This is a genomic window from Spirosoma pomorum, assembly GCF_054776615.1.
In genome coordinates this window covers 1-57,671 of the sequence record NZ_BAAHBP010000032.1, presented here as the reverse complement: position 1 = coordinate 57,671, position 57,671 = coordinate 1, and the positions used below count along the sequence as shown (strand labels likewise).

Genomic DNA, 57,671 nt, shown 5'->3' with positions numbered 1-57,671 from the left:
GAAACCGACGAGCACGGCTATCTAGCTCTGATTGAAGCCTATTTTGAGGAAGTTAGAAAGCAGGCAGACGTACTGATCTCACCCGAACTAACGGCTTTACAGGCACTAGATTTTGAAAAAGTTGGTGAATTCGAATTCGTGGAGGAGCGTAACACAGAATCCGTATACGTGCAACTCAATGAGGAGGCCAGGCAGCTTTGGGAGGAGTACGTAATCATCAGCGAACGCAAAGACCTCAAGCCGTACGAACGCAAACGAGAATTTGCACTGATAAAGGCTCGCTTTTACGATTATGTAGTCAACGTACCTGTTCCTTTTGGCCAGAAAAGTATCGTCTTCGATAGTGAGAAAGATCATTTCTTTTACGTGTCGAGTTTTGATCAACCATCTCAATGCTACCGATATGAAGCAGACAACTTTCGCCGTAACACCGGGTACATACCCGTCAGCCAACCTCTAACAGCACATCACTGATACCACTCCCCATGCCGACCCACACCCTGATTCCACAGACCATTATTACCTTTCCCGAAATAGCATTACGAACACGCGACGGTCATAAGCTGCGCGGGTACTTCGGTGAGCTGTTTCGCGAACAATCGCCCCTGTTACACAATCACCTGGAAGCCGACGAACAGACCGAGGGGCCGGATACGGGCGCGAGCACGGTCAAGTACCGGTACGCGTATCCGCTGGTGCAGTACAAAGTGCTGAATCGGGTGCCGACGCTCGTGGGGCTTAGGGAGGGGGCTACGTTGCTGGCCAAACTCTTTTTGCAGATGCGATCGGTCGACATCGACGGGGTGACCTACCCGGTGCTCAGCAAGCATATTCGCCATGAGCAGGTTGCGCTGGGGATGGCGGATGACCTGATCGAGTACCGGTTCGAAACGCTCTGGATGGGGCTCAACCAGAACAACTACCGCGATTACCGGCGGTATACCGACACCGAACGGCAGGCGCAGATCAAACGCGTGCTGACCAGTCAGTTGCTGGCCACGTTCCGGGAATTCGACCTGTGGCTGAACTCGAGCGAGCGGCTCTTTGTGCGTCCGTCGCTGGTCGAACGCACGACCCAATTCAAGAATCAGACGATGGTCGCGTTTGCCGGTGGCTTCCTGGCCAACGTCCTGATCCCGGACGGTATGGGGCTGGGTAAAGCCGTCTCGCGGGGATTCGGGAGCATACTAAAGAGCGAAAGAGTGAGAGAATGAAAGAGCGAAGCTATCCGACATCTACTTCGCTCTTTCATTCTCTCACTCTTTCGCTCTTTGACCCATGCAACTCCACATCACTACCTACGGCACGTACCTGCACGTAAAAGACGCCATGTTCGACATTAAACGGCGGGGCGAAGACGGGAAAGTGGCCAGTGTGGCGACTTATTCCGCCGAAAAGGTGACGCACATTCTACTGGCCACGGGTACGTTGCTGAGCACCGACGCGGTAAAGCTGGCCATGCGTCATAACGTCGACATCGTGTTTCTGGAACGCGACGGCGATCCGCTGGGGCGGGTCTGGCATACGAAGCTGGGCAGCACCACCCGCATCCGGAAGCGGCAGCTCGAAACCAGTCTCAACGCCGACGGACTGCGCTGGATACGAACCTGGCTGCTGGCCAAACTCGACAATCAGGCCGGTTTTATTCGCGGTTTGAAGAAGCATCGTCCGCAACACACGGATTTTCTGGACGATAAACTGACGCGGCTGGACGCGCTTTCGCTGTCGATCAGCACATTGGTGGGAACGGCCGCTGGTGGTGGTCCGGCGGTGTGCGTGGCCGACGTCGCCGATACGTTGCGGGGACTGGAAGGAACGGCGGGGCGGCTTTATTTCGAAACCCTGAGTTACGTACTCCCCCGCGATTATCAGTTTAACGGACGCAGCAGCCGACCGGCGCGGGACGCGTTCAATGCGTTTCTGAACTACGCCTACGGAATGCTGTATGGCAAAGTTGAAAAGACGCTGATGCTGGCGGGCCTTGATCCGTATCTGGGCTTTCTGCACCGCGACGACTACAATCAGCTGAGTATGGTTTATGACTTTATCGAGCCGTACCGGGGCTTCGCGGATGAGGTCGTGTTCCGGCTGTTTTCAGCCAAGAAAGTAAACAAGGTGCACCTCAGCGAGGTGTCGGGGAGCAAAAATGGATATAGCTTAAACGCTGAGGGTAAGGAACTACTGGTCAATGCGTTCAACGAATTCTTGGACAACGACCCGATTCGGTACCGGGGACGCAACCTCACGCGCAGTCACTGCATTCAGCTCGACGCCCATTCATTCGCGCAGGAGTTGCTGGGCGGTAAAGGCGATACGCCCGTCGACATCAGCACCGTCCAACTCTAATGTTCAGTAGCAACACACCATGATAGCCTGGGTATTATACGATATAGTGAACGACAAGGCGCGCACGAAAGCGGCCAAACTCTGTAAGCAGGCGGGGTTATACCGGGTGCAGTTTTCGTGTTTTCTGGGAACACTGACACCCAATCAGCGCGACACGCTGCAACTGCAACTGGCCGACCTGATCGACGAAGAAACCGACCGCGTTTATATCTTCCCGATGAGTCGCAGCGAGTTACAACAGACGACGCTATTGGGGCAGGCGTTCGACCGAAAGCTGGTTACCGATGAAGTCCGTGCGTTATTTTTTTGATGGTACAACCTATGACGCTTACCCCATCCCACATCATTGAGTATCTGTTTTGCCCCCGGTTCACGTATTTCGAGTATGTGCTCTGCATTCCGCAGCACGAGGATTCGAACTACAAAGTGATGCGCGGCCGGCATCTGCACGACGAGCGGCTGGAGCGCAACAAAGCGTATCTGCGACGCAGACTTGGCGTCACCGACAAACACCTGGATCAGTACCTCACCAACGACTTGATTCGGGGTGTGGTAGACGAGGTACTGGTATTTGGCGACGGCACGATGGCTCCCCTCGACTACAAGTTTGCGGAGTACAAGGACCGGGTATACAGCACCTATGAAACGCAGCTATACTGTTACGCCTGGTTGATCGAAGATAATTTCAACCAACCCGTCGACCGGGGATTCATTGTTTATACGCGTAGCAACAACCGGGTAATCGAGGTGCCGATTTTGGAAGCGAACAAGAGCGACGTGAAGCGGGCCGCCGAGGCTATTTTCACGATTATCGACCGAAATTTCTTCCCCAAAGCTACGAAGGCGAAAGCCCGTTGTGTAACTTGCACCTACCGCAATTTGTGTATCAAATAGCCCATTGCCGGGTGGGAACATATTCGGGAATAGCTAAAATTGGCCTGTATTGTTTTAGTTGTCAGGTAGTTATGTTTACGGAATTTTGGTGAAAAGGTATGCAAACCTGTTCTTTGACAACTGACAAACAATCAAAAAGAGCGGAGACAAAAGTAAGCTATCGTGTTGTAAGTAAGCCAATTAGCCGTCGCGACGACTTCCTAACGTAATCCTGAGTGAAGAAGGATTGAAACACCCACAAGAAGAATTAGATCTTCAGCTGGCGGCTGACTTCCTAACGTAATCCTGAGTGAAGAAGGATTGAAACGCCATACCCATCAGGATATCGACAACGGCCGTCGAGCCTTCCTAACGTAATCCTGAGTGAAGAAGGATTGAAACCCGGGGCATGACCCAGGACTCGAAGGCACAAGCCTACTTCCTAACGTAATCCTGAGTGAAGAAGGATTGAAACCTTTCTCGGTCTGAATCATCATCCACAGTTGCAGCACTTCCTAACGTAATCCTGAGTGAAGAAGGATTGAAACCCCACAGGCCGCTACCAGGAAACGGGACTCGATTTCCTTCCTAACGTAATCCTGAGTGAAGAAGGATTGAAACAGGCATCGAATTGATGGCTACTTAAAAGCAGATAAGCTTCCTAACGTAATCCTGAGTGAAGAAGGATTGAAACGCTTTTGAGAGCGAAAGAACGACGAAACGGGTAGTTTCTTCCTAACGTAATCCTGAGTGAAGAAGGATTGAAACAAAAGTCCCCCCTCTGTAACGGAATCCGTTCCGTTACCCTTCCTAACGTAATCCTGAGTGAAGAAGGATTGAAACATCTCTTCACGCACCTTCGCCGGAATCGAATACCCACTTCCTAACGTAATCCTGAGTGAAGAAGGATTGAAACCTTAAAGGCCCCGCTGCCCCAGAACGATTCCCGTTCGCTTCCTAACGTAATCCTGAGTGAAGAAGGATTGAAACAGCTGGAAGAAAACCGACATCCGCAAAGATGGTGATCTTCCTAACGTAATCCTGAGTGAAGAAGGATTGAAACGACGCTCTTCACTTCGCCAAACTATCAAAGGGGTACCTTCCTAACGTAATCCTGAGTGAAGAAGGATTGAAACCTTCTATGAACACGATTCTAACCAATTGGCGCCAAGTCTTCCTAACGTAATCCTGAGTGAAGAAGGATTGAAACAATGTCCTTAAAAGGGGTATCACGCAGTTCGTACGCCAGCCTTCCTAACGTAATCCTGAGTGAAGAAGGATTGAAACAATGTACGCGAGTTTTGCGCCTGCGTTGGCAACTGTCTTCCTAACGTAATCCTGAGTGAAGAAGGATTGAAACGGAATGACCAGGGAAAGCTCCGGGCTCCAGCTCTGGCTTCCTAACGTAATCCTGAGTGAAGAAGGATTGAAACTGGAGGAGAAAGAGGCCAAGTTTGCCCCATTCCGCACTTCCTAACGTAATCCTGAGTGAAGAAGGATTGAAACCGCCCTCGATTACTTTCGTGCCGGATAACTTGACTTGCTTCCTAACGTAATCCTGAGTGAAGAAGGATTGAAACATGGCCACCCCCATGTTTTTCATTACCCCCGCCGAACTTCCTAACGTAATCCTGAGTGAAGAAGGATTGAAACACCAGCCGGGTAAACTGGCTGGCTCCGGGCGAATCCCTTCCTAACGTAATCCTGAGTGAAGAAGGATTGAAACAGATTCTGAAAAAGCAGCAGAGCGCACGTATTGCGTCTTCCTAACGTAATCCTGAGTGAAGAAGGATTGAAACAAATTATCACCTGACGATGCCTGTAAATCCTGTGTTCTTCCTAACGTAATCCTGAGTGAAGAAGGATTGAAACAAATGAAAAAGCCCAATCCAGCAAGAAGGGGTGGTATCTTCCTAACGTAATCCTGAGTGAAGAAGGATTGAAACTCGCTCATTACTTCGATTGGGAGCGGCCATTTAGGCCTTCCTAACGTAATCCTGAGTGAAGAAGGATTGAAACACTTCTGAATGGAGAAGGCCAGCACTTTAAGTGGTGCTTCCTAACGTAATCCTGAGTGAAGAAGGATTGAAACGGACCATTCGCCCCCGCAATACCCTGCATGCCCTGACTTCCTAACGTAATCCTGAGTGAAGAAGGATTGAAACCTGGCCGTGTGGACGTAGATGGTAAAGAGATTTATGCTTCCTAACGTAATCCTGAGTGAAGAAGGATTGAAACCCTTGTTCCCGCCCGCGCTGCTGTTGCGGTCGGTTGCTTCCTAACGTAATCCTGAGTGAAGAAGGATTGAAACTTGAATACCTGGACGGCGGCTATCAGCGCTACGGCGCTTCCTAACGTAATCCTGAGTGAAGAAGGATTGAAACTTTCTCCCGTATCGCCCGAATCTCGGCCGCCTGGTTTCTTCCTAACGTAATCCTGAGTGAAGAAGGATTGAAACCGCGGGCCTCATATCAACAAACACCTGACAAAACTCTTCCTAACGTAATCCTGAGTGAAGAAGGATTGAAACGGTGGGTTTTTCAGCTTCTGCAGTTGGGTTTGCATCCTTCCTAACGTAATCCTGAGTGAAGAAGGATTGAAACTAGGTATCGCGTTCGGTCGTCAGGGTCGTCACTTTGCTTCCTAACGTAATCCTGAGTGAAGAAGGATTGAAACTCGACGAGTACTTTCGCCGATCGCACTACGCAGCGCCTTCCTAACGTAATCCTGAGTGAAGAAGGATTGAAACACTACCAGTCGAGCCAGCTGGAGAGCGCACAAATCACCTTCCTGACGTAATCCTGAGTGAAGAAGGATTGAAACCCCCACTACGCTTACTGTGCATATCAACGATAGTCACTTCCTGACGTAATCCTGAGTGAAGAGGATTGAAACCATTTGAGGGATGCGCACGATCCGGGCATATTCCCACTTCCTGACGTAATCCTGAGTGAAGAAGGATTGAAACACGATCCCGTTACCTTCTGTCAGGCCAGATACGATCTTCCTGACGTAATCCTGAGTGAAGAAGGATTGAAACTGACTTCCTGATCGTCGTTCAGTCCGGTACCAGCAACCTTCCTGACGTAATCCTGAGTGAAGAAGGATTGAAACTGCGCTACTGGTGGTACGCGGCTATTGGCCTGCTACTCTTCCTGACGTAATCCTGAGTGAAGAAGGATTGAAACTAGAGTCCGCACGTAGATAAATCAAAAAAGAAAACGTTTCCAGACATAATTTAAGTAGGATTGAAACCTTACCTACCACTCCGCCGACATGAAATCTAGCGAACTTCCAAACATAATTCTACGATAAGGAGAATTGAAACATCAGCTAGGTAGCATTCAGACGAGGGTAGGCACTCATCTAGATGTAACTCTGAAAAGGATTGGAAACAGTGTGGCCTACTGCGGCTACGCGTCGTTACCTACACGGCCCTTTTTAATCGCATTGTGCGTCCTATTAAAAGAATGTGCTATCAAGGTGAACTTGTGCTGGCCTAAACTGACTACTCTGTCAAAACAACCAGCGCAGCACTTGTATGCCCAGCCAGGAGGCAATAGACAAAACAGTTAGCCAGGTAATAACTACTGTCCAATTATAATGATGGCAGCTGTCGTTGGGCGATTGTTGATAAGGATGCTTGCTGTCCATGATCGTAGAAAGACTAACCGATGGAGCACATACGTATACAGCATCTTTATGGATTTGTTAACAATAGAAATCTTATGCTCTGGTCCGTCCTACAAACGTTCCCAGAGTTGAGCCAGGCCTATCAGGGAAAGAATCAAGCCAATTAGTATACCAAGAACAGCCCATTTCGAAGGTTTATAACTTGTTATTCGCCAAGCTGATACAGCAAAAAAGAGAGTATAAAGCAAACAGAAACAAAACAAGAATAGACTCATAAACGCAGCAGCAACCCTGTATTATTACTCAATAGTAACTAAAAATCGGACAAAATATTGGCTTGCTATTCATCGCTTATGCAAACGAAACTCCTATTAATTATTTTTTAACAGCAACCTTATTAGGATAACTACTTAGTTGTTGGCAACCTTATGACTCCCATACTTTCTATAGTAAGCCTCATAACCAATAACGTCGTGAACGTTAAGTATACTATACCTCTTCTTATGTATACAAGAAGATAGTTTATTCAAAGGACAACGAAATAGGATGCCATTCTGCATGGTCTACGCTATTTTGCCTACTCCGCCAAATGCCTAATGTCCTAAAATGGCAGTCAACAAACCTGCTGCTTTTGTTTTCTGCCTGATCACAAATCAGCTCTGACGCTTGTAGCGATAAAGCATAAGGCCCGCCGATACCGATCCCAAATTAAAGCACGACCACGGCGAACCCCGTCGTTTCTCTAGCGGTTACTATTTATACCAACATGTATTTATCGGATTATGATTATAAATCCATGCGGGTGTGCAGATGGAATGAGCTTAAACCGCCTTGGCCTGTTGCTGGCCTTTTTTGTATTATCAGTATCCAGCTGGGCACAAATTCAATTAGAAGTGGCCTCCCCGACCCCGCTGGCTGTTGCTGACAGGGGGCTATACCTCGCAGCGTCGTTCAATAACTGGAATCCGGGTGATCCTCGTCTGGCATTGACCCGGCAGCCTGATGGTTCTTACGTCATTCTATTACCGGATACACTACGTCGATTCGAGTATAAATTCACGCAGGGCTCCTGGCAGTTTACGGAAGGAAATGCGCAAGGCGAATCCATTCCGAACCGGCTCTACGAACGTACGGAGACAAAAACACCGCAACGTATTCAGGCTATGGTAGCAGGCTGGGAACAACGGCCCGCCTACCACTTTGTCGTTACCGAACTACCTTCCAATACCCCGGAGGATGCGACTTTATATATCACGGGTACATTTAATAAGTGGAATCCCGCCGACAGTCGTTATCGCCTGCGCAAACAGTTAGATGGGACGTACCGCATTACGGTATATTCCGATCTGCCTCGCCTGGAGTACAAGTTTACGCGGGGTAGCTGGACAATGGTCGAAAGTCGTGACAGCGGCAAATCACGACCAAACCGTCGTATTGCGCGGGCCGAAAGCAAGAACCTGGACATAGACGTACCCATCCGGGGCTGGGAAGATTTGAGCAGTTCGCTCCAGTTTTACTCTGTTTTTGACCTGGTCATGCTGGTGTCGGTTGTTCTGGGCGGGCTGCTGGTAGTGGGCTTACCCGTACGTCGAAGTCAGAATCAGCAGGCTAACCGTTGGTTGCTGATTCTTATTGGCTTGTCCTCTTTCTTTATTCTGCTGAAAATCGTCAGTGGATACCGCGACGTGGCTAATGCTTACCCTAAACTGCTGCTGTTGCCGGATTTTATCTGGTTTCTATACGCTCCGTTATTCTACGTGTATTTACGTCGGCTACTTGTCGAACCAGTTCTACTAACTCGCAACTGGCTGTACCGCTTGCTGCCCGTCGTTCTGCACGTCTTCGCTTACTTGCCTTATTTCCTGATGGACAGCAAAGTCTTTCAGTTAAAGCTGGTTAATCAGGACGTAACGTTGCGGGGTTTGTTCTTAGTCCTTTGTTTTCTGGCGCTGGTTTTTAATACTGGCTACTGGTTACGCTGCCGCCGGTTGCTCCAGACATACCGCCAACAGATCGGCGACACAGCGCGTCAATCGGTTACGTATCTGAACACGGTCCTGAGTATCCAGGCCATTTGCCTCACCCTCTGGCTTTTTCTGTATGGGCTGACGGTCACTAGTCGATTCACCGAGGTTGACATCCTGGCCCTGTCCGAACAGAATATTGATACGATCTGGCTGATCTTCTCGACGCTTACCTATTTTCTGAGCTACGTGGCTATCCGACAGTCGGCGTTGAGTCTGTCGTCTCCCGCGCCATCGTCGATCAACCTGCCGACCAAAGTTGCCCGATCTACGATCTCTCTAGAAGCAATACCGGCTGGTAGTGACCCAGCACAGAGCCTATCGAGTCAGCCCCCATTAGTCCCCGCTTCGCTACCCAAATCGGTTTCCCAGGCATCATCGATTGATGTTACCACCTTTCTGGATACAGTTGAAGCGTATATGGTGCAGCACAAGCCGTACACGAATCCGAACCTGACCATTCACGAATTAGCCTCTGGCCTCAAGATGACACCGCATCTATTATCGCGGGTTATTAACGAGGGATTCGGGAAAAACTTCTTCGATTTCGTCAACCAGTATCGGGTCGACGAATTGAAACATCGCATGAATGATCCTCACGCCCGTCATCAGACGTTACTTAGTATGGCTTTCGATGTTGGCTTCAATTCCAAAACGGCGTTCAATCGGGCATTCAAGAAACTTACGCAACAAACTCCCAAGGAATACTTCCAGACGCCGACGGAGGAACACGCTGAGTAGAGGTTCCACTTTCTGAAAAAGGCACTTCAATTCTAAATACAAGTTATTGATAAACAGTAATTTGCATTTTTCTTTTTGACTTTTTGAAATATACCGAAAGTGGGACGACAGGCGTGTTGAGGCATGGTACTTTTGTGAGATAATTTTGACCTGAGCATTTCTATCGGTCAACTTATTAATCCAATTGAACCAATGCTAATTATCCCGACGATGGAAAACTTTTCAGAAAGGTTTCGACGTCCAGGATCACCAGCTGCTCTTTGGCGACTGGCGATGCTGATGTCATTTGCTTTCTTCATCAACGTAACTGGTATGGCGCAGGGCATTACGCTGAGCGGTACCGTAACAGAATCCGACGGTCTGCCGCTCCCCGGCGTGACCGTTCAGCTTAAGGGTACCACGCGCGGTACCCAGACCGATGTTGACGGTAAATACCAGATTCCAAACGTAGAGCCTACGGCTACATTACTCTTTAGTTTCATCGGCAAAACCTCGCAGGAAGTAGCTGTCGGTAACCGCACTACGGTCGATGTTACCCTGGCCGATGATGCGAAGGCACTACAGGAAGTTGTGGTGGTTGGCTACGGAACCCAGCGTCGACAGGACGTAACGGGTTCAATTGCGGCCATCTCCTCAGCCGAGTTCCAAAAAGGTAATATTGTCAACCCTGAACAGTTAGTAGCCGGTAAGCTGGCGGGTGTGAGCATTACGCCCCCCAGCGGCCAACCCGGTGGCGGTAGCCAGATCCGGATTCGGGGAGGCTCGTCGCTCAACGCCAGTAATGATCCACTCATTGTTATTGATGGAGTACCGGTCGACAACAACGGCGTAACGGGGGCCTCGAATGCGCTCAGCCTGATCAATCCGCAGGATATTGAAACCTTTACCGTACTGAAAGACGCTTCATCAGCCGCTATTTACGGGTCGCGGGCGGCTAACGGCGTTATCCTGATCACGACGAAAAAAGGCCGGGCGGGCGACAAAACGCGCGTTAGCTTCAGCACGCTGCCAACTTATTCCTATAATCCGAAGCAGGTACCCGTTCTGTCGCCCGATCAGTTCCGCGATGTGATCAATGGGGTAGGTACGCCCGCTCAACAGGCGCTGCTGGGATCAGCCAATACGAACTGGCAGGATCAGATTTTTGCGCCAGCGTTCAGCATCGACAACAACCTGGCCGTGACAGGCTCCATCAAGAATACGCCTTACCGGGTTTCGGCTGGATACATTACCCAGAATGGGACCCTCAAAACCTCAAACTTCCAGCGGTTTTCGGGCTCACTGGGCCTGACGCCCCGCTTTTTTGACGATCACCTACGGGTCGATATCAACCTGAAAGGCTCGATCATCAAAAACCGCTTTGCCGAGCAGGGTGCTATTGGAGCAGCGGTGTCGTTCGACCCAACGCAACCGGTCTACGACAGCGAAGCTCCTTTCGGTGGTTTTTACGAATGGCGAAATGCCGACGGCACGCTGAACGCCCTGGCTCCCCGCAACCCACTGGGTCTGCTGTATCAGCGCGAAAACCGGTCAAACGTGCAACGCAGCATCGGTAACGTGCAGTTCGACTACAAATTTCACTTCCTACCCGAACTGCGGGCCAACCTGAACCTCGGGTACGATATCTCGAAGTCAGCAGGTACCGACTTTACGCCAGCTTACGCGGGTAATCAGTTTTATCAGGGTGGTCAGAATAACCAGTCTGCCGGTACGCGGAATAACAAAACGCTGGATTTTTACCTGAACTACGCGAAAGACCTGAAATCCATCAAGAGCCGTATCGACGTAACGGCCGGGTACGCTTACCAGGATTTCATCCGGGAGAACCCAAGCTTTCCGAACCTGCGGGCTGAACCAATTCTGGTTGGCGGAGTACCCAGCAGCGATACGATCAGTGCAGCCGGGGTTCCGTTTCGTACGCAGTACACGCTCATCGGCTTCTTTGGCCGGGTGAACTATACCTTGAAGGATCGTTACGTTCTGACGGCTACGGTACGTCGGGATGGTACGTCACGCTTCGGTCCGGATCAACGCTGGGGCACGTTTCCCTCGCTGGGCGCATCGTGGAGCATCAAGGATGAATCGTTCCTGAAAGATGTGAAAGCCCTGTCAGCCCTGAAGCTACGGCTAGGTTACGGTATTACCGGTCAGCAGGACCTGTCGAATATCTCGAACGACTATCCCTACCTGCCCCGCTACACCTTATCGGACCCAACGGCGCAGTATCAGTTCGGCAACATGTTCTACCGGACGCTACGGGCCGAAGGCTACGACGCTAACATCAAATGGGAGGAAACGCAGGCCATTAACGCGGCTGTTGATTATGCGTTCTTCAACGGACGAATTTCGGGTAGTGTCGACTTCTACCGCAAGACAACGAAAGACCTACTGTCGACCATTCCGGTGGCAGCTGGCTCGAATTTGACAAACTTCATTCTGACGAACGTTGGTAGCCTGCGTAACTCGGGGGTTGAGTTCACGCTGAACACGACGCCGATCCAGCGCGAAGGGCTGAATCTGGACGTAAACTTTAACGTAACATACAACCAGAACCAGATCACGAACCTCCTGAAAGTTCCTAATCCGAATGATCCGGGCATCCTGGTCGGTGGGGTCAGCGGAGGAACGGGCAACACCATCCAGATTCAGACGGTAGGCTTCCCAACCAACGCGTTTTACGTACTGCGCCAGGTGTATAACTCGAATGGCACACCGATCGAAGGAGTTTATGAAGACCGTAACGGCGATGGTCAGATCACGGTGGATGACCGCGTTCGCTACCAGACAGCTAATCCACGGGTGCTGCTGGGCTTTACGTCGCAGCTGACCTACCGCAACTTCAGCGCTGGTTTCACCCTCCGGGGTAACTTGGGCAACTACGCCTACAACAACGTCCGGTCGAACAGTGGCGCTTACCGCACGTTCGTCAACTCACTGGGTTTCCTGGCCAACGGCTCACCGAACGTCCTGACGACAAACTTCTTAGTGAATCAGTACTTCTCGGATTATTACGTCGAAAACGCGTCGTTCGTGCGGATGGATAACCTGAACCTGGGCTACAACTTCGGTAAGGTGATTGGTAACCGGGCCTCCCTGCGGGCGTCGCTGACCGCGCAGAACCTGTTCGTAATCACGAAGTATTCAGGACTGGACCCGGAGATTGGCAGTAACAACCCCGCCAACAACGCGGGCGCACCGGGCATCGATAATAACTTCGTTCCCCGTCCTCGTACCATCTCGCTAGGTCTGAACCTGGATTTCTAAACACAAACTGGAGTCTGATCCTCGCGTATTGACGTAACGAAGACCTGACTTCCGCAGACAACGATCTTATCCATGATTACGATAAACAACTTTTTAAAGACAGGCGTGCTGGCGGCCTTACTGGCAACGGCAACCTCCTGCATGAACGATCTGGACCGGACGCCGACTTACGACGTAACGTCAGCCTCGGTCTACGCTGATCCGGCCAATTACAAGCCAGTACTGGCCAAGCTGTATGCGGTCATGGCCGTGAGTGGGCAGCAAGGACCAGCCGGTAAGCCTGACATCAGCGGTATCGACGAGGGCACGTCGAATTACATCCGGCTGCTGTGGACGCTCCAGCAACTACCCACCGATGAAAGCGTGATTGCCTGGAATGACCAGACCATCCAGGATTTTCATACCATGCGCTGGACCTCAGCCGATGGATTCATCACGGGGATGTACAGCCGTATTTTTTACCTGGTAACGGCCTGTAACGAATTCATCCGCGAGACGACGGACGATAAGCTGGCTAGCCGGAACATCACCGGTCAGGCCGCAACCGACGTGCGGACGTACCGGGCCGAAGCCCGTTTCCTGCGCGCACTGGCTTACTATCACGCTATTGATCTGTTCGGCAGCGTTCCTTTCGTGACCGAAGCCGACGCGCCAGGTTCGTTCCTACCCCCGCAAATTTCGCGGGCGGATTTGTTCACCTACGTCGAGACTGAACTGAAAGCCATCGAAACCGAACTGGCAGCTCCCCGCGCGGGTGAGTACGGCCGGGCCGACCGAGCGGCTGCCTGGTCGCTGCTGGCCAAGCTGTATTTGAACGCGCAGGTATATACCGGAACGGCTCGTTATACCGACGCCGTTACGTATGCCGGTCGGGTTGTTCAGGCCAACGCCTATTCGTTGTCACCCAACTACCAGAGCTTATTCCTGGCCGACAACAACAATTCCCCGGAGATCATCCTGCCCGTGGCGTTCGATGGCCTGCGGACACTGACTTACGGGGGTATGACCTTCCTGATTCACGCGCAGGTGGGTGGTCAGATGCAACCCAGCCAGTTTGGCATCAATAGCGGTTGGGCCGGTTTGCGGACGACTAAAGCGCTGGTAAACCTGTTCCCGGACGCAGCGGGCACGGCCGACAAACGGGCGTTATTCTTCACGCAAGGGCAAAATTTGGAAATCAACGATCTGACAGCCTTTACGGATGGATACGCGGTCACGAAATACCGGAACGTAACCTCGGCCGGTCAGGCTGGTTCGGACCCATCAGGCAACTACCCCGATACGGATTTCCCGCTGTTTCGTCTGGCCGATATGTACCTAACCTACGCCGAAGCCGTACTTCGTGGTGGTACGGGTGGCGATGCAGGAACGGCACTCACCTACGTCAACGCCTTACGTACCCGCGCCGGAGCAACCGCCGTTACGACGGCTGGCCTGACGCTGGACTTCCTGCTGGCCGAACGGGGTCGGGAGCTGTACTGGGAAGGCACGCGCCGGACGGATCTGATTCGCTACGGTCGGTTCACGACGGGTACGTACCTGTGGCCCTGGAAAGGGGGCGTTCAGAATGGTCGCGCCGTGGAGGATTTCCGAAATCTGTACCCGATTCCAGCGGCCGACATTGTGGCGAACCCAAGTCTTACCCAGAATACCGGCTATTAAATAGCGTTACGGACCGATCTTACTTCTTAGTGATCGGCCTGTAATGCGGCTTATCCGCATAAAGAGTCTAGTACAGATCACGTGCAATACTTACAGATAATGAAATCCTGGTTTAATTACTTCTTGATGGCTGGCCTGGCGCTGACGACCCTGGCGGCCTGCGAAAAAGACGAGGATCGGCTGATCCTGGCCGAGCCGGCCCCGCTGGCCCTCACCTCCAGCGCGACGAGTGTATCGCTGACTAGCGGCACAGCAACAAACGAAGTCCTGCGTCTGAACTGGACGCCCGCCGACTACGGCTTCAGTGCTGCCGTGACATACACTGTTCAGCTCGATAAACAGGGTGGTACGTTCGAAGCACCGGTGAACATTTCGGCGGGCTCCAGTACCTCGCTGAGCGTAACGGGTGCTACCCTGAACCAAAACCTGCTCCGGTTGGGACTGGCTCCCAACAACGCCGGACAGTTCGCCGTTCGGGTTATGGCCGCCATTGCCCGTCCCAGCAGCGACCCAAGTAACATGGTTTACTCGAATGCGGCAACCGTGAGCGCTACACCTTACCTCGTTCTTATCGACTACCCATCGCTGTACGTACCGGGCGATTACCAAAGCTGGACACCAGCTACGGCCCCCAAAGTTGCGTCGATAAAAGACAACAAAGTGTATGAGGGGTACGTCTACTTTTCGAAAGCGTCGCCCTTTAAATTTACCTCGGCTCCAAACTGGGATAACACCAACTACGGCGCGGGCGGCACCGGCAAACTGTCAACCACCGGTGGTGATCTGACCATTGCTGAGCCTGGTTACTACCTGATCAAAGCAGATCTGAACGCGCTGACCTGGAGCGCTACCAAAACTACCTGGAGCGTAATCGGCGCGGCAACGCCCGGCGGCTGGGATACCGACAGCCCACTAACGTTCAACCCAACAACGAATACCTGGACGGCCACGCTGGACCTGAAAGCGGGTGAACTGAAATTCCGGGCGAACGATGCTTGGGATATCAACTACGGCGATGGCGATAGCAAAAACGGAGCGGCCGCGGATGGCTTACTTGACCTGAACGCGGACAATATCGTCGTGCCCTCGGCGGGTCGTTACCTGGTGACGCTGAATCTGAGCAACGCCGGTAACTATCTCTACACGCTGACCCGACAATAGTTACACCGTAATCTGAGCTCGTGAACCCCTTACCCAACCTCTGCGCAGAAAGTTAATCTTATAGCGAGTTTGCTCTGACCACCGGCACGGGCCGCCCCGCCTAGCCCCTCCTACAACAGGAGGGGAACGCGCAGAAGTTATCTTTTTTAACCTCCCCCTCCTGTTGTAGGAGGGGGCCGGGGGGGGGGGTGGTTTTCTACCGACAACAGTCCTGCTATAAGATTAGCTTTCAAGGGGCGGGCTAACAAAATGTACCTAGTAATATCTCCGTTTCACACTGCCTGGTAACGATGTTGCTTCCAGACAGTTTTTTTACGCTCTACCATGCGTTTTTTTGTTTCCTTACTAGTGCTGGCGATCCTGGTCTTCACCCAGTTGCAGGCTCAGTTAACCCAAAAAGCTACCGGCCAAACGGGTGTTCATTACGAAATTTTTGTGCGTTCCTTCGCCGACTCCAACGGCGACGGCATCGGCGACCTGAACGGCGTCACGGGCAAACTCGATTATCTGAAAGACCTGGGCGTGTCAGCTCTTTGGCTTATGCCCATCAATCCATCGCCATCTTACCACAAGTACGACGTAACGGACTACTACGGTATTGATCCCGAGTACGGCACGATGGCCGACTTCAAACGACTACTAGCCGAAGCGCACCGTCGGAACATCAAGGTGATCATTGATTTTGTCATCAACCACACCAGCGACCAGCACCCCTGGTTTAAGGACGCGGCTGCCAACCCGGCTAGCCCGTATCGCAACTGGTACGTCTGGATGACACCCCGCCAGATCGATTCGCTCAACCTGGCCACCCGCGAAGCCACGGCCGACTCGGGGGAACGCAGTCCCTGGCATGTCGCCCACAAAAACGCGGACCCAGCAGCGGCCAGATACTACGGCATGTTCTGGAGCGGTATGCCCGACCTGAACTACGACGAACCGAAAGTTCGGCAGGAGATTTACAAAACCGGTCAATACTGGCTGCGGGATATAGGCGTTGACGGCTTCCGGCTCGATGCCGCCCGGCATATCTATCCCGATCAGGAGGAACCGAAGAATCCGCTATTCTGGCAGGAGTTTGGTCAGGCAATGGCGCAGGTGAAACCGGACGTGTACACCGTTGGCGAAGTCTGGACCAAAGCCGAAATTGTAGCACCTTACTTCAAAGGACTGACGGCCAACTTTGATTTCGATCTGTCGTTTGCGTTACAGAAGTTGGTTAAACAGGAAGCCGATACAATGAACGTCGTGAAGATGCTGGCCCACAATCGGACGGTTTTTGGCCGGAGCAATCCTACGTTCATCGACGCGACCATGCTGACGAACCACGACCAGAACCGCATTGGCAGCGTCTTAAGCGGCAACCTGAACCACGAAAAAGTGGCAGCATCCCTCCTGCTGACCCTGCCCGGCAACCCCTATATCTACTACGGCGAAGAATTGGGCATGCTGGGCCGCAAACCCGACGAAGCCATTCGGGAGCCGTTTCTGTGGACAGTCCAGGCGCAGGATACCCAGCGTACTCGCTGGCAAAAACCGTACTTTTCGAAAGACTCGACCGTAGCACCCCTATCGCGGCAGCAGGCCGATCAGAACTCGCTGTTCTCACACTACAAACGGCTAATTCAGTTCCGCAACAGTAATCCGGTGCTGAACGATAACTTAAGTCAGTTAGTAGAAACGGACCTGAAACGGTCGGATCTGGTTTCGTTCATTCGCAAATCCGGGAACCGCTCGGTACTGGTGGTGCAGAACCTGACGGGCAAACCCATTATGGCCCCGCTAACTGCTACCGAAAAATCCTTCAAAAAAGTAGTTTTTCAAACGGGGCAGGGTGGTGTGATTAAGAATGGCAATTTGACCATTCCGGCTTACGGTTGTACAATTCTGGAATAATTTAGCAGCTTGCGACCCAAACAAACTCAACGATGCCGTTCACTGTTAGTCAAGCCATAACAACAAGACTCTGAATGCAAGCTGACGTTTCGGCTCCGGCCGCTTCCGTACCTAATCACCACTCGCCGGTGGGACACACGGGCGTTCACTACGAGATTTTCGTGCGCTCCTTCGCCGACTCCAACGGCGACGGCATTGGTGACCTCAACGGCGTTACAAACAACCTGGATTATCTAAAGGATCTGGGGGTGTCAGCCATCTGGCTGATGCCCATTAGTCCCTCCCCAACCTACCATAAATACGACGTAACGGATTACTACGGTATCGACCGGGAGTATGGCTCGATGGACGATTTCCGAAGGCTCGTCCGGGAAGCGCATCAGCGGGGTATTGCGGTCATCATTGATCTGGTGATTCATCACACCAGTATTCAGCATCACTGGTTTAAGGAAGCAGCCAAAGGTCCGAACAACCCATACCGGCAGTTCTACCACTGGCTCACGCCCGAAGAAATTAAGGCCCGGAAGCTAAACACCCGTGACATTACCGCCGACTCCGGTGAAAAGAATCCCTGGCACGTGCCGCCCCGTGACTTTGTCCAGACTACGTATCGCGAGAAGTATTACGGTATGTTCTGGAGCGGTATGCCCGATCTGAACTTCGATCACCGACCTGTGCGCGAGGAGATTTTCAAGATTGTCCGTTACTGGCTAAACGACGTGGGCGTTGATGGTTTTCGGCTGGATGCGGCCCGGCACCTCTACCGCGAGTTCGACGAACCCAAGAATCACCAGTTCTGGGAGGAGTTTGGTCAGGTGGTTGAAGCCGCCAAACCGGGTGCGTATACCGTGGGCGAGGTCTGGACGCGGCCCGAACACATTGCTCCCTACTTCCGGGGCTTGAAAGCCAATTTCAACTTTGATCTGCGGCTGGCCATTGAAGAAGTCGTTCGGCGCGAGGACGATACTGAAGACCTGATCGAGTTTGTGGATTACGTGCACGGTGCCTTTGCCAACGTCAACCCCAACTTTATCGACGGACTGATTCTGTCAAACCACGACCAGAACCGCATTGGCAGCTTACTGAAAGGTAATCAGAATCAGTTACGCGTGGCCGCTAATCTGTTGCTGACGCTGCCTGGCCTCCCCTACCTGTATTACGGTGAGGAAATTGGCATGTTGGGTTTGAAACCCGACGAAAGCATTCGGGAACCATTCCTGTGGGACATCCGCGCCCGCGACTGGCAGCGCACCCGCTGGCGTCGGGGCCGCTACTCGACCAGTCAAACAATGCGCCCGCTGGCGGAGCAACGGAACGATCCGGACTCGCTGTTCTCGCACTACAAGCGGCTGATTCTGTTCCGTAATAGCCATCCGGTGCTGAACGACAACCTGAGTCGCATCAGCCAGACAGGTATCCGGCAGCGGGGTACCATCTCATTCATCCGTCAGTCGGCTAATGGTCAGCGGGTGCTGGTAGTACATAACCTGACGAAGAAGCCGATTACCGTTGTTTTATCGCCCGACGAAAGCTGGTGTCAACAACTCGCCTTTGCTACGGCCGAGGGCGTTACGTTCGGGAATGATCAGTTGCACTTACCGCCCTACAGTTGCGCCGTTGTGGGGTAACTGGGTCATGGATGCCACTCATTTGGCGTGAGCCACGGTCACACATCAACACAAATCTCTCCTTAATAGAAAGCCATTTAGGTAAACGTCTAGTTATCCCTATCTGACCTCATTCCCTAGAGAAGATCATGGATAGCATTAATCAACAGCAACCCGAGAAGAATCACGAAGATCTGGCCGGTACCGAAGCAGGCAAAAAGATCAAGGAGCTAACCGACAAGAACAGTACCTGCTATTTCTGCACAAAGATCACAACCGGCGAACCTCTTCGGACGCGGCCTATGTCGGTACAGAAAGTCGATGAAGCCGGCAACTTCTGGTTCCTGAGCGCCAACGACAGCCATAAGAACGCTGAAATTGCGGCCGATAATCGGGTACAGCTACTGTTTCAGGGCTCGGAGCACTCCGATTTTCTGAGTATATACGGTACAGCTACGATCTCGACGGACAAAGCGCTCATCAAAGAACTGTGGGAACCCCTGCTGAAAACCTGGTTCACCGAAGGCGAAGATGATCCGCGCATTACGGCCATTCAGGTTGATACTCAACAGGGCTACTACTGGGATAATAAACATGGTGACGCCGTCGCCTTTGCCAAAATGGCTGTCGGAGCCGTCCTTGGCAAGACACTCGATGACTCCATCGAAGGGACGCTTACTGCCTAAGAAATGCATAAATTGCCAAAAGAACGGGTTCTATCATCACCGCAAGCAAGTGAGGATAGAACCCGTTCTTTTTATTGAACAGACGACATTAGTCAGGTCATCAACGGAGTTTCGAGCTAGATGATCGGCCCAATAATACGTTATCGAGACTATACCGCCCCGGTCCCAGCAGGAGCAGCACGATATACGCAGTCAGGTAAAAGAAACCAGGAGCGGCATCGCCAAAAATGTCTCCTTCGTGCGCCATGAATACGATAACCAGCGTCGTAATGATCAGCGGAATAAGGGCCAGGCGAGTAAACAAACCAAGGGCCAGCAAGACCGAGCAAACGAGTTCGGCGAAAATGGCCAGACTTATTGACACGGCACCACTCATTCCCAGAAAGCTCATGAACTCTTTCTGCCACTCGGAAAAGTGAACGAGCTTGGCGTAACCATGCGGAATCATCAGGATACCGAACGTGAGCCGCAGCAGCAGCGACGACCAGTTGAGTGCCGCACTTGTTGATTGCCAGGGTGAAACTAGTGGAATATTCATCGGCGCGAAATTAATAAAACTAGCCTAACGAACTGTCACTACGTACGTAGCGCACCGCCAGACTGACTGGTACGTCTTACCGCCCTGCTCGCCGGTTTCTTTTTCGGTTTTGCGGTATTTATGAGTCTTCAAACAGGCGCTGCGTCAAGCATTGTCGGGTTGTACGACATTCACTTTTACGAGTACTGCACTTGGCTAGATACGCTTTTTCTTTTCTATACCCTATAGAACCAGTCCGCTTATCATCAATAAAGCCAGAAAAAGTGCGTCGATGAGCAGGATGTCATAGGGATTGCGGGTAAAGGTGTTCCAGAACCAGTTACTGTACGAACGCATCTACAAAAAATACATACGAACAATAGCATTATTCAATTGATTGTCTCGCAACAGATCGACCTTGTAGATTATTGACAATATCCTCGTCAGCTTTCTACGAATGGAATTTCTTTTTGTTTTTTTGCGCTGCCCCGTGTTCATATCCCGCATCCAACTACCGTCATGACCCGATTTGCTACCCTCCTCTTTTTCTTTTTCCCAACGCTACTATTCGCGCAGATAAGCCACTACGAGCGGACCAACGGTCAGGAAACGGCTACCTATACTGAAATTATTGATTGGTACACCCAGTTGGACAGGCAGTATGAGCAGGCGAAATTGGTTGAGGTTGGCAAGACAGACATCGGTAAACCACTACACCTGTTTCTGCTATCGGCCGACAAGAATTTTACACCCAGCGCTCAGAAGGTAACCCTATTGATCAACAACGGTATTCACCCCGGCGAGCCTGAAGGCATTGACGCTAGCATGCTATGGGCGCGGGAACTGCTGAAAACGAATAAGCTGCCTAAAAACGTCCTGCTGGCCATTGTTCCCGTCTACAACGTCGACGGCTGCCTGAACCGGGGGTTGTCACGGGTTAATCAGAATGGCCCCATTGAATATGGCTTTCGGGGCAACTCCCGTAACTACGACCTGAACCGGGATTTCATCAAGACAGATACGGAGAATGCCCGGTCATGGCAACGTATGTTCCAGACGTACAAACCGCACGTTCTGATCGATAACCACACCAGTAACGGTGCTGATTACCAGCACATCCTGACGTATTTCGCGACGCAGAAAGATAAGCTGCATCCGCAGGTATCGGGCTACATGACGCAGACCTTTCAACCCGAACTAGACAAAGCCCTCACAACGCGTGGTTTTCAGCCGGTACCGTACGTCAACAACTTTTCGGATACGCCTGAGAGTGGCATTGAAGGGTTTAATGATTCACCCCGCTATAGTTCTGGCTACGCGGCACAGTTCAACTGTATGGGTTTCGTGGTCGAACTGCACATGCTGAAAGATTACCCGTCGCGGGTGAAAGGCACCTACGCGTTCATGGAAGAAGCGCTGCGACTGATCCAGCGCGACGCGGCCAAACTGATTGCCAACAAGCAACAAGCCGATAAAGCCGTCAGCCAGCAAACGACCTTTGCCCTGAGCTACAAAGCTGACCGTTCTAAAGTGGATAGTATTCCCTTTCTTGGCTATAAAGCCGTGTACAAACCCAGCGACGTATCGGGTCTGAAACGGCTTTCGTACGACCGTTCGGCGCCATTCACTAAACCGATTGCTTATAGAAACACTTTCGTCCCGAACGTAACGGCTGAGAAACCAAAAGCATACGTCATTTCCCAGGGATGGACGGCAATTGTGGATCGCTTAAAACGGAATGGCGTGGTAATGCAAACGCTGCCGAAGGATACGCTGATTACGCTGGATACGTATTACATCGGCGATCTGAAAACCGGCACCCGGCCCTTCGAAGGGCATTACGTTCATACCGACGTAACCCTTCGCACCGAACCACAGCCGATTCAACTGTACAAGGGGGATTACCTGGTTTACCCGAACCAGACGAGCAATCGCTACATCGTCGAGACGCTGGAGCCGCAGGGTACTGACTCGTTTTTTGCCTGGAACTTTTTCGACAGTATTCTGGGGCAGAAAGAACACTATTCGGCTTACGTATTCGAGGACGTAGCCGCCGACTACCTCAAAAAACACCCGGACGTACAGCAGAAATTAGCCGAGCGAAAAGCGGCTGACAAAACCTTCGCCGAGAGCGCGTCGGCCCAGTTGGAGTTCGTTTACCAGAACTCGCCTTATTACGAGAAGACGCACAACCGGTATCCGGTGTACCGGCTGCGGTAGACAGTTTCTGGCATTCCGCACGAAGGATTGAGCTGCCGAAGAGCCCGGCAGAAGCATTCGTTAACAATCAATGTAAGCGCTAGTTAGCGTTAAACGCCCCCGCCCGTCATGCCTCCTTATGAGACGTATCGCGGACCCATTCCCGTTGTTTCCGGTCTCTCAATACCAAGCAAAATACTAACAACAGTCTACAATTCTGGGTTGGTAAGTATAGTATTAACTCAATTTGTTATGACTCAACTGCAAGACCCACGACATCAGTACCCAGCTCCTCCCTATCCACAGGGCGATCAGGACCATCCCGGTTCCGACGCCAAAATGACTCCCAAAGCCGATCACGGCGAAACATCCTACAAAGGCAGCGGTCGGTTAGCCGGTCGTAAAGCACTCATTACGGGTGGCGACAGTGGTATTGGACGGGCCGTTGCCATTGCTTTTGCCAAAGAAGGGGCCGATGTCCTGATTTCATACCTGAGCGAGCAGGAAGATGCTAACGAAACGGTACGTCAGGTAGAAGCTGCCGGTCAGAAAGCGGTGGCCGTTATGGGCGACATTCAGGACGAAGCTCATTGCAAAGAGCTGGTTCAGCAGGCGGTCGATGAGTTTGGCCAATTGGATATTCTGGTCAACAATGCCGCCTTCCAGATGAACCACGATTCATTCCTCGACCTGCCTTCGGACGAATTCGAGAAAACGTACCGGACCAACGTCTTCGCGATGTTTTATCTCTGCAAAGCAGCGGTTCCGGTTATGAAACCCGGTGGATCTATCATCAATACGGCCTCCATTCAGGCGTACATGCCAGAACCTTCGCTGCTGGCTTATGCTGGTACGAAGGCCGCTATTGTTAACTTCTCCAAAGCGTTGGCCAAAGAAGCCATCGAACATGGTATTCGCGTTAACGCCGTAGCACCCGGTCCTGTCTGGACTCCGCTTATTCCGGCGACGATGCCAGAGGATAAAGTAAAAACGTTTGGTGAAGACTCGCTACTGGGCCGGGCAGCCCAACCCGTCGAACTGGCGCCCATTTATGTACTATTAGCCTCACAGGAAGCCAGTTACATTACGGGCATGATCTATGGCGCAACGGGCGGGCGCCCGATCGGCTAAGCTTTGCTCACTGATTTCGCTTACGTTCTTAGTCACCCAAAGGAGTTGGTTTTATAGCCAGCTCCTTTACTTTTGCACGTTCCCAGCCTATTTGCTGTCCCTCGTTTTTATGCGTATCCTTTTAGTACTTTGCCTGATTACCACGACTCTCTTCGCTCAGGAACCCACTGCCGCCCGAATTAGGAAACACATTAATTACCTGGCTTCTGACAAGATGAAAGGCCGGGGAACTGGCAGAAAGGAAAACACCAAAGCTGCTCGCTACATCGCTAAACAGTTTAAAAAATACGGCCTGGCGCCACGCGGCACGGATGGCTATTTCCAGGAGTTCATAGCGAAAGTGCGTCGGGTCGTGGTGCCGGATAGCCTGCGCAAAACGGTGAACGTAATCGGCTTTCTAGACAACGGGGCTGCCAACACCATCGTCATCGGCGCGCACTATGATCACCTCGGCATGGGTTTACAAGGAAGCTCGCTGGATTCACTGCCACAGGGCAAACTGCACAACGGAGCTGATGATAATGCGTCGGGCGTGGCCGGTATGCTGGAACTGGCGCAATACTACGCCAACAACGACGTGAAGGAGCCGTATAATTTTTTGTTTATGGGGTTTGGTGCCGAGGAACTCGGCTTACAGGGCTCCCGCTATTTTCTGAATAATCCTACGCTGCCGCTGTCATCAATGGATTACATGATCTGTTTCGATATGATTGGCCGATACAACCCGGATCGGGGCGTTGGCATTGGCGGCTACGGTACTAGCAGTGACTGGCCAACTATCTTCAAGAACGTAACAAGCTCGATTAAGTTTTTCACGGATGGCCCCGGCAACGGCGGTTCAGACAATGCCGCTTTCTACGCTAAACAGATTCCGGTATTATTTTTTCATACCGGCGGCCACCCCGATTACCACAAGCCCACTGACGATCCGGACAAGATCGACGCTCAATCCGAAACAGCCATTCTGAAGTTAGCCATCACCGTCATTAACAACAGCTTGGCCCGTCCAAAACTGCCTTTTACGGCGGTAAAATAAGCTTGACAGTCGTGTCATCCTGTGTCAGAAATTAACCCAATTGGGACGTTTACTGCGTCAGTTGTTCGCCGGAGCGTATTGGAACAAATTACCAAAACCTGTCCCGGTAACGCCCGGTGCACTATCTTTGTCCAGTTTATCCTGCTACTGCTGCCATGGCCCAATCACTTAGCGTCCGCCACCTGGTGGGCATCAAAGACCTAACCGAGTCTGACATTCAATTGATTCTGGATACGGCCAGTCAGTTTAAGGAAGTCATTAACCGGCCTATCAAGAAGGTTCCCTCGTTACGTGACGTAACCATCGCCAACGTTTTTTTCGAAAATTCTACCCGCACCCGGCTGTCGTTCGAGCTGGCCGAGAAACGCCTTTCGGCCGATGTTGTGAATTTTTCGGCGTCGGGAAGTTCGGTCAAGAAGGGGGAAACATTGCTGGATACGGTCAATAATATCCTGGCAATGAAGGTGGATATGGTCGTGATGCGGCACAGCAGTCCCGGCGCTCCACATTACCTCACCAAACACATCAAGGCCAACGTTGTCAACGCGGGCGACGGTACGCATGAGCACCCTACTCAGGCGCTGCTTGATTCCTTTTCCATCCGCGAAAAACTCGGCGATCTGGCTGGCAAACGTATTGCCATCATCGGCGACATTACCCACTCGCGGGTAGCCCTGTCCAACATTTTCTGTTTGCAGAAACAGGGCGCTGAAGTAATGGTGTGCGGCCCCAAAACCCTTATTCCGAAACACATGGAAGCGTTGGGCGTCCGGGTCGGCCACGACGTCCGGGCCGCGCTGGAATGGTGCGACGTTGCGAACGTACTGCGTATTCAATTGGAGCGGCAGCAAATCAAATATTTTCCCTCGCTGCGGGAGTACTCGCTGTATTACGGTATCTCGAAGCAGATGCTGGACGAACTGGACCGGCCCATCGTGCTGATGCACCCCGGCCCTATCAACCGGGGTGTTGAACTTACGTCCGATGCCGCCGACTCACCCCACAGCATCATTCTTGATCAGGTTGAAAACGGTGTTGCGGTTCGGATGGCGGTGCTGTATCTGCTGGCACAGTTGTAGTCAACTACTGAGGTCACTACAACTTGATTTACATAACACTCGGGGCGTTTTCTCTGGCATCCCGAGGTACGAGGGATCTCCGGTAGCAAATTGTTTTTTCCGCCTACCGAAGATCCCCGCAACGGCGGCCCAGTCCTTCTGTCGGGATGCCAGAAAAACGACTATCGGTCACGTTTGATCAGGGCTTGACGGCCGCCAGCACCCGCTTGATCAGTTCGTTTGGGTTACCATCGTGCCACCGCCACACGATCACGATGTCGTGTTCGGGATCGACCCAGATCGTGTTCTGACCGGCACCGAGGGCCGCATAACTAGTCGTTGGGGCGTCGGGCCAGGGCTTTTTGCCGTCCTTATCGGGAACGTTCAGCCACCACAGATAACCATAGGACGGGCCAACCGGTCCTCGTGTCGTAGCTTCTTTCACCCAGTTCGACGACACGATCTGCTTATCTTTCCAGCGTCCCTCTTTCAGAAACAGGTAGCCGAACCGAGCTTCGTCGCGGGCGCTGATCCGGAGACCGCCACCCCAGCGCGTCCCCCCACTGACCGAAGGCATTTGCTTTCCGTCAATCGTAACCATGGCGTTAGGATAAGGAATATACTGCCAGGTATTCGACGCTCCGATGGGGTTCATGATTTCGTCGCGCACTACGTCGGGGATCGGCTTTTTCCAGAGTCGTAATAAGGATAGCGCCATCCGGTTGATCCGCACGTCGTTGTATTCGTAATACGTACCGGGCTGCTGTAGCTGACGGGGTTTACGTTCACCGCGGCCAAACGCTTCTTTGCCAACGAAATCACTGTTTTTCCCCCATAGGCTTCCCTCCCACTCACTGGTCTGACGGGCGTGGTGTTCCCAGGTAATCGCTCTATTCTGCTCTGAGTCGTAACCGCCATCCTGAACTAGCCTGGCTACCGGATCGTGAATAGCAGGAATCATACCCCGGTCGATGGTGATACCCAGCACAGTCGACAGCACGCTTTTAGCCACGCTGTACGTAGGATCAACAGCCTTCGTATCACCCCATTCAGCAACGATGTACCCGTGCCGCAGGATAATTCCGTTGGTGGCCGCCCGACTGGTAGGCATGGGACCCAGCAGTTTGCCAAATATTTCTTCTTGCGTCGAAAAGTCAGGAGCCATCTGTTTGGTTTCCTGCGTTTTTGCAAAGGTCACCGCCTGGTTGAGCAGTCCCGCGTCCATACCCACGTTGGCCGGTGCAACGTGCGCCCAGTCGTCACCTTTCGGCGGAAAATACGTAGCCGACGTAGTAACTGGCCGGTGACAGGACGCCAGCCCTATTACCGTAAGCACCACATAGCCAGCGATCCAACCAGTACGGTACTTCTTCAACTCGCTTTTTCGCTCTCTCATTCTTGCGCTCTTTACCATCATCGTTCCAGCTTAAACCCAGGGTCTACCTTTACCCGATCAGGTCGGTTTGCTACATCCCAGCCGGTCAAATATATCCAGCGGGTCATGTTGGTCAATTTGGGTACGTCGATCCGCTCGGGTTCGTCTTTGGGGGTATGGTAGTCAGGGTGCAATAACGACGTAAAGCAAATTGCCGGAATGTTCAATCGGGCATAAGGCAGGTGATCACTGCGGAAATACCAGCCTTCGGGATGGTCGGCCCGGTCCCAGAGCGTATCCAGCTTAAATTTGGTCACCGACTGATTGGCCGTCAGAGCGCTGTTTACCAACTCCGTCGAGTTACGGTGGGGCGGTATCGACCCCAGCAGGGCTGCACTATCGGGCGCGTTACGTCCCATCATCTCGCCGTTCAGCACCGCCACGATCGATTCGCGGGGAACGGTCGGATTGGCGGTATAGTAACGCGAACCAAGCAATCCCCGCTCTTCGGCACCATGAAAAACGATCAGCGCCGACCGTTTAGCGGGTTTCTGCACAAACGCCCGACCAATGGCCAGCGCTGCCGCGCAGCCCGTTGCGTTATCGTCGGCCCCGTTCCAGATTGAGTCACCCGCTACGGCCATTCGTACGCCGTCGTGGTCCTGGTGCGTACTGAACAGGACGTATTCATTTTTCAGCTTAGGATCCGTCCCAGGCACTTTCGCCACAATGTTCACCGACGGGTAACTGAAACTTTCAACATTCACGACATTGGTGAACTGCTGACCCGGTTCTTTGATCCAGGACAACGCGCTATTCGGCAACCAGACGGTCGGAGCCTGCGAGAAAATACGCGTATTGGGTCCACCCGGCAAATCGTAACGCCCGCGTTCGAGACTGGTCGTCCAACGCTCGAAATAAGACTGCGCTTCGGGGTTCGAAATGTAGATAACCGCCAGTGCGCCCGCTTTGACCAACTCGGCCGACCGGCGGGTCATGGTGCTGAACAGGAAACGCCGATAGCTGAGTTCGGCCGGGGGCGTTCCTGAAAACTCCAGCGCCACAGCCTTGCCTTTAATATCGACCTTGGCCAGTTCTTCGGGCGTTCCTTTACCGACGTACACCAGTGGGGCATCGACCGAGGCAATCGCCGGTGCCAGAATGAACGCATTCCGACCGTGGGTAAGTTGATGCGAGCCAATGTTCAGCCGACTGGTTTCGGTGATGCGGGTTCGCTGGATGTGAAAGAGCTGAAAATACGTGCCATCGTCGCCCGCCGGTTCAAGACCCATTGCCCGCAACTGCTCGGCGATCCAGACCGACGCTTTCAGTTCGTCGAGCGAACCGGCTTCGCGGCCCCGGAAATGGTCACCTGCCAGGGCAAACAAGTCCCGTTTTACGTCGCTTTCCTTGATCGACGCTAGCGCATTTACGGCTTGATTTTTGGTGGGTTTTGACTGGGAAAAACCGGTTTGTCCGGCCAATAAACTCAGAGAAATCAGACCAAACGTTCGGAGCCGTCCGGCCCACGTATAAAGACGTGTAGTAGTTAGCATGGCTTTTTAATCATCAGATAGTTGGGAGTTGACAAAGCTAAAGATGAAACATGAACGAAATGCGATATTTGGCTAGTAAAGAGTACCTTGCTTTCTCTTTATTCCCTAGACGATAACTTATTTCATTTACGTATCCGTTCGCTCCGGCTATTTTCTAACTATGACCCGCAACTTACTCGCCCTCAGCGCTCTATTTTTCTCCGTCTGCATTGGTGTCTACGCGCAACCGCTGAACACCCTTTCTGCTCAGGAAAAAAAGGAAGGCTGGAAACTATTATTCAACGGCCAGAATCTGAACGGCTGGCACAAATACAACGGCAAGGGAACGCCCGCATCCTGGAAAGTCGAACAAGGAACCATGCATCTGGACGTTCCCACGGAAGTGAGCGATACGCCCCGCGACGCTGGCGATCTGGTAACGGACGCTTCGGTGTCCGGCGATTTTGAGTTCAAGGCAGAATTCAAGCTCAAGAAATACACAAACAGTGGTTTCTTTTTCTTCGTGCAGGAGGAGCCCAAATACAAGAAAGTGTTTGATTCGTCCCTGGAAGTTCAGGTGGGCGACGATGTTCTGTACGGCAAAACCGTTCCGCACCCGCACTACTCAGGCGATCTGTTCGGCATTGCCGACGTCCGTATTCAGGAAACCAAACCGCTGGGTAGCTGGAACCAGCTCCACGTCACCATGAAAAACAACATTTTCCGGGTTGTATTGAACGGCTATACCGTGCAGGAGCATAACCTGACCAGCGCCGACTGGAAACAGCGGACGGAAGCCAGACGCCAGAAAGACGTTCCGTTCACCAAAGGAAAATTCAGCGGCAAAATCGGCCTGCAAGACTGGAACACCGGTGTCTGGTTTCGGAACATTAAGCTGAAAACCACGTAAAACAGCATACCAGCACAACTAAGCAAAGGCCTCATCTCGTCTTGATGAGGCCTTTGTCTTGGGTGACTTTTTACTTCAGAGACTGGAACAAAAAGTAATCGTACACAGCTCGGGAAAGATGTGCGATCGTCTGGTCGCGTTCAGCAGTTTGCTGAGTCGATGGCCCGACGAAAACAGCGATCGCTACGTGTCCGGCGTTGTCGGGCAGGGTGATATACCCCACATCGTCCGTGGCCGTAGCACCCAGCGAACCGGTCTTGTGCGCTACATCCGTATTCGGCGGGAGAAAGCCTTTGATACGCGCGTTCCCCGTCTGGCAGCGCCCCATTACATCCAATAGCACCTGCCGACTTTCGGGCTTGAGCGCTTTGCCCTGGTAAATTTTAGTCAGCAAGTCAACCATGGCCGCGGGAGTGGACGTATCACGGGGATCGGCGGCAAAGGTATCCACCGCTTTTTTTCGCATCTCGGGCGTACGGCTTTCGCTTAACTTATCGTAAAAACCAGCCGTCCATTGCTCCTCCGGCGGCAGTGTAACGCCCTGTAAATCGGCCAGAAGCTGGATGATGCTCCGGTCGACTGACATGCCCTGTACATTCAGCGTTTTTAGCCGATTCCTCACCGCTTCCGGTCCCCCGGCCAGCCTGAGCAGAATATCCGTCGCTGAATTATCACTGATGACAATCATCAGCTCCAACAGGTTCTGCACGGACAGTTGAACGCCCGGATAGATAAACAGCGACGTCAACGTACCACTCCCCGGGTGCAGATCCGTTGGCTTTACGTCTACCATCGTGGCCAGCGCTAGCTCTCCCTGCTCGATCTTCGTCAACAACTGTACGGCGATCGCAATCTTTATCGTGCTGGCCATCGGAAACTTCGCCTGTGGATTTAGACTGATTTGCCGCCCCGACTCCAGGTGAACCGCCTGCACGCCAACCTGTCCGCCACCCAGCCGGGCGATACGCTCCAGCTCATGTTCCATCCGCTGCGTGACAACGTCGCTGACAGCACCAGTTGATTTAGCCGACTGCGCCCAGTCGGGTGCGCTCACCAGCAACAGGCCCGACAGCAGCCAGCCGGACAATCCATTAACGTATACTCTTTTTTTCATTGATTGACGGAGATAGTAACAACTAGCTTTCCATTGCTTACTGACTATAAATCAGCTTACTCTATCGAATAAACTGCGGACAGAAGGCCAGTATCGTCCGGTAGGCATGCAGAAGCAACAAGGCAAAATATTCTTCGCCTAAGCGTAAAACTTGCAAAACTTTTCGCAAATTCTAACTTTGCCAGACTAATTTCTTTTTAATTTCTATCTAATCAGCCCCTTTTATCTATGAGAGATTTGCTACGAATCTGGTTAGGACTGACTTTATTTCTCTGCTCGTCGCTGGCGACAGCGCAGCAGGTAGAAGTAAGTGGTCGAGTTACGGCCGACGGCGATGCCTCGCCCCTGCCGGGCGTCAACGTATCGGTAAAAGGAACCACTACGGGTACACAAACCGATTCCGATGGGCAGTATCGCCTACGGATAGGCTCAGCTGACGCGGTATTGGTATTCAGTTCTATTGGTTACGAATCGCAGGACATTACCGTTGGCAATCGTAACAGCATCAACGTCGTTCTCAAGCAGGATAACAAACAACTCAACGAAGTTGTCGTAACGGCATTGGGGATCGGCCGTCAGAAAAAAGATCTGGGCTACGCTACGCAAAGCGTTGATGCCGCTCAGATCACACAGAACCGTCAGACGAACCTGGTCAACGCTCTACAGGGTAAAGTTGCGGGCGTAACGATTACCGGTACCGGGGGAGCACCGGGTCAGGGCGCGCGCATCCTGATTCGGGGAATCAACTCGCTCGACGTAAGCCGCGACAATCAGCCCCTGTTCGTTGTCGACGGCATTTTCCTCGATAATAGCACGTCAACCATTGGGTCAGGAGCGGCCCTCCGGGGTGCATCCAACCGGGCTGCCGACATTAATCCTGATGATATCGAAACGATTAATATCCTGAAAGGCGGAGCGGCTACCGCACTTTATGGGTTGCGTGGTGCCAACGGCGTTGTGGTCATCACGACCAAATCGGGCAAGTCCGGCGCGATCCGGGCGAACGTCAGCAGTACATTTGGTATCGAAAACGTTAACAAGTTGCCCGAGGTGCAGGACAAGTACACGATTGGCTTCGGGGGCGTTTATAACCCGCAGGATTTTTTCCCCTCCTGGGGACCCACGGTTGAGGAAGCCATCAAGATCGATCCCACGCATCCTCAGAAGCTTTACAACCATTTCAGGGATGCTTACAAAACGGGACGACAGTACCAGAACAACCTGTCATTCTCGGGTGGTACGGACAAAATTACGTTCCTGACCTCAATTGGGCACCTGCGCCACGAGGGTGTCATTCCTTTCACCAACTTCAATAAGTTATCAGTACGACTAAACACGAACGTAAAAATCAGCCCCAAGTTTTCGGTTAACTCGACCCTGAACTACATCAACTCGGGTGGCGACCGCTACAATGCCGATCGGTTCAACGAGAGTCTGAGCTATTGGTCGCCCCGCTATGATGTTCGGGACTTTTTGAAAGCGGACGGCACGCAGAATACCTACGGTAACGGCAACCCCATCTACGGGGCCTACACCAACAAGCTGCGCGATAATGTCAACCGGCTAATTGGTGGCCTGAATTTTTCCTACACCCCGCTCAAATGGCTGTCGCTGAATTACCGGGCGGGTCTGGACACGTACAGCGATGGCCGGATTCGTACAGCACCCGGCCCAACGGGGATAACGGGGGAACGCCTTTTTGAAGACAATGGGCTGGGTTTTATCTACCAGTACAACTCCAATTTCCGGGCGATTACGTCGACCTTCACCGCCAGCGCCAACACCAAAATCGGTCAGAACCTGAACACTACGTTTCGGTTGGGGCACGACCTGTACGACCGGCGCATTCGGAGTTTCGGGGCCGAAGGCAACGAACTGACGGTGTATAATTATTATGACCTGCGCAACGCGAAAACGATCACGCCCGTGCAGGGTGGCGAGGATTATCACCTGATGGGTATTTTCGGCGAATTGACGCTAGACTATAAAGATTATCTCTTCCTGACGCTGACAGGCAGAAACGATATTACGTCGTCACTGCGCGCGCCAAACAATTCGTTCTTCTACCCCTCAGCCAGCCTGTCGTACATCTTCTCGCAGCAGTTCAAATTACCCGAAACGATCAGTCTGGGCAAACTGCGGGCCTCGTACGCCAAGATTGGTAAGGATGCGTCCCCTTATTCAACCATCACGGGCTATTCCCCCTATGTACAATTACCCTCTGGCTTGACCGGCTTTACCCAAAGTGAGCTATTGGGTGATCCCGTTCTACGGCCCGAGTTTACTGATACGTTCGAGGCCGGGGTTGAAATGGGCTTTCTCAACAATCGACTAGGCTTGGATTTGACGTATTACAACTCGCTCAGCAGCGATCAGATTATCCTGGTCGATGTATCGTCGGCCACGGGCTATCGACGGGCGGCCATCAACTCGGGGTCAATGCGGAACCGGGGCATCGAGCTGATTCTACGGGCCACCCCGGTTCGGACGAACAAATTCAGCTGGGATATGAACATCAATTTCTCGGCGAATCGCAACAAGATTCTGAGCATTCGCGAAGGATTGACCGAAATCAACTACGCGTCGCAGTCGGGTTACGCCAATTCAACCGTTACAATGCGGTTGGTGCCGGGTTACGCCTACGGTAACCTGTACGGTCGCAGCTACCAGCGCTACTACGAAACCGCGGCCGACGCTAACGTCTCACCCGTACTGGACCGCGATCGACCGATCGTAGTTGGCGCCAATGGTTTCCCGGTGATCAACACGACGCAGAAAATCCTGGGCAACTCACAACCCAAGTGGATCGGTGGCTTTAACAATACCCTGCGCTACGGTAATTTCACGTTGAATGTGCTATTCGACGCCCGGGTTGGCCAGTATCGGTACAATCAGTTAGGCAACTGGTTCTCCGCCTTTGGCATTGCCAAATACACCGAAGATCGGAACGATACCAAAGTTTTTGACGGCGTCTTGGCCAATGGTACGCCCAATACCAAACCGGTCTGGCTGGGTCAGGGCGTAGGTCCGGATAAGGTTGATTACGGCATTGGCTACTACCGGAACATTCACCGGGGTGTCTCCGAAAACTTTGTTGAAGATGCATCCTGGGCCCGGCTCCGTTCGGCGGGTTTAACGTATTCGCTGCCAGTATCTTTGTTCCAAAATTCGTCCGTCATCAAAAACGCGTCGGTTAGCGTAACGGGTAACAACCTGGCTCTCTGGACGAAGTACACCGGGTACGACCCCGAAACCAGCTCTACCGACAGCGGCAGCAACGTTGACGGGTTCACCGGTTTTACGTACCCAGCCGTGCGTAGCTTTCTGTTCACGCTGAATCTTGGTTTCTAACCCACTCTATTTCCTGGCAGACTTATGAACTTCCATAAACGATATACCTTACTGGCGCTAACGGCGTTGCTGCTTGGCGGAACAAGCAGCTGTAAGGACGACTACTTCGATCTGAACACCAACCCCAATCAGATTGCCAACCCACCCCTGAGTTCGCTGCTTAGCACGACCACTCAGAAAACCGCGTACAGTGCTCAGCGGGTCGGTAGTATTACCTCTTATTTTGTGCAGTATCTGGCCAGTCCAAGCGCGGGTGGTCTAACCGATACGTACGCAATAACCGATTACACAAGCACCTGGGATTATATTTACTTCGCGCTGGCCGATCTGAACGACATGAAACGGCTGGCACAAACGCAGGGAGCCTCCGAATACGTAGGCGTGGCCGATGTTCTGATTGCCTATCATCTCAATCTGCTGGCCAACACCTTTGGCGCAGCCCCGTTCTCCAACGCTTTCAACGTATCTACGCTCACGCCGACCTATGATTCCGAGGAAACGCTGTACACAACGGCGCTCAATCTGCTCAACGAAGGATTGACGGAACTGGCGAAAACCGATTCTAAACTGAAACTTCAGGCGGCTAATGACCTGATTCACAAAGGAAGTACGACCGCCTGGATCAAAACGGCGAACGCGCTGAAGGCCCGGATGCTGAACAAAGTCTCGAAAAAGAGTTCGTATAACCCCACAGCTGTCCTGGAGGCCGTTTCCAAATCATACACCGCCAACGCGGACGATGCTCAGATGTCGTCGTTTCTGCTCCGGAATCCCTGGGCGCAGGTTGCCCGGAATAACGCAGCGCTGGTGCTCGACGGCTGGCTGTCGTCGCAGTTTGTCAACCAGTTAAATGGCACTACGTATGGCGTTACGGACCCCCGGATTGAAAAGATTACGGACAAAACGGTGAATGGCACCTACGTTGGAACCCGAAACGGACAAGGTAACGTCGGGGGAAACAATACGACCAAAGACGAGGTGTATATTTCGTTGAACTCCCCCCTGACGGGTGACACCTCTCCCCTGTTGGTCGTTACGTACGCCGAGATGAAGTTTGTGGAAGCAGAAGCCGCTCTGCGGTCGAACGATGCGTCGCGTGCGTATACCGCTTACCTGGCCGGTATTCGGGCCAATATGGACAAGCTGGGCGTTGCTACTACGGCCCGTGATGCGTATCTGGCCAATCCGGCGGTGGCAGTTGGAGCCTCCGCTCTCACGCTGGATCTGATCTTTAAGGAGAAATACGTCGTTACGTATCTGAATCCAGAGGCCTGGAATGACGCGCGTCGGTACGACTACAAATACAAGGGGTTTACACTCCCCCTGAACGTAGCCCTGACCACGTTCATTCGCCGGGTCGCTTACCCCAGTGGCGAAATCTCGAAGAATGGCAATAATGTCCCGGCAGAAGTAGCATTATCTACCCCACTCTGGTGGGATAAACCGTAAGCCTTCTCAGGCCTGAAACAAGAACGGGCATCTCTGAGGAGATGCCCGTTCTTGTTTTGAAAACAAAAAAAGAAGAAGGTCAATTCTTTATTATTTCTTCCAGTCCGGCGCTTTGTAATTGGTGTACTTCGACTTGCCGGGCTTACCACCATTTTCCTTTTTGGGGCCACCCAGCAGCTTATCGGCCAGATCGGGACGTTTGAGTTTGTTGAGCCGGTTCCGAATCCAGTCTTTGTATTCGGGCTTGTACCAGAAGAAGTAGCGGTTCTGCGCCTGCTTCTCGTCGCGCGTTTTAGCCGTTTTCACCGGCTTCAGCGTGTAGGGATGAACACCGGAGTAATAGATCACCTCGGCTACGGTCATCGGCGTCGGCGTGAAATCCTGGACCTGTTCGAGCTGGAAACCCATATCCTTGGTTTCAGCCGCCAGGTTAGCCATGTCCTGCTCCTCGCAACCGGGATGCGACGAAATGAAGTACGGAATCAGCGGCTGTTTCAGGTCGTGTTTCGCCTGAATCTGATCGTACTTTTTCTTGAACAGCTTGAAGTATTTGAACGACGGTTTCCGCATCACCCGCAACGTATCGTCGGCGGTATGTTCCGGCGCTACCTTCAGGCGACCCGATACGTGGCGCGTCACGAGTTGCTCCATATACTCGTCGTGGTTGCCGTCTTCGTTGTTTTTATTGAAATCATCAACCAACAAATCGTACCGCACCCCCGAACCCACGAACGCTTTCTTAATGTCTGGGTTGGCATCTACTTTCTGATACAGCTTCGTCAACGGCTTGTGAGACGTATCGAGGTTCGAGCAGATCACCGGGTGAATACAGCTTGGGCTTTGACAGCGAGCACAGATCGACTCGTCTTTTCCCTTCATCTTGTACATGTTGGCCGACGGTCCACCCAGATCAGACAGGTAGCCTTTGAACTCGGGGTGTTTGGTAATCTCGTCGACTTCTTTCAGGATCGACTCCTCACTCCGGGACGCGATGAACTTGCCCTGGTGCGCTGAGATCGTACAGAAACTACAGCCGCCGAAACAGCCCCGGTGCATATTGACCGAGAACTTGATCATGTCGTAAGCCGGTATCGGTCCCCGCTTTTTGTATTTCGGGTGCGGCAACCGCGTGTAGGGCAGATCGAATGATTTATCGATCTCAGCTTCCTCCATCGTCTTGAACGGCGGATTGATCACCAGGACCTGGTCCCCTACTTTCTGCGTAATCCGGTTAGCCTGCCACTTATTCGACTCGACTTCGACCACTTTGAAATTGGCCGCGTATTTGATTTTGTCGTCCAGGCATTCTTCGTGGCTGGACAGGGCGACGGTGTTCCAGTCGTTGTAATCACGCAAATCGCCCGTTTTGGTATCATGTAGGAACGACACCTGGTTGATGTTTCGCATCGACGCGAACGGAACGCCTTTCTTCGCCAGTTTCAGGATCTCGCGCAGGGGCTGCTCGCCCATGCCGTACACCAGCATATCGGCACCGGAATCGACCAGGATGCTGGGCATCAGTCGGTCCTGCCAGTAATCATAATGCGTCACCCGACGTAACGACGCTTCGATGCCGCCAAGCAGAACCGGCACGTCCGGATAAAGCGATTTCAGAATTTTCGTATACACGATGGTCGCGTAATCGGGTCGGAAGCCCGCTTCGCCACCGGGCGTATACGAGTCATTGGAGCGCAGTCGCTTGTTGGCCGTGTAGTGGTTGACCATCGAGTCCATACAACCCGCCGTTACGCCAAAAAAGTACTTGGGTCTCCCGAATTTTTTGAAGTCGCGTAGATCGTCCTTCCAGTTGGGCTGAGCAATAATGGCGACACGGAAGCCTTCGCTTTCCATAATCCGACCAATTACCGCAGTCCCAAAGGCGGGGTGATCGACATACGCGTCGCCCGACACCAGCACAATATCCACCTCATCCCAGCCTCTCTTTTCGACTTCTTTCATCGTGAGCGGCAACCAGTCTGTCAGGGGTCTTTCAATCATGTGTTCGTGAGAATTACTACCAGAAAAACAGTGAATCGGGGAAATAATTCAATGATGGGTAACGAATTATCACTTATCTCGCGCCGATTACCGCACCAGTACCAATTTTCCGCTAACCGGTGGTCTATCGGGCACCGTCCGCACCTGGTAGGCATATACCCCTTCCGGCAGCACCGTTCCGTTGTATTTCCCGTCGAATGGTTGTGAATATCCTTTAGCGGATTGATAAATGACTTCGCCCCAGCGGTTATAGATAGTAACGATTGCGTCCGGGAAGGCTTCGATTCCGGTTAATTCCCAAACATCATTTTTACCGTCTCCATTGGGCGAAAAGGCACCGGGTAACCAGATACGATCGACCACGACAATTCGCACCGTATCGCTGGCCTTGCAGCCCGCGTCATTCGCAATGGCTAATTTGTACGTAATCCCGTTCTGAATGTCCGTCACGACGGGATCGGCTACATTCGGGGCGGACAAGTACGTAGCCGGCGTCCAGGTAAAAACCGTCGGATTCCCCGTCAGTCCGGGAGCCAGCGTAAACGTCTTTCCACTATAAACAGTCATAGTCGATTCGTCGAACTGAATCGTCGGAATGGGAGCGACAACAGCAATTCGAGTTGTTACCTGCGCTTTGCATTCGGGGGCTGCTTTCACGGCATACGTCAGCGGATGATTACCGATACCAGCCTGCTTTGGGTCAAACGTTGTCCCCGATACGCCCGTCCCGGCAAATTCTCCCCCCGTCGGGCTACCAACCAAGGTATAAATCGGCGTGTTGACCCCGCACATGGGCGGAATAGAATCAAGCAGCACCCGGATGGCCGGTACCATTGTCAGTGTCAGCGGGGCCGACGTTCCTTCGCAGCCGAACACATCCACGGCTGTCACGGCATAACTTCCCGCTGCGGTAGCCTGAAACTGATTCCCTGTTATCGTCTGTTGAACTTGTCCATCCTGCCGCCAGACGTACGTAACGCCCCCAGTACTTTGCAGGGTTAATGTTTCCTGCGGGCAAATTCGGTTCTGCCCCGTCGCCAACGACAGGGACGCCACCACCGCTGCCGACCGGGTTAGCCGAGCGGTATCCGTACGTAACGTGCAATTGACGGCGGGGTCGGTAACGATGGCGTAGTAATTACCGTCCTGTATCGTCAGAATCGAGTCCAGTGATGCGTTACTGGTCAGCGACTGATTGTTCCGGAACCATTGGTACGTAAGCCCTATTCCGCCGGTTCCACCCGCTACTTTAAGCGACATGGCCCCCGTCGTGGCGCACAAGTGCCCAGTAGCTTTCAGCGACATGGGCGCCCCGGCCACCCGAACCGTAATCCCCTGCGATTTACCGGTTTTGCTACAAGCCGCTTTCAGCGAAGCAGCTACCGTATACTCCCCGGCATCCCGCACCACTAGCGTAGCCCCAGTGGCATTCACGACGTTGATTCCGTCACGCTGCCATTGGTAATTCCAGCCCGTATCCTGCGTTGCTTGCAGTAAGGTTGACTCACCCAGGCACAGCGTTTTACTAACCATCGTTACGGGCTGGTCGCGGAGTTGAATGACGGGAGCGGGTGGAATCGTGGGGGGGCATTCGACCACCAGAAACTGAAAATCTCGCCGAACTTCGCCAATCTTCACCCCGTTTCGATACTCTTCGATTTTAACCCCGAATACGAATAGACCCAGCTTATCCGGCGTTACAGATAACTGGCCCGTCTGCGCGTTCACCGTCAGATTTGGATAACCCGACATGGCAGCCGTACTCCCGTAATTCGACACCCAGGAAACTTCGGGATACGGTCCAGACGAAGCTGCGTTCTGATTGGTATTACGTCGGTCAAGGGGCGTCACCATGGAGTAGCGCAGCTCGTCTCCGTCGGGGTCAGTACCGCCAAACGGAAATGTAAACGCTTCGCCCAGGCAAAGGTATTCGCCATTGATCGTACCAAAACGGGGAGACGAATCAGTGATGACGGTCCCGTTCTGATATAATGCCGGGAACTCGAGATAAAACGTAAAACCCGTTCGGAGTGGATTATTGATATTGATCAGCCCGCCATTTCTGTTGCCGGTCTGATAGGATACGTAATAGCCCATCGGATCATTGTACGCGGCTGGGTTGAGCTGCACCTCGGCCTCGAACGTAGCCACAATAAAATTAAGGTTTCCCTGCGCGGCACAAACGGCGTTGGCGAAGATGACCGATTGTCGGCTACCCGTTTCCGATACCCGGAAGCTGGTCATCTGAGCGTTATCCCGCTTCCGAAAAATACCCACCGGTCCTCCTCCCTGCTGATCGGCCCGTACCCCACTTTCGAGGTAGTTCGTTACGATAAACCGGTAACGGCCCGTAGCCCCGTTTATGGCTCGCATTTCCAACTGGCCACCGACCTGGTGCGTAGCCCAGGCAGCCTTACTCAATAACAATACGACACATAGCAACTGAACCGTAAAAAGCCGCATAGGCACGTTCTGTTTATCGTTCTACTCTTGATTCTGGCAAACGGTCATACTTTCTCGATAGACAACGTATCAATCCGAAGTAAGATACTGTTAGTCAAAGGAAAGAGCAAGCTTTTGACTAGCTACTTACCCAGTAAAAAAATAGCCCGACAGAATCGTCGTCCTGTCGGGTATCCAGTTTACTAATCAGGCTTATTGTACAGGTTATTCTCAGTACGCATACCAGGATTTTGACGTTGCACGGCAAGACGGATGCGCTGAAAGTTTCGGTTCGCTCGGCTAGAAAAAGTTGGTTACCAGCCTGACGCTTTCCCACCAGTTCACTGACGGTTCAACGGGTTGGAATGAATATATCATGGTTTCCTCCGGCAAGTCTTCTGCCGACGGTTGAACAGTCTTATTATGGGCGCGTTGTAAGCTCCCGTAAAAATCATCCTCGGAGCGGGACAACAACAGGCCTAAGGCTGAGGTTCGGTTGGTTTCATTGGATGCATGGGTACGTTTCATGGCGATGGCTTATTCAGTTTGGCCGCTGTTTCACGGAGTAAGCAGGTGACGTACAAATTCGCCATTCAACAACATAAGGGTTTTCGTAGGCGGGCGCTCGTTAATTGCCCGCTTTTATTACTGTTACGCCCTAGTCAGGTAAACCGTTGCAATTCCTCCGATCATTTTTGGGTACCAGATGATATGTGTTGACAAACAGCCGCTTTCATCGACGAAAGGCATAAAAAAACTCCTGCCACAGTAAGTCGTGGCAGGAGTTTTCAGCAAAGTATGTATCGCTAAAGTCCCGACGTAATGTACAGACGTAATCGCATCCGATCGGTTGTGCGCTGGCCTGATCCTAGGCTCAGGCGCTGCACTAACGCGCGTAAATCACCAGCCCCCGGGGTCCCATTACTGGTAGTAGCCACGATCAATGGCCGGTTTGGAATTCGGCGCCGAATAACCTGACCGATGTAGTAAGTCAAATCATACGTGTACGAGTCAAGAAATTCTGGCCCGCCGTTATTGTAAACATAGCCAGCCGCAGCAGCCGTGTTACCAAGATTACCAGCCGGGACAGCCCCTATGATTTCATTCTGGGTGTTACTCTCGAACAAATACAGCTGAGCCGGCGGAGTCGCATTGTCGAACAGATTACGTCGGATAGGACCTAACTCTAATGTCGCCCCATTTAGTCCTGCGTACGCTTCGGGACGCTCAAACTGGCCCAGGTAAGGAAACGTAATTTTGGTTCTCAATCCTACACCCGGAGCCACGTAAGTCTGTTGGCCGGTTTGTGCGCTACTGACTTCATCGGTTCTGGTTTTCAGCGACGCCAGGGGTGTACCACTACGATCGGCCAGGAACTGGCTGTAGTTGATCGTCCCGAAGGAGAAATACAGCGTATTAGCTGTTTGAGTAACACCACCTATGTCCCGGTAATACAAGCGAAGACCGGAGGCTCTGAACGCCGAGAAGGCAGCAAATAGGTTTTCGTTTGTTGAACTAACAAGCGCAAACCCTTTCCAGAACTCGTTCATGGTCGCTACGTTGTTAATATCGCCACTTAGCAAACGAGTGTAGAATTCCTGGGCCATCGCGTCAGGAATCCGGAACCGGATCCGGCGGGCTCCCGTATTTGGGCGCAGTAAAAATGAGCGCTGGAAGAGTGGCTTTTCATCGTAGGCAACCACGCTGCTGTTGGTGTAGAACAAATTAGGATCCAATGGCTGCCGCAGCTGGTGGATCGCCATGTTAAACGTTTTCGACGTATCACCGTACGTATACGTGTACCCCAACTCCAGCACCAGCGAATCCAGGCGCAGGTTCGTTGCGCCCTGCAAGCTGTTAGCGGGATAAGTCAGTGACGAAAAACCACGGGCAATCAGCTTCCCGGTATTGGCGTCGTTCCAGTTTCCCACCACCATGTTGGAGTCCAGCGAGGTCGTGTACGATTCAGGAACGGCAATGGTCGACGTCCGGATCGTCACCGTATCAATAGACTGAATATCCAGCTCCTGTGGATTAATGACAGATTGGCCAACATCAAGATCTCCCGACCGACAGGCCCATAACGCAGCGACGGCCAGCAGAACAAGCAGACCCGATAACCACGATGTGCGCATAAAAAGTATAGAGTAAGAATGACGATCGGCTGGCCATTTAGTTGATGACCAGCCGATCAATGAATTACGGTACGTTGACGCCCAGTTGATGCAATTCTGCGGGAGTAACCGTTGGCGGTATCTGTCCCTGTCGCAGCTTTTCAACAACCCGTTTACCAACCCGTTGGGCTTGTTGCTCATTGACAAAGCCGCGATTACCAACGCCCCCCGGAATGGTTGGCTGATTGATTACTTCTGAACCGTTCATCAGCACGGAATAGCCCCAGCCGGTTTTTGACTGAAACACCTCCAGTTCGTAACGATCCTGTCGCTTGTACAGAAGGTATACCGTAACGATGGCTAACCCCAGTAGTATCAGAACCAACCCCTGCCGAATCATGCGCGGCCGACGTTCACTTGTCATGCAGCACTGGCTTAGTTATTGTCGGTATCCTGTGCTACGGTCGGATCAAAAATCCACAGATCATCGTTACGCGCCGACGAGCTACCTCCTGTTGTTACGTACCCTTTCCCGTTAATAGCAAAACCAAGCGCGTACTGACGTGCGCTCCCTTCGAACACACCCAGCGATGACCACTTATCTGTTGCTGGTTCGTAACGCCAGACCGTTTTATCACTGGCATTTCCCAGCGTGATATAGCCGTAGTTTTCAATGGCAAAACCCACTCCGAAGCTACGTGCTACACCAGCGTTATCGCTCACGCTGAAGTTGTTTTTCTGCGTCCACAGATCCTGTGCAGGATCATACGCCCACCAATCACCTTCTGGAGTACCATTGTTATTTCCGGTTCCGACATAAGCAATGTTGTTGATGACGAAGCTCGCAGCGCCAATCCGTTTCGAACCACCATAGCTGGCCACTTTCGTCCAGGCGGCCGTTGCTGGGTTGTACGACCAGAAGTCTTTCAGATAGTTCCCATCATAACCGCAACCCACGTATCCTTTGTTGGCCGCAGAGAAAGCAACAGCCTGATCACGTCCTGAGCCACCAAAATCGGCAATCCGTTTCCAGGTGTTTGCTGTCTGATCGTACTCGTAGAAATCGTTCAGCCGCTCGCTGTTAATGTTCGTTCCCAAGCCGACGTACCCTTTCGTACCAACGGCAAAGCCTACACCGAAGGCACGAGCTGCACCGACGGTCATGGCTGCGGGTTGGGTCCAGGTATTACGTTGCGCGTTGTACGCCCAGAAATCGTTCAACCGTTCGCCATTGCTGTTAACACCCGTACCGATGTAGGCTACGTTACCAATCACGAAGCTAACCCCTCCGTAGCGAGCTACACCTTCCAGGTCGGAACCTCTCTTCCAGTCGCCCAGCGTCGCTGTCGTTTCCGTTTTATTACATCCAATTAAGAGACCAGTCCAGGCAACGCAGAGTGCACCCAGCACCCAGTTTATTCGAAGTTGACGGTTAAAGTTACGCGACGATGAGGTCCCGGTCAGGGGTCGTTGAAACAAACGAATCATGAGTGATTATAAAGTAATAAAACAAAAATTCAGGTACTGCATAAATCCGAAAACCTTTACCACGCCAGCCTGACACGGTAAAGGTTTGGACATTTTCTTTATAAAATGGCTACTCTTACCAATGTAACGTTTTTAAATCCTTGATCATACGTCCCCCACCCGCTTTGCGCTGAATAGAAGAGTTCAGCAAAGTTAACTGATTTCCTGATTTAACCGCCCGTCGCGCACCAACAGAACTTCCGGTGATCTGTTGAAGGGCTTCGTTCAGCAAATCCTCCTGCACACTGCCCAGCGGTTGTAAAACAGCGGGCTCCTCTACCTCGATCGTTGGCGTAAAACCAGTTGCATAATCCGACTGTCCCAGGCTGTTGAACGACTTGAATACGATCGGCTGCATGCCCCATTTTATCTCGCCCGAATCGTCAGTTATGGTAATAGACCCCACATTCTTCCCATGGGTTGTAGTGCCAATTGTAATTACTGACATATAAGGACGTAACCCGTTAATTATCAATTCACTGGCTGAAGCTGTTTGATCGGTTGTCAGTACAAAAACACGCTGTAGATTAGCCCCAATGTTTTGTGCCTTACTGACGAAATTCTGAACAAAAAAGCTGCTACCATATTGCTTGGTCAGGTAGGGCGTCAGTACGCTATTCCACTCTTCTTTGAAGTACACATTACTGCTGCTGATTCCTTTCCCAATCAGGCTGGCCAGGTTCGCCGATGACGAGGTATAACCGCCGGGATTATAACGTAGATCCAGTACCAACTCGTTTACCCCCTGATTCTTAAAAAAACTAAAAATTGCGTCGACCTGCGCGTCGTACTCATTGGCGGAGCTGTTGTTAGCCCCCGGAACAAACTGATTATAGACCAGATAACCGACCTTTTTGCTGCCGTATGTATAGACCGAATCCATGAAAACCGGATTTTCCTGATAGACAGTCGACGTTACGGACACCGACCGATCCGTGTCGGTTAATGATGACCCACTTAGGGACGCGAAACCAAACGTAAAAGTTGTCCCCGAGAACAGGAGACTGGCGTAGTTATCCTTGGTGAGCAACTGACCGTTGACCTTAGAGATGATATCCCCCCGCTTGATACCCGCTTTTTCGGCGGGTGAGTTGGGCAGCACGTACAACACCTGCGCAATAACACCCGTCGAGCCCGACGCCCGTAGAAACAGATTGTATTCCATACCCGTTGTCGTGGTTTCGCCACTCAGGCTGGACGTGAGTTCCTGGGCGCTTTCCTCAATCCAGGAGAAACGGTCGCCATTAGGATTCGTCGTGGCATCGTAATGGTACAGGATCGACTCAAAGAAATCAGACGGGGCCTGGGTTTTGTCCGGATTCGACGGGAGCTTGTCGTTCCAGTAATAGTAAGACTGCATGTTCTCAAGAATCCAGTCGTTTACCTTCTGGTTCTCGGCAATCGTCGCATCCGACGTTGGCGTCACCTCGTCTTCCGCGTGTTTGCAGGCCGATACGGTTACTATCATAGCGCCAGCTATAGCACAGATCTTCAGGAAATTAATTGCCATAAACTGGCTTGCGCTGTTCATAAATGAGTTTTTCATTGTGTACCGTTTACAGGTAGCGACCAACCGCCCCAATCTGTCCATATGTACGCGGGATTTTCTCATGATGTTGCAGCAGGACTGATAAAGTATCGAGAAACAGGAAGAATGAGTCTGTATAACGATAGATATTATCTGTAGACCATATAGAACATCAAGTATTTACGTCGAAAGCCAGTTCGAACGTAAATACGGCGCAACCGCCGGAAGTCCTTTTCCCGCTTACGAAGGAATCCCCTTTTGGAAAACCGGATAAGTAGATAGGCTTTCTTTGTATATTTGATAGATAAAATCGACTTCAACTCATTTTTCTGTGGAACGACGCAGCGCGCTTAAAACGATGGCGGGCACCGTTGGTGGTCTGATTAGCCTGCCCGCCTGGGCAACTGGCTGGACGACCGAAACGGTATCTTTGAACCGCCCATTTATTTCTCGTCAACAGGAAACTCTCCTGGCCTCTCTAACCGAAACGATCATTCCCAAAACGGACACGCCCGGTGCCAGGGAGCTTAATGTGCACCAGTTCATTCAGAAAGTTGTTGCCGATTGTTACGACAAGACTGCACAGACCAAGTTTCAGAAAGGTCTGGACGCGGCTGATGAACTAGCGAAAAAATCATTTGGCAAATCGTTCAGCGAGGGCGACCCAACGCAGCAGGCAACTGTTCTTACCCAGCTTTCTCAATCCAGCGATTCTGATCTGAAGGATTTTTATTCGATGGTAAAGGGCCTGACGATCAAAGGCTACCTGAACTCCGAATACGTCATGACCAATCTGACAAATTTTCAGTTTATGCCCGGTCATTACTACGGCTGCGTTCCTGTACCGGCCAAAACCGGCACCAAATCTGAGTAACTTCCGACCTCTTTTAAGCAACGATATGTCTTATTTCAATATAGACGCCCAGGCCCAGAACACCTACGATGCCATTGTGATTGGCTCGGGGATCAGCGGGGGCTGGTCGGCCAAGGAATTAACCGGTAAAGGTCTTCGTACACTCGTTCTGGAACGGGGTCGCGACGTGCGGCACATTACGGATTACCCGACGACCATGACGCAACCCTGGGAGTTTGAGCACCGGGGGCAACTGACGCGGGAGATGAAGGATGCCAATCCGATCATCAGTCGCTGCTACGCGTTTTACGAAGGAACGCATCAATTTTTCGTCAAAGATGCCGAGCATCCGTACGTTCAGGAGAAACCCTTCGACTGGATTCGTGGCTATCAGGTAGGTGGCAAATCACTGATGTGGGCCCGGCAAACGCAGCGGTGGAGTGATTTCGATTTCGACGGTCCCGCCCGCGACGGTTTTGCCGTCGACTGGCCAATTCGCTACGCCGATCTAGCTCCCTGGTACAGCTACGTCGAGCGATTTGCTGGCATTACTGGCAATAAAGATGGGCTGCCTAACCTGCCTGACGGCGAGTTTTTGCCGCCCCACGAATGGAACTGCGTCGAGAAGCATTTTCAGAAAGAAATGTCGAAGCGGTACAAAGACCGGCACGTTATTATGGGTCGGGCGGCTCATATCACCCAGCCCCAGCCAATCCATACCCAGCAGGGACGGGCGCAGTGCCAGCACCGAACCATCTGCGAGCGGGGTTGTCCGTTCGGCGGCTATTTCAGCAGCAATTCCTCGACCATCCCCTGGGCGGCCAAAACGGGTAAGCTGACGTTACGTCCTAACTCGGTCGTACACTCGATCATTTATGACGAGCAGAAAGGTAAAGCAACCGGCGTTCGGATAATCGATACCGAAACGAAACAAATGAAGGAGTACTACGCCCGCATCATCTTCCTGAACGCGGCCGCGCTGAACTCCAACCTGGTGCTTTTAAACTCTACTTCGCATCGGTTCCCGAACGGGCTGGGCAACGACAGTGGTACACTGGGAAAATACGTGGCCTTCCACAACTACCGGGCGGGTATTTCGGCGGAGTTCGACGGTAATCTCGATTCTACTACCGACGGGCGTCGGCCGAACAGTCCCTACATTCCCCGGTTCCGGAACCTGCACAAACAGGAAACCGACTTCCTGCGTGGCTACGCAGCTGGCTTTTCGGCGAACCGCTCGAGCAGAACGAATCAGGAAGGATTCGGCGCCGACCTAAAGCACAACCTGCTACACCCAACGCTGGGCGGCTGGAACGTTGGCTCACACATGATGGGCGAAACTATTCCGAAAGAATCAAACTACGTAGCGCTCGATTCGAGCCTCAAAGATCCGTTCGGTATTCCGCAGCTCAAAATCTCGATTGCCTACGACGACAACGACGAGAAAATGGTGAAGGATTATCAGGAACAGATGACCGAAATGTTCTCCGCAGCTGGTTTCACGAACATCCGCCTGCGCGACGATCACCGTAATCCAGGACTAGACATTCACGAAATGGGCGGAGTCCGGATGGGTAAGGATCCGAAGACGTCGATGCTGAATAAGTGGAACCAACTCCACGCGGTGAAGAACGTATTCGTCACCGATGGGGCCAGCATGACCTCTACCTCAACTCAGAACCCGTCGCTAACGTACATGGCAATGAGCGCCCGCTCTGCCGATTACGCCGTGAAGGCGATGAAAAAAGGGTTGCTCTAAAAGCGATTTGTTTTAGGAAAAAGCAGATAACCCCGACCAGTTTGGTCAGGGTTATCTGCTTTTAGAAAGCCTGTTTTCTCTATGCCGTTACAGTACGCTGCTCAACGCAATCGATGATGGTTTCAGCCTCTTCGAGACCCGTAGCTGCTAGCTTAGCACTCTTCGCACCATCGTAAGCCATGTCCAGGTGCAATACCTGATAGGCCGTCAAAAAAGCATTCAGGATCTTTTTATCCTGCTTCGCCAAATTTTGCTTATACCAGTAACGTCCTTGCGACCTTTCCCTTTTTTCCTAGAAGTTCATCCAATGCCACGAGTACACCAACGTAGGCAGTGTGACCAGCCATTTTGACGTATTTACTATCCTGGTAGTAACCATCTTCTTTATGCGCTTTATTACGCAGGATTTCGCGGGCGTTGTCGAGGTATCATTTTGCTTCCTGAACGGTATTCATGACCTCTGATTCTGGTATGCACGTTGGTAATTTACCTGAGCAAATAGCACAAACCACCTCATAAACGTATCAGAATCGGCGCAATTTTGTCTTGATTGTCAACCTTAGCTCATTACTTGTAAGCGGGGATACCGGTGATGTAAGCGCCCAGAATGAGCAGGTGAACGTCATTGGTACCTTCGTACGTACTTACCGACTCCAGATTCATTAGGTGGCGCATGACAGGATAATCACCCGTAATACCGATCCCACCCAGAATCTGGCGGGAGGCCTGTGCGGCCCGCTGTGCTACGTTGATGTTGTTTCGTTTCGCCAGCGAAATCTGGGCGGTGGTTGCTCTGTCTTCGTTTTTCAACATTCCCAGTCGCCAACAGAGCAATTGCGCCTGAGTGATACTCGTCAGCATTTCGGCCAATTTTTCCTGAACCAGTTGAAAACTGGCAATGGGCTTGTCGAACTGAATACGTTCGGCTGCGTAGCGCCGGGAGACTTCGTAGCATTCCATCGCAATACCGAGGGCACCCCACGCGATACCGTACCGAGCCTGGTCCAGGCATTGCAGAGCCGTTTTTAACCCGAGTGCTTCGGGAAGAAGGTTTTCCTTGGGCACGCGCACGTCCTGGAAAATCAACTCGCCAATGGCACTGGTCCGTAACGACCATTTCTTGTCAATCTCGTTCGCGGTGAAGCCGTCCATTCCTTTCTCCAGAATCAGCGCCCGGATTTTCCCCTGGTCGTTCTTCGCCCAGACAATAGCAATGTCAGCGATAGGCGCGTTGGTAATCCAGAGCTTAGAGCCGTTCAGCAGGTAATAGTCGCTGCGCTCGATGAAGTTGGTTTCCATACCACCGGGGTCAGACCCGTGGTTCGCTTCAGTCAGGCCAAAGCATCCTAACAGTTCACCGCTGGCCAGCCGGGGCAGGTATTTCTCTTTTTGCTCGTCGGTCCCGAACGTATTGATCGGGTACATAACTAATGAGCTTTGTACTGATACGCAGGATCGAATACCCGAATCGCCCCGCTCAATCTCCTGTAGCATCAACCCGTAGGATATCTGATCGAGCCCTCCCCCGCCGTATTTTGTGGGAATAGTAGGACCGAACGCACCGATTTTGCCGAGTTTAGGAACCAGCTGGGCTGGAAACTCGGATCGTAAGGCATAATCTTCAATGATGGGTGTGATTTCTCGTTTGACGAAATCACGCGCGGCCGAACGGACAAGTTTATGCTCTGCCGTTAGTATGTCGTCGAGCTCGTAAAAGTCAGGCGATTCGTAGGAGTCTACCTTCCGTTGCGGGGTCGTATTTGCTGGTTGCATAGGGGGTTAACCCCAAACCGGCCCGCTTGTTGGCGACAGAAACGTTTTTGACCGGGCATTCCCCATAAACTCGCTGGCACCTACGCGGGTACTTGTTTACCGCACGGCTACTCTTTTGTCAAATGTACGGTTACGGTACTGTCTTTTAACGTATAACCAGCTTCTTCGGCCTGAATAAAGTAGCGGCTGCTTTTCGCTTCGGACCCGTTGACGGGGTCTATTTTTAACGTATCGTTTTCAATCGTCCAGGTGAAATCCTGGTTGGTTGCCATGGTGCCCGCTTCGGCCGTATAAACACCCGTGTTGTTATTTTTAAATGAGTATTTAGCTTTCATATTCGCCATCATTGCCATCATCAAGGATGCCATCGGGTTGTTGCTGTTCGCGTTTTTAGGAATATCTAGTTTCGCCTGAAACGTCTTTCCTTCTAGATCTCCTTCCGATACAGCCGATGATGAGCAGGCAACCAATGTTAGGATGGCCAGGCATACAAGTAGGGTTGATTTCATAAAGCGGGATTTGATAAAAGGCCAAATGTAGAATAAATCCGGCGGAGGTAGCTGCCTTCACTCACAGCCGGACTGGCTTGTCAGTATAGGTAGCAGCAGATTTCGATGTCAGGCCAACTCCAAGCCACTCGCTTGTTAGCTTCTGCGCATCCCAGGAAATCGTAAACTATGCCAGAGACGATTAATTCGAATTCCGCGAACCAATAGTGCAGTTCCCAAAATCCCTTACGTAGAGTTTTACGTCAAAAATGAACTATCTCCGCTTAGTACAGTAATTCTGCTAAAAAACTATCTCTTTTCTAGATTTTTCCCACTAACTAAATTTTACCATAACAATTGCGTTTATTTTGTTGGTAAGAGACAGTTATCAGTCAGTTCGTTGATTGGTCGCTCTTTTCTTGCTCTCTACTTTATCCATAAAACATACATTCTTCTCAAGGGTGTATTTTACCTGAACTAGTATGTCCCACTACCGCAACTCTCCCATTCGCGTCTTTATCGATGGTGAACCGGTCCAGCTTAAACCCGCTGGTGGCAACCGGTTCCGATCCAAGAAATTCGAATATCAGATCGAGTACGACAGCTCCGGCAAATTGATCGGCAAAGTCGTCCGGCCACTCAATCAAGCTTCGGCCGACGGTTCTTCCGAACGGACTGCCTGATTTATCTAGCTGGTTATCTCCTTCAATCCCCGCTGAATCAGCGGGGATTTTTATTTCCCCAGAGTTTCCTTTGATCAAGAGTCTTCTATGACCAGCCTTTCATACCCCTTTACGCCCCTTTAATCACAGAACCAGCCATTAGTTGTGGGAGCTGTCTAGCTTTACAAGCGTACACCCTCTTACCTCCTCTGATGCAGCTAACGATTCAAAACCTCTCCAAAACTTATTCGAATGGCGTAAAAGCGCTGGACAACGTATCACTCACGATCCCAACCGGCATGTACGGCCTGCTGGGGCAGAATGGCGCGGGAAAATCAACGCTGATGCGTACCCTCGCTACGTTGCAGGATGCCGATAGCGGTTCGGCAACATTAGGTAGTGCCAATACCAACCAGATTGACGTACTGCACCAGAAAGAAGCTATCCGACAGGTGCTGGGCTATCTGCCGCAGGAATTTGGGGTCTACCCGAAAGTATCAGCCACAGACCTGCTCGATTACATGGCGGTTCTGAAAGGCGTAACCAACAGCCGGGAACGTAGTGATTTGGTAGCCGCTCTCCTCAATCGAGTGAACCTGTTTGAACACCGAAAAAAGGCAGTCAGCAGCTACTCCGGTGGGATGAAGCAGCGCTTCGGTATTGCGCAGGCCCTGATTGGCAATCCAAAACTCATCATCGTGGATGAACCCACGGCGGGCCTCGATCCGGGCGAACGGAACCGGTTCTACAACCTACTGTCGGAAATCGGCGAAAATGTCATTGTTATTCTGTCGACTCATATCGTGCAGGACGTAATGGAACTGTGTCGCAACATGGCCATTATTCACCGGGGCAAGGTTTTATACAGCGGCTCCCCACTGGATTCGGTAGATAGACTGAACGGAAAGATCTGGCAGAAATCCATTGAGAAGGCTACTCTTCCCGACTACGCTGAACGCTACAGCCTGATCTCCAATAAACTGGTAGCGGGCAAACCGCTTATTCACGTTTACAGCGACGTGGACCCGATGGACAACTTCACGCCTGCTAAGCCTGATTTGGAGGATGTATTTTTCTCTACCATCAACAACAGCAATTAGACACCCACGCTGATACGGCAGGCGGTTCTTTATTCCTTTCTTCCTCTCCTTCTGAAACCCTATGTTCTCCTACCTCTTCGCGTTCGAGATACGCTACTGGCTACGGCAGCCAATGGTGTATATATTCACGCTGGTCAATGTACTGATGTTTGCTTGGGCGGCAGCCTCCAACGACCTGACCATTGGTGGTTCTTTCGGTAATATTTACAAAAATGCGCCTTACGTTATCCAGACCCAGTACGGCATCTGGTGCCTGTTTGCGTTACTGATGACCACGGCCTTTATACAAAACGCGGCTATTCGTGATTTCAGCTATAAAACGAACCAGATCATTTTCTCGTCGCCCATCCGCAAGTTCGATTACCTGGCCGGGCGGTTTCTGGGGTCGTATTTGGTTTCGCTAATTCCCTTCCTCGGGATTTCGCTGGGCATTTTGCTCGGAACGGCGATTGGCCTGACCACGGGTTCCATCGATTTCGATCGATACGGTCCAATCGTCTGGTCGGCGCACCTGAATAGTTTCCTCATTTTTGCCATTCCCAATACGTTCATCAGCGGGGCTTTTATTTTTACGCTGGCTGCCCTCTCTCGCTCGACTATCGTTTCCTTTATCGGCGCGATCATCCTGATCGTTATGTATGGTATTTCGAGCAGTTTCCTGAGCGACGTAGAAAACGAGAATCTTGCCTTTTTTGTGGATGCCTTTGGGGCGCGCCCTTTCGAACTGATCACAAAATATTGGACCGTCAGCGATAAAAATACCCGCTCGGTTGGGCTGGATAACCTTCAGATGCTGATGAACCGGTTGATCTGGATGGGTCTGGGGGCGGGATTACTGGTCTTTACGTATGTGCGCTTCTCGTTTGCCGACCGGGCGGTTCGGATGACTCGTCGTCAGCGGAAACGGATGAAACAGGAAGCCGATCAGCAACCGCTGTTCACACCCCTACAGCCGTTGCCTACCGTACACGTTTATAGCACGAATGCAGCCCGTCTAACGCAACTCTGGCACATTGCCCGGTCGGAATTCCTGGGTATCGTGACTGGCACCGCATTTATCGTAATTCTGCTGGCGGGAATGATGAACATGGGGTTCTCGCTGCAGTACTCCGACCGGACATACGGCCTGATGTCATACCCTGTTACGTATCAGGTAATCGATCTCATTCGGGGAACAATGTATCTGTTCCTTATCGCTATCATCGTTTTTTACTCGGGCTCAGTTATCTGGAAGGAACGCGACGCCGATCTGGATCAGATTTACGACGCCATGCCCAACCGCACCTGGCCAGTGTTCGCCGGCAAATTGCTGGCCCTGATTGGTATGGTTGCCGTAATCCAGCTCGTCTGCATTCTCGCGGGCATGCTAACCCAGGTGCTGAAGGGCTACACGAACATTGAGCCGGGCCTGTACCTGACCGAGTTTTTCGCGATCGATCTGCTTCGTTTTATTCCGTTGATTGTCCTATCGATGCTCGTCCACACGTTAGTCAACCAGAAGTACGTCGCCTTTTTCGCGTTTATCGTCGTCCTGATCGCTAATGCTTACGTATGGACACCGCTGGACGTAAGCAGTAACCTGGTCCAGTTCAATGCGTCGCCGGACTATACGTATTCTGACATGAACGGCTTTGGCCCATTCATAGCCGCTTATGCCTGGTTCCGACTGTACTGGACACTGGTTTCTGCGCTGTTAGCCATGGTCGCGATTCTGTTTTGGGTACGCGGCCGGGATACCAGCTGGCGGGATCGCTTTCGGAATGCCCGACTGCATCTGGCAGGAACGAACGGTCGGCTGGTGGTGGGGCTCGCTGTTGTTCTGCTACTGTGTGGTGGTTTCATCTTCTACAACACTAGCGTGTTGAATCAGTATGAAACGAACAAGCAGCAGGAAAAACGGCAGGTGGCTTATGAACTGAAATACAAAAAATACCAGCACGTTCCGCAACCCCGTATCAGCGATGTGAAGTACAACATTGATGTGTACCCGAAGCAGCGTAACCTGACCGTCAACGGTGATTTTGTGCTGGTAAATCGAAGTAGTTTCCCAATTGATTCACTGCACATTACGTTACCGAATCGACTTGAGTATGCCATCCGTGTTGACCAGGCTACACTGGCGATGAATGACTCACTGTTGCAGTATCAGATTTACCACATGAGTCCGGCGTTGGCTCCCGGCGATTCTGTTCACCTGCGCTACACGGCGAAGAAAATCACCCGCGGCTTTGAAAATGAAGTAACCCTGACCAAGCAGATCAATCAGAACGGTTCCTTCTTCGACAACAGCGATATAGCCCCACAAATTGGGTATCAGGAATCGTTTGAGTTGAACGACAAAAACAAACGACGCGAGTACGACATAGGACTAAAAGATCGTATGTCTTACCTGACTCGCAACTGCACCGACCGTTGCATGAATACGTACATCAGTAACAACTCCGACTGGGTAATGGTCGAAACCACCATTAGCACGTCCGACGATCAGTTGGCAGTGGCTCCCGGCTCACTGCTCAAGGAGTGGAAACAGACCGACGCAAATGGCAATCCCCGGCATTACTACCATTACAAACTGGACCATCCATCACTAAATTTCTATTCGTTTATTTCAGCGAAGTACGAAGTGGCCCGTGAGAAGTGGAACGGCATCGACGTGGAAGTTTACTATGACAAGAAGCATCCGTACAACGTCAAAAACATGCTGAATTCAGTGAAGAAGTCGCTGGCGTATTACACCAAAAACTTTGGCCCATACTACCACAAACAGGCCCGGATCATTGAGTTTCCGCGCTATGCTACGTTCGCGCAGGCGTTCCCCGGCACCATGCCTTATTCGGAGGGCATCGGCTTTATTGCTCAGATCGACCCGAAAGAAGATATCGACATGGTTTACTACGTCGTAGCGCACGAGATGGGGCACCAGTGGTGGGCGCACCAGGTTGTTGGAGCCGATATGCAGGGCGCTACGTTGCTGTCGGAGACAATGGCACAGTATTCAGCCCTGATGGTGATGGAAAAAGAGTACGGCAAAGACCGGATGAAGAAGTTCCTGAAGTACGAAATGGATCAGTATCTCTCGGCGCGGGGAAGCGAATCGCAGCAGGAAGTACCACTCGAAAGGGTTGAAAACCAGGGCTACATCCACTACCGAAAAGGCAGCGTGGTCATGTATTACCTGAAGGAAATGATCGGCGAAAAGGCGGTAAATAACTCCCTGCACGAATTGGTTCAGCAGTATGCCTACCGCCGTCCACCCTACCCGAATGCTTACGCGCTGGTGGATCTGTTCAAGAAAAACACGCCTGACTCGTTGCAATACGTTATCCAGGACCTGTTCGAAGAGATGACCATTTTCAATAACCGGGCGCTGACCGCATCGTACAAGAAACAGACGAACGGAAAGTACGAGGTTACGGTGTCTGTGCAGAGCGAGAAGCTACGCGCCGATTCCCTGGGTTCTGAAAAACCTGTTCCGCTCAACGACTGGATTGACGTGGGCGTCTACGGCAAACCTACCGATGGGAAAACGCAGGGTAAGCTCCTGGCTATTCGGCGCGAAAAAATGCGCAACCCCAAAGGAACCTATACATTCACCGTAACGGAGGAGCCATACCAGGCTGGTATTGACCCCATTAATTACCTCGTTGACCGGATTCCCGACGACAACCTCAAGAAAGTAGTTCAGCGCTAAGAATCGGCTCTCGGACAAAACAGCCCGTCCTGTGCGAAATTAGCCGTATTTTCGCCGGACGGGCTGTTTGTTAGGTATTGCCCGCCAACGCTGTGACCGATTATCAACCGCAACTCCGAACCGTCAACGTCGTTCGTTACGTCACGCCCCTGCGAGAAGGTGGCTCGCTGCCTGCTCTGGTGGAAGCCGACGATGATTTTTTGTACGTCCTTAAATTTCGCGGGGCGGGCCAGGGTACTAAAGCCCTCGTTGCCGAGCTAATCGCCGGGGAGATTGCCCGCGCGCTTGGCCTGCGACTACCGGAATTGGTATTTGCCCAACTGGACGAAGCCTTTGGCCGCACCGAGCCCGACGAAGAAATTCAGGATTTATTACGCGCCAGCGAAGGATTAAATCTCGCCCTGCATTACTTATCCGGCGCCATTACGTTCGATCCGCTGATTACGACAGTCGATGCGATGACAGCTTCGATGATCGTCTGGCTCGACTGTCTGGTCACCAACGTTGACCGGACGGTGCGCAACACGAACATGCTAATCTGGCACAAGGAATTATGGCTGATTGACCACGGTGCATCACTGTATTTTCACCATTCAGGCATGAACTGGGAAGAACAGAGCAAACGTCCGTTCGTGCAGATTAAAGATCACGTGCTGCTGCCGCAGGCATCGGAGCTGGAAGCCGCCGACGCCCAGGCGAAGCAAATTCTAACCCCCGAACGTATTGCGGCCATTGTATCGATTGTACCAGACGACTGGCTCACCGACAACCTCGATTTGTCGCCCGACGAGCTGCGGCAGATCTACGTCAATTTCTTAACTACCCGAATCGCTACGTCCGACGTTTTTGTTCATGAAGCTCAGCACGCCCGAAAAGCACTTATTTGAGTACGCCGTTATTCGCGTAATGCCGCGCGTCGAACGGGGGGAATTTCTCAACGTCGGCGTGATTTTGTACTGCGCTCCTCAGGGGTTTTTGAAAACCAGATTTGAATTGAACGAGGAGCGATTACGCGCCTTCGCGGGCAAGATCGACCTGGCCGAGCTAACCGAACGACTACAGGCCTTCGAGCGTATCTGCAACGGGCGGGCAACGGGCGGAGCTATCGGCCAGCTAGCAGTAGCGTCCCGGTTTCGCTGGCTGACGGCTACCCGCAGCACCGTCGTTCAAACCTCCCCCGTCCACCCCGGCCTCTGTACCAACGCGGGTGAAACGCTGGATCGGTTATTTGACGAGTTGGTGAAGTAACGCTTTGACTGACTTTGGTCAAATCAGGAACTTTCAAGAGAGTATTCCTCCGCTACTGATACGAGTATGTATACTTTCTGTAGTAAGCTTTGTTGGTCGGATTAACCCAGGATTTGGAAGTCAGTAATCCATCGGAATCATACGAGACGTTGTACGTAATTTCTGACGTAACCGGTGATCCTAGCTTGTTATCCAGAATAGTTTCCTTGACTACATTATTTGATGACGGATTAAACAATTTCTCTACCACATCATCAGGATGCCCCTTAAATTTGGGCAATGTTGATCGAGGATTTGGCGCTTTATCATACAAATAGGTGGATATAACTGTAGACTCTTCATTCTTAACGAGATTCCCATTGGCATCGTAATTTCGTTGAGAAACAATATGTGATCCACTAGAAATCTTGGTTAATAAACCGATTGAATTAATTTCATAGTCTGTCGTCGAATTAGGAATCGATTCGGAGTATTTCACCAAAACTCCATTCTGAAAAACAAAGCTGGCTTTGCTCTGAAGCAGATTGTATTGTTCTTGAACATCACAAGAAAGTAGTTTTCCTTGCGCGTCATACCCAAACGTTCTCGTTTCTCTAAGGTATCGACGATTAGTATCAGAGAACTGAGACACGCTCTTGACTAATCGATCATTTGTATCATACTCATACCAATAGAGCCACTGTTCTGTCCCGGGAGTAGTGTATGAAAATGGAGAAGTAGTTGTCGTCTTTGTCAATAAAAATTTCTTCGCACTTACCACCAGCCTTTTATCATTGTATTCATAAACGGTTGTACCGTTTTTATTGACTGTAGCGACACTGGACGTATCGGATTGTGTTTCTTCTGATTTAGCTAAGAGTGTGTTGGGGAATCTAAAAAGCTGGTAGTCAGGTCAACTTTGTAGCGACCAAGCAACAAAAGCA

Annotated in this window: 42 protein-coding genes and 1 CRISPR repeat array (1 of these 43 running past the window's edge); of the genes, 26 read left to right on the top strand and 16 right to left on the bottom strand. The window is 51.8% G+C overall.

Features of this window, described 5'->3' with window-relative positions:
* The 12 genes from cas3 to ACYVAD_RS20020 form a co-directional block, all read left to right on the top strand.
* A protein-coding gene (gene cas3 / locus ACYVAD_RS20075) for a CRISPR-associated helicase Cas3' (RefSeq protein ID WP_461141318.1) crosses the window boundary here: on the top strand, positions 1-474 show its end. It extends 1,938 nt beyond the left edge of the window; the window shows 474 of its 2,412 coding nt (coding positions 1,939-2,412); its start codon lies beyond the left edge, outside the window; its stop codon occupies positions 472-474.
* Between the two features lie 11 nt (positions 475-485).
* Entirely contained in the window at positions 486-1,214 is a 729-nt protein-coding gene (locus tag ACYVAD_RS20070; protein ID WP_461141317.1) for a CRISPR-associated endonuclease Cas6, read from the top strand.
* Between the two features lie 64 nt (positions 1,215-1,278).
* Positions 1,279-2,346, top strand: a complete 1,068-nt coding sequence (cas1, locus tag ACYVAD_RS20065; protein ID WP_461141316.1) for a CRISPR-associated endonuclease Cas1 — start codon at positions 1,279-1,281, stop codon at positions 2,344-2,346.
* A gap of 19 nt (positions 2,347-2,365) precedes the next feature.
* On the top strand, positions 2,366-2,656 hold the full coding sequence (cas2, locus tag ACYVAD_RS20060) for a CRISPR-associated endonuclease Cas2 (protein WP_461141315.1): 291 nt from the start codon (positions 2,366-2,368) through the stop codon (positions 2,654-2,656).
* An 11-nt stretch (positions 2,657-2,667) separates the two neighbouring features.
* On the top strand, positions 2,668-3,240 hold the full coding sequence (cas4, locus tag ACYVAD_RS20055) for a CRISPR-associated protein Cas4 (RefSeq protein ID WP_461141314.1): 573 nt from the start codon (positions 2,668-2,670) through the stop codon (positions 3,238-3,240).
* Positions 3,241-3,436: 196 nt separating this feature from the next.
* Positions 3,437-6,407: direct repeats of the CRISPR family, unit length 37 nt; unit sequence CTTCCTAACGTAATCCTGAGTGAAGAAGGATTGAAAC.
* Positions 6,408-7,667: 1,260 nt separating this feature from the next.
* Positions 7,668-9,617, top strand: coding sequence for a helix-turn-helix domain-containing protein (locus tag ACYVAD_RS20050; protein ID WP_461141313.1), 1,950 nt, complete (start codon positions 7,668-7,670; stop codon positions 9,615-9,617).
* A gap of 210 nt (positions 9,618-9,827) precedes the next feature.
* Positions 9,828-12,881 (top strand): SusC/RagA family TonB-linked outer membrane protein, encoded by a 3,054-nt coding sequence (locus ACYVAD_RS20045; RefSeq protein ID WP_461141312.1) that lies wholly within the window; start codon positions 9,828-9,830, stop codon positions 12,879-12,881.
* Positions 12,882-12,953: 72 nt separating this feature from the next.
* Entirely contained in the window at positions 12,954-14,543 is a 1,590-nt protein-coding gene (locus ACYVAD_RS20040) for a RagB/SusD family nutrient uptake outer membrane protein (RefSeq protein WP_461141311.1), read from the top strand.
* A 99-nt stretch (positions 14,544-14,642) separates the two neighbouring features.
* Positions 14,643-15,704 (top strand): SusE domain-containing protein, encoded by a 1,062-nt coding sequence (locus ACYVAD_RS20035; RefSeq protein WP_461141310.1) that lies wholly within the window; start codon positions 14,643-14,645, stop codon positions 15,702-15,704.
* A 324-nt stretch (positions 15,705-16,028) separates the two neighbouring features.
* Entirely contained in the window at positions 16,029-17,597 is a 1,569-nt protein-coding gene (locus tag ACYVAD_RS20030) for an alpha-amylase family glycosyl hydrolase (protein WP_461141309.1), read from the top strand.
* A 74-nt stretch (positions 17,598-17,671) separates the two neighbouring features.
* Complete coding sequence (locus ACYVAD_RS20025) at positions 17,672-19,225, top strand: alpha-amylase family glycosyl hydrolase (RefSeq protein WP_461141308.1); 1,554 nt, start codon at positions 17,672-17,674, stop codon at positions 19,223-19,225.
* A gap of 128 nt (positions 19,226-19,353) precedes the next feature.
* Complete coding sequence (locus tag ACYVAD_RS20020) at positions 19,354-19,890, top strand: pyridoxamine 5'-phosphate oxidase family protein (protein ID WP_461141307.1); 537 nt, start codon at positions 19,354-19,356, stop codon at positions 19,888-19,890.
* Between the two features lie 100 nt (positions 19,891-19,990).
* Here the strand turns inward: ACYVAD_RS20020 and ACYVAD_RS20015 are convergent, their stop codons facing one another.
* Positions 19,991-20,428, bottom strand: coding sequence for a DoxX family protein (locus ACYVAD_RS20015; RefSeq protein WP_461141306.1), 438 nt, complete (start codon positions 20,426-20,428; stop codon positions 19,991-19,993).
* Positions 20,429-20,926: 498 nt separating this feature from the next.
* On the opposite strand from ACYVAD_RS20015, the gene ACYVAD_RS20010 reads away from it, so the two are divergent.
* The 4 genes from ACYVAD_RS20010 to ACYVAD_RS19995 all read left to right on the top strand — a co-directional run bounded on the left by ACYVAD_RS20010 (position 20,927) and on the right by ACYVAD_RS19995 (position 25,852).
* Positions 20,927-22,627 (top strand): M14 family metallopeptidase, encoded by a 1,701-nt coding sequence (locus ACYVAD_RS20010; RefSeq protein WP_461141305.1) that lies wholly within the window; start codon positions 20,927-20,929, stop codon positions 22,625-22,627.
* Positions 22,628-22,858: 231 nt separating this feature from the next.
* Positions 22,859-23,737: an SDR family oxidoreductase gene (locus tag ACYVAD_RS20005; RefSeq protein WP_461141304.1), complete on the top strand. Its 879-nt coding sequence runs from the start codon at positions 22,859-22,861 to the stop codon at positions 23,735-23,737.
* 109 nt (positions 23,738-23,846) lie between these two features.
* Complete coding sequence (locus tag ACYVAD_RS20000) at positions 23,847-24,773, top strand: M20/M25/M40 family metallo-hydrolase (protein ID WP_461141303.1); 927 nt, start codon at positions 23,847-23,849, stop codon at positions 24,771-24,773.
* Between the two features lie 155 nt (positions 24,774-24,928).
* The gene (locus ACYVAD_RS19995) at positions 24,929-25,852 is read left to right on the top strand and encodes an aspartate carbamoyltransferase catalytic subunit (RefSeq protein ID WP_461141302.1); all 924 of its coding nucleotides are present in this window, start codon (positions 24,929-24,931) and stop codon (positions 25,850-25,852) included.
* A 178-nt stretch (positions 25,853-26,030) separates the two neighbouring features.
* On the opposite strand, the gene ACYVAD_RS19990 is transcribed toward ACYVAD_RS19995, so the two are convergent.
* Positions 26,031-27,227: a serine hydrolase domain-containing protein gene (locus ACYVAD_RS19990; protein ID WP_461141301.1), complete on the bottom strand. Its 1,197-nt coding sequence runs from the start codon at positions 27,225-27,227 to the stop codon at positions 26,031-26,033.
* Positions 27,228-27,244: 17 nt separating this feature from the next.
* Entirely contained in the window at positions 27,245-28,762 is a 1,518-nt protein-coding gene (locus tag ACYVAD_RS19985; RefSeq protein ID WP_461141300.1) for a M28 family peptidase, read from the bottom strand.
* Positions 28,763-28,922: 160 nt separating this feature from the next.
* Between ACYVAD_RS19985 and ACYVAD_RS19980 the strand changes: the two genes are divergently transcribed.
* Positions 28,923-29,651 carry a 3-keto-disaccharide hydrolase gene (locus ACYVAD_RS19980; RefSeq protein ID WP_461141299.1) on the top strand — a complete coding sequence of 243 codons (729 nt, stop codon included), beginning with the start codon at positions 28,923-28,925 and terminating at the stop codon, positions 29,649-29,651.
* Positions 29,652-29,721: 70 nt separating this feature from the next.
* Here the strand turns inward: ACYVAD_RS19980 and bla are convergent, their stop codons facing one another.
* The gene (bla, locus tag ACYVAD_RS19975; protein WP_461141298.1) at positions 29,722-30,765 is read right to left on the bottom strand and encodes a class A beta-lactamase; all 1,044 of its coding nucleotides are present in this window, start codon (positions 30,763-30,765) and stop codon (positions 29,722-29,724) included.
* Positions 30,766-30,993: 228 nt separating this feature from the next.
* On the opposite strand from bla, the gene ACYVAD_RS19970 reads away from it, so the two are divergent.
* Both ACYVAD_RS19970 and ACYVAD_RS19965 read left to right on the top strand, forming a co-directional pair.
* Entirely contained in the window at positions 30,994-34,116 is a 3,123-nt protein-coding gene (locus tag ACYVAD_RS19970; RefSeq protein ID WP_461141297.1) for a SusC/RagA family TonB-linked outer membrane protein, read from the top strand.
* A gap of 24 nt (positions 34,117-34,140) precedes the next feature.
* Entirely contained in the window at positions 34,141-35,565 is a 1,425-nt protein-coding gene (locus ACYVAD_RS19965) for a SusD/RagB family nutrient-binding outer membrane lipoprotein (RefSeq protein WP_461141296.1), read from the top strand.
* Between the two features lie 90 nt (positions 35,566-35,655).
* On the opposite strand, the gene ACYVAD_RS19960 is transcribed toward ACYVAD_RS19965, so the two are convergent.
* From ACYVAD_RS19960 to ACYVAD_RS19930, 7 genes are all read right to left on the bottom strand, one after another.
* The gene (locus ACYVAD_RS19960) at positions 35,656-37,563 is read right to left on the bottom strand and encodes a YgiQ family radical SAM protein (RefSeq protein WP_461141295.1); all 1,908 of its coding nucleotides are present in this window, start codon (positions 37,561-37,563) and stop codon (positions 35,656-35,658) included.
* Between the two features lie 87 nt (positions 37,564-37,650).
* Positions 37,651-40,026: a gliding motility-associated C-terminal domain-containing protein gene (locus ACYVAD_RS19955; protein ID WP_461141294.1), complete on the bottom strand. Its 2,376-nt coding sequence runs from the start codon at positions 40,024-40,026 to the stop codon at positions 37,651-37,653.
* Positions 40,027-40,305: 279 nt separating this feature from the next.
* Positions 40,306-40,533 carry a hypothetical protein gene (locus ACYVAD_RS19950; RefSeq protein WP_461141293.1) on the bottom strand — a complete coding sequence of 76 codons (228 nt, stop codon included), beginning with the start codon at positions 40,531-40,533 and terminating at the stop codon, positions 40,306-40,308.
* A 278-nt stretch (positions 40,534-40,811) separates the two neighbouring features.
* A complete protein-coding gene (locus ACYVAD_RS19945) occupies positions 40,812-42,140 on the bottom strand; it encodes a DUF4270 family protein (RefSeq protein WP_461141292.1) in 1,329 nt (442 codons plus the stop codon).
* A gap of 64 nt (positions 42,141-42,204) precedes the next feature.
* Complete coding sequence (locus ACYVAD_RS19940) at positions 42,205-42,543, bottom strand: DUF4907 domain-containing protein (protein WP_461141291.1); 339 nt, start codon at positions 42,541-42,543, stop codon at positions 42,205-42,207.
* 11 nt (positions 42,544-42,554) lie between these two features.
* The gene (locus ACYVAD_RS19935) at positions 42,555-43,607 is read right to left on the bottom strand and encodes a Kelch repeat-containing protein (RefSeq protein WP_461141290.1); all 1,053 of its coding nucleotides are present in this window, start codon (positions 43,605-43,607) and stop codon (positions 42,555-42,557) included.
* Between the two features lie 115 nt (positions 43,608-43,722).
* The gene (locus ACYVAD_RS19930; protein WP_461141389.1) at positions 43,723-45,156 is read right to left on the bottom strand and encodes a S41 family peptidase; all 1,434 of its coding nucleotides are present in this window, start codon (positions 45,154-45,156) and stop codon (positions 43,723-43,725) included.
* 349 nt (positions 45,157-45,505) lie between these two features.
* Between ACYVAD_RS19930 and ACYVAD_RS19925 the strand changes: the two genes are divergently transcribed.
* Together ACYVAD_RS19925 and ACYVAD_RS19920 are read left to right on the top strand one after the other, a co-directional pair.
* Entirely contained in the window at positions 45,506-46,048 is a 543-nt protein-coding gene (locus ACYVAD_RS19925) for a gluconate 2-dehydrogenase subunit 3 family protein (RefSeq protein ID WP_461141289.1), read from the top strand.
* Between the two features lie 25 nt (positions 46,049-46,073).
* Positions 46,074-47,786, top strand: a complete 1,713-nt coding sequence (locus ACYVAD_RS19920; RefSeq protein WP_461141288.1) for a GMC oxidoreductase — start codon at positions 46,074-46,076, stop codon at positions 47,784-47,786.
* 79 nt (positions 47,787-47,865) lie between these two features.
* Here ACYVAD_RS19920 and ACYVAD_RS19915 read toward each other — a convergent pair whose 3' ends face one another.
* From ACYVAD_RS19915 to ACYVAD_RS19900, 4 genes are all read right to left on the bottom strand, one after another.
* On the bottom strand, positions 47,866-48,033 hold the full coding sequence (locus ACYVAD_RS19915) for a DUF5618 family protein (RefSeq protein WP_461141287.1): 168 nt from the start codon (positions 48,031-48,033) through the stop codon (positions 47,866-47,868).
* Between the two features lie 7 nt (positions 48,034-48,040).
* A complete protein-coding gene (locus tag ACYVAD_RS19910) occupies positions 48,041-48,190 on the bottom strand; it encodes a DUF5618 family protein (RefSeq protein WP_461141388.1) in 150 nt (49 codons plus the stop codon).
* A 163-nt stretch (positions 48,191-48,353) separates the two neighbouring features.
* A complete protein-coding gene (locus ACYVAD_RS19905) occupies positions 48,354-49,559 on the bottom strand; it encodes an acyl-CoA dehydrogenase family protein (protein WP_461141286.1) in 1,206 nt (401 codons plus the stop codon).
* Positions 49,560-49,666: 107 nt separating this feature from the next.
* Entirely contained in the window at positions 49,667-50,068 is a 402-nt protein-coding gene (locus tag ACYVAD_RS19900; RefSeq protein ID WP_461141285.1) for a hypothetical protein, read from the bottom strand.
* A 461-nt stretch (positions 50,069-50,529) separates the two neighbouring features.
* On the opposite strand from ACYVAD_RS19900, the gene ACYVAD_RS19895 reads away from it, so the two are divergent.
* The 5 genes from ACYVAD_RS19895 (at position 50,530) to ACYVAD_RS19875 (ending at position 56,748) form a co-directional block, all read left to right on the top strand.
* Positions 50,530-50,730 carry a hypothetical protein gene (locus ACYVAD_RS19895; RefSeq protein ID WP_461141284.1) on the top strand — a complete coding sequence of 67 codons (201 nt, stop codon included), beginning with the start codon at positions 50,530-50,532 and terminating at the stop codon, positions 50,728-50,730.
* A 191-nt stretch (positions 50,731-50,921) separates the two neighbouring features.
* The gene (locus ACYVAD_RS19890) at positions 50,922-51,809 is read left to right on the top strand and encodes an ABC transporter ATP-binding protein (RefSeq protein WP_461141283.1); all 888 of its coding nucleotides are present in this window, start codon (positions 50,922-50,924) and stop codon (positions 51,807-51,809) included.
* 61 nt (positions 51,810-51,870) lie between these two features.
* Complete coding sequence (locus ACYVAD_RS19885) at positions 51,871-55,500, top strand: ABC transporter permease/M1 family aminopeptidase (RefSeq protein ID WP_461141282.1); 3,630 nt, start codon at positions 51,871-51,873, stop codon at positions 55,498-55,500.
* A gap of 92 nt (positions 55,501-55,592) precedes the next feature.
* A complete protein-coding gene (locus ACYVAD_RS19880) occupies positions 55,593-56,387 on the top strand; it encodes a HipA family kinase (protein WP_461141281.1) in 795 nt (264 codons plus the stop codon).
* The gene (locus ACYVAD_RS19875) at positions 56,353-56,748 is read left to right on the top strand and encodes a DUF3037 domain-containing protein (RefSeq protein WP_461141280.1); all 396 of its coding nucleotides are present in this window, start codon (positions 56,353-56,355) and stop codon (positions 56,746-56,748) included. The genes ACYVAD_RS19880 and ACYVAD_RS19875 overlap by 35 nt, the downstream gene beginning before the upstream one ends.
* A gap of 52 nt (positions 56,749-56,800) precedes the next feature.
* Here ACYVAD_RS19875 and ACYVAD_RS19870 read toward each other — a convergent pair whose 3' ends face one another.
* On the bottom strand, positions 56,801-57,028 hold the full coding sequence (locus ACYVAD_RS19870) for a hypothetical protein (protein WP_461141279.1): 228 nt from the start codon (positions 57,026-57,028) through the stop codon (positions 56,801-56,803).
* Positions 57,029-57,671 lie beyond the last annotated feature (643 nt).

Excerpts from the sequence above, each read along its gene's own strand:
- ACYVAD_RS20070 (WP_461141317.1), top strand. The coding sequence starts at position 486 with ATGCCGACCCACACCCTGATTCCACAGACCATTATTACCTTTCCCGAA.
- cas1 (WP_461141316.1), top strand. The coding sequence starts at position 1,279 with ATGCAACTCCACATCACTACCTACGGCACGTACCTGCACGTAAAAGAC.
- cas2 (WP_461141315.1), top strand. The coding sequence starts at position 2,366 with ATGATAGCCTGGGTATTATACGATATAGTGAACGACAAGGCGCGCACG.
- cas4 (WP_461141314.1), top strand. The coding sequence starts at position 2,668 with ATGACGCTTACCCCATCCCACATCATTGAGTATCTGTTTTGCCCCCGG.
- ACYVAD_RS20050 (WP_461141313.1), top strand. The coding sequence starts at position 7,668 with ATGAGCTTAAACCGCCTTGGCCTGTTGCTGGCCTTTTTTGTATTATCA.
- ACYVAD_RS20045 (WP_461141312.1), top strand. The coding sequence starts at position 9,828 with ATGGAAAACTTTTCAGAAAGGTTTCGACGTCCAGGATCACCAGCTGCT.
- ACYVAD_RS20040 (WP_461141311.1), top strand. The coding sequence starts at position 12,954 with ATGATTACGATAAACAACTTTTTAAAGACAGGCGTGCTGGCGGCCTTA.
- ACYVAD_RS20035 (WP_461141310.1), top strand. The coding sequence starts at position 14,643 with ATGAAATCCTGGTTTAATTACTTCTTGATGGCTGGCCTGGCGCTGACG.
- ACYVAD_RS20030 (WP_461141309.1), top strand. The coding sequence starts at position 16,029 with ATGCGTTTTTTTGTTTCCTTACTAGTGCTGGCGATCCTGGTCTTCACC.
- ACYVAD_RS20025 (WP_461141308.1), top strand. The coding sequence starts at position 17,672 with ATGCAAGCTGACGTTTCGGCTCCGGCCGCTTCCGTACCTAATCACCAC.
- ACYVAD_RS20020 (WP_461141307.1), top strand. The coding sequence starts at position 19,354 with ATGGATAGCATTAATCAACAGCAACCCGAGAAGAATCACGAAGATCTG.
- ACYVAD_RS20015 (WP_461141306.1), bottom strand. The coding sequence starts at position 20,428 with ATGAATATTCCACTAGTTTCACCCTGGCAATCAACAAGTGCGGCACTC.
- ACYVAD_RS20010 (WP_461141305.1), top strand. The coding sequence starts at position 20,927 with ATGACCCGATTTGCTACCCTCCTCTTTTTCTTTTTCCCAACGCTACTA.
- ACYVAD_RS20005 (WP_461141304.1), top strand. The coding sequence starts at position 22,859 with ATGACTCAACTGCAAGACCCACGACATCAGTACCCAGCTCCTCCCTAT.
- ACYVAD_RS20000 (WP_461141303.1), top strand. The coding sequence starts at position 23,847 with ATGCGTATCCTTTTAGTACTTTGCCTGATTACCACGACTCTCTTCGCT.
- ACYVAD_RS19995 (WP_461141302.1), top strand. The coding sequence starts at position 24,929 with ATGGCCCAATCACTTAGCGTCCGCCACCTGGTGGGCATCAAAGACCTA.
- ACYVAD_RS19990 (WP_461141301.1), bottom strand. The coding sequence starts at position 27,227 with ATGAGAGAGCGAAAAAGCGAGTTGAAGAAGTACCGTACTGGTTGGATC.
- ACYVAD_RS19985 (WP_461141300.1), bottom strand. The coding sequence starts at position 28,762 with ATGCTAACTACTACACGTCTTTATACGTGGGCCGGACGGCTCCGAACG.
- ACYVAD_RS19980 (WP_461141299.1), top strand. The coding sequence starts at position 28,923 with ATGACCCGCAACTTACTCGCCCTCAGCGCTCTATTTTTCTCCGTCTGC.
- bla (WP_461141298.1), bottom strand. The coding sequence starts at position 30,765 with ATGAAAAAAAGAGTATACGTTAATGGATTGTCCGGCTGGCTGCTGTCG.
- ACYVAD_RS19970 (WP_461141297.1), top strand. The coding sequence starts at position 30,994 with ATGAGAGATTTGCTACGAATCTGGTTAGGACTGACTTTATTTCTCTGC.
- ACYVAD_RS19965 (WP_461141296.1), top strand. The coding sequence starts at position 34,141 with ATGAACTTCCATAAACGATATACCTTACTGGCGCTAACGGCGTTGCTG.
- ACYVAD_RS19960 (WP_461141295.1), bottom strand. The coding sequence starts at position 37,563 with ATGATTGAAAGACCCCTGACAGACTGGTTGCCGCTCACGATGAAAGAA.
- ACYVAD_RS19955 (WP_461141294.1), bottom strand. The coding sequence starts at position 40,026 with ATGCGGCTTTTTACGGTTCAGTTGCTATGTGTCGTATTGTTATTGAGT.
- ACYVAD_RS19950 (WP_461141293.1), bottom strand. The coding sequence starts at position 40,533 with ATGAAACGTACCCATGCATCCAATGAAACCAACCGAACCTCAGCCTTA.
- ACYVAD_RS19945 (WP_461141292.1), bottom strand. The coding sequence starts at position 42,140 with ATGCGCACATCGTGGTTATCGGGTCTGCTTGTTCTGCTGGCCGTCGCT.
- ACYVAD_RS19940 (WP_461141291.1), bottom strand. The coding sequence starts at position 42,543 with ATGACAAGTGAACGTCGGCCGCGCATGATTCGGCAGGGGTTGGTTCTG.
- ACYVAD_RS19935 (WP_461141290.1), bottom strand. The coding sequence starts at position 43,607 with ATGATTCGTTTGTTTCAACGACCCCTGACCGGGACCTCATCGTCGCGT.
- ACYVAD_RS19930 (WP_461141389.1), bottom strand. The coding sequence starts at position 45,156 with ATGGCAATTAATTTCCTGAAGATCTGTGCTATAGCTGGCGCTATGATA.
- ACYVAD_RS19920 (WP_461141288.1), top strand. The coding sequence starts at position 46,074 with ATGTCTTATTTCAATATAGACGCCCAGGCCCAGAACACCTACGATGCC.
- ACYVAD_RS19905 (WP_461141286.1), bottom strand. The coding sequence starts at position 49,559 with ATGCAACCAGCAAATACGACCCCGCAACGGAAGGTAGACTCCTACGAA.
- ACYVAD_RS19900 (WP_461141285.1), bottom strand. The coding sequence starts at position 50,068 with ATGAAATCAACCCTACTTGTATGCCTGGCCATCCTAACATTGGTTGCC.
- ACYVAD_RS19895 (WP_461141284.1), top strand. The coding sequence starts at position 50,530 with ATGTCCCACTACCGCAACTCTCCCATTCGCGTCTTTATCGATGGTGAA.
- ACYVAD_RS19890 (WP_461141283.1), top strand. The coding sequence starts at position 50,922 with ATGCAGCTAACGATTCAAAACCTCTCCAAAACTTATTCGAATGGCGTA.
- ACYVAD_RS19885 (WP_461141282.1), top strand. The coding sequence starts at position 51,871 with ATGTTCTCCTACCTCTTCGCGTTCGAGATACGCTACTGGCTACGGCAG.
- ACYVAD_RS19875 (WP_461141280.1), top strand. The coding sequence starts at position 56,353 with ATGAAGCTCAGCACGCCCGAAAAGCACTTATTTGAGTACGCCGTTATT.